Source organism: Aminobacter sp. LjRoot7 (assembly GCF_964252895.1).
GTDB lineage: Bacteria > Pseudomonadota > Alphaproteobacteria > Rhizobiales > Rhizobiaceae > Aminobacter > Aminobacter aminovorans_B.
In genome coordinates, this window is record NZ_CAXUPX020000004.1 from 165,223 (window position 1) to 219,220 (window position 53,998).

At 63.3% G+C, this 53,998-nt stretch carries 58 protein-coding genes, 1 tRNA gene and 2 pseudogenes (2 of these 61 running past the window's edge); 31 read left to right on the top strand and 30 right to left on the bottom strand.

Annotated features, from left to right (window positions below):
• From ACSQ3E_RS13770 to ACSQ3E_RS13810, 9 genes are all read left to right on the top strand, one after another.
• Positions 1-522, top strand: partial view of a sigma-54-dependent transcriptional regulator gene (locus tag ACSQ3E_RS13770; protein ID WP_436123113.1) — the end only. 834 nt of this gene lie to the left of the window's left edge; 522 of the gene's 1,356 nt are visible here — the last part of the coding sequence; the start codon falls outside the window, past its left edge; the stop codon is at positions 520-522.
• A gap of 213 nt (positions 523-735) precedes the next feature.
• On the top strand, positions 736-1,713 hold the full coding sequence (locus ACSQ3E_RS13775) for a tripartite tricarboxylate transporter substrate-binding protein (protein WP_436123114.1): 978 nt from the start codon (positions 736-738) through the stop codon (positions 1,711-1,713).
• Positions 1,714-1,943: 230 nt separating this feature from the next.
• Positions 1,944-2,405 carry a tripartite tricarboxylate transporter TctB family protein gene (locus ACSQ3E_RS13780; protein ID WP_310327167.1) on the top strand — a complete coding sequence of 154 codons (462 nt, stop codon included), beginning with the start codon at positions 1,944-1,946 and terminating at the stop codon, positions 2,403-2,405.
• A 10-nt stretch (positions 2,406-2,415) separates the two neighbouring features.
• Complete coding sequence (locus ACSQ3E_RS13785) at positions 2,416-3,927, top strand: tripartite tricarboxylate transporter permease (protein WP_436123115.1); 1,512 nt, start codon at positions 2,416-2,418, stop codon at positions 3,925-3,927.
• 103 nt (positions 3,928-4,030) lie between these two features.
• A complete protein-coding gene (locus ACSQ3E_RS13790; protein ID WP_436123116.1) occupies positions 4,031-4,882 on the top strand; it encodes an alpha/beta fold hydrolase in 852 nt (283 codons plus the stop codon).
• A gap of 77 nt (positions 4,883-4,959) precedes the next feature.
• The gene (locus ACSQ3E_RS13795) at positions 4,960-5,292 is read left to right on the top strand and encodes a hypothetical protein (protein ID WP_436123117.1); all 333 of its coding nucleotides are present in this window, start codon (positions 4,960-4,962) and stop codon (positions 5,290-5,292) included.
• Between the two features lie 58 nt (positions 5,293-5,350).
• Positions 5,351-5,435: transfer RNA gene (locus tag ACSQ3E_RS13800), tRNA-Leu, on the top strand.
• A gap of 654 nt (positions 5,436-6,089) precedes the next feature.
• Positions 6,090-6,329 carry a DUF2188 domain-containing protein gene (locus ACSQ3E_RS13805; protein WP_310327157.1) on the top strand — a complete coding sequence of 80 codons (240 nt, stop codon included), beginning with the start codon at positions 6,090-6,092 and terminating at the stop codon, positions 6,327-6,329.
• Positions 6,330-6,430: 101 nt separating this feature from the next.
• Positions 6,431-6,778, top strand: a complete 348-nt coding sequence (locus tag ACSQ3E_RS13810; protein ID WP_436123118.1) for an SH3 domain-containing protein — start codon at positions 6,431-6,433, stop codon at positions 6,776-6,778.
• On the opposite strand, the gene ACSQ3E_RS13815 is transcribed toward ACSQ3E_RS13810, so the two are convergent.
• Both ACSQ3E_RS13815 and wrbA read right to left on the bottom strand, forming a co-directional pair.
• Positions 6,772-7,755 carry an alpha/beta fold hydrolase gene (locus tag ACSQ3E_RS13815; protein ID WP_436123119.1) on the bottom strand — a complete coding sequence of 328 codons (984 nt, stop codon included), beginning with the start codon at positions 7,753-7,755 and terminating at the stop codon, positions 6,772-6,774. The two genes, ACSQ3E_RS13810 and ACSQ3E_RS13815, sit on opposite strands and share 7 nt — an antisense overlap.
• Positions 7,756-7,909: 154 nt before the next feature.
• A complete protein-coding gene (gene wrbA / locus ACSQ3E_RS13820; RefSeq protein ID WP_310327149.1) occupies positions 7,910-8,539 on the bottom strand; it encodes an NAD(P)H:quinone oxidoreductase type IV in 630 nt (209 codons plus the stop codon).
• Positions 8,540-8,721: 182 nt separating this feature from the next.
• Here wrbA and ACSQ3E_RS13825 point away from each other — a divergent pair, with 182 nt between their 5' ends.
• From ACSQ3E_RS13825 to ACSQ3E_RS13855, 7 genes are all read left to right on the top strand, one after another.
• Positions 8,722-9,474: a competence/damage-inducible protein A gene (locus ACSQ3E_RS13825; protein ID WP_436123120.1), complete on the top strand. Its 753-nt coding sequence runs from the start codon at positions 8,722-8,724 to the stop codon at positions 9,472-9,474.
• Between the two features lie 106 nt (positions 9,475-9,580).
• Positions 9,581-10,420: a universal stress protein gene (locus ACSQ3E_RS13830; protein WP_436123121.1), complete on the top strand. Its 840-nt coding sequence runs from the start codon at positions 9,581-9,583 to the stop codon at positions 10,418-10,420.
• Between the two features lie 128 nt (positions 10,421-10,548).
• Entirely contained in the window at positions 10,549-11,046 is a 498-nt protein-coding gene (gene gpt / locus ACSQ3E_RS13835; protein WP_184769017.1) for a xanthine phosphoribosyltransferase, read from the top strand.
• A 147-nt stretch (positions 11,047-11,193) separates the two neighbouring features.
• Positions 11,194-11,685, top strand: coding sequence for an NUDIX hydrolase (locus tag ACSQ3E_RS13840; protein WP_310327141.1), 492 nt, complete (start codon positions 11,194-11,196; stop codon positions 11,683-11,685).
• A gap of 630 nt (positions 11,686-12,315) precedes the next feature.
• Complete coding sequence (locus tag ACSQ3E_RS13845) at positions 12,316-16,104, top strand: vitamin B12-dependent ribonucleotide reductase (protein WP_436123122.1); 3,789 nt, start codon at positions 12,316-12,318, stop codon at positions 16,102-16,104.
• 599 nt (positions 16,105-16,703) lie between these two features.
• Positions 16,704-16,877: a hypothetical protein gene (locus ACSQ3E_RS13850; RefSeq protein ID WP_436123123.1), complete on the top strand. Its 174-nt coding sequence runs from the start codon at positions 16,704-16,706 to the stop codon at positions 16,875-16,877.
• A 109-nt stretch (positions 16,878-16,986) separates the two neighbouring features.
• A complete protein-coding gene (locus tag ACSQ3E_RS13855) occupies positions 16,987-17,631 on the top strand; it encodes a hypothetical protein (RefSeq protein WP_436123124.1) in 645 nt (214 codons plus the stop codon).
• 280 nt (positions 17,632-17,911) lie between these two features.
• Here the strand turns inward: ACSQ3E_RS13855 and ACSQ3E_RS13860 are convergent, their stop codons facing one another.
• Entirely contained in the window at positions 17,912-18,259 is a 348-nt protein-coding gene (locus ACSQ3E_RS13860) for a RidA family protein (protein ID WP_436123125.1), read from the bottom strand.
• A gap of 139 nt (positions 18,260-18,398) precedes the next feature.
• On the opposite strand from ACSQ3E_RS13860, the gene ACSQ3E_RS13865 reads away from it, so the two are divergent.
• Positions 18,399-19,181, top strand: a complete 783-nt coding sequence (locus ACSQ3E_RS13865) for a cysteine hydrolase family protein (RefSeq protein ID WP_436123126.1) — start codon at positions 18,399-18,401, stop codon at positions 19,179-19,181.
• Positions 19,182-19,188: 7 nt separating this feature from the next.
• Here ACSQ3E_RS13865 and ACSQ3E_RS13870 read toward each other — a convergent pair.
• From ACSQ3E_RS13870 to ACSQ3E_RS13880, 3 genes and pseudogenes are all read right to left on the bottom strand, one after another.
• A pseudogene (locus ACSQ3E_RS13870) lies at positions 19,189-19,448 on the bottom strand (transposase domain-containing protein); the annotation flags it as partial.
• 96 nt (positions 19,449-19,544) lie between these two features.
• Positions 19,545-19,817: a hypothetical protein gene (locus tag ACSQ3E_RS13875; protein WP_436123378.1), complete on the bottom strand. Its 273-nt coding sequence runs from the start codon at positions 19,815-19,817 to the stop codon at positions 19,545-19,547.
• A 19-nt stretch (positions 19,818-19,836) separates the two neighbouring features.
• Positions 19,837-20,097 (bottom strand): annotated as a pseudogene (locus ACSQ3E_RS13880) (FkbM family methyltransferase); the annotation flags it as partial.
• 5 nt (positions 20,098-20,102) lie between these two features.
• On the opposite strand from ACSQ3E_RS13880, the gene ACSQ3E_RS13885 reads away from it, so the two are divergent.
• The gene (locus tag ACSQ3E_RS13885; RefSeq protein WP_436123127.1) at positions 20,103-20,228 is read left to right on the top strand and encodes a hypothetical protein; all 126 of its coding nucleotides are present in this window, start codon (positions 20,103-20,105) and stop codon (positions 20,226-20,228) included.
• Between the two features lie 766 nt (positions 20,229-20,994).
• Positions 20,995-21,954 (top strand): aspartyl/asparaginyl beta-hydroxylase domain-containing protein, encoded by a 960-nt coding sequence (locus tag ACSQ3E_RS13890; RefSeq protein WP_436123128.1) that lies wholly within the window; start codon positions 20,995-20,997, stop codon positions 21,952-21,954.
• A 130-nt stretch (positions 21,955-22,084) separates the two neighbouring features.
• Here ACSQ3E_RS13890 and ACSQ3E_RS13895 read toward each other — a convergent pair whose 3' ends face one another.
• Complete coding sequence (locus tag ACSQ3E_RS13895; RefSeq protein ID WP_436123129.1) at positions 22,085-22,534, bottom strand: hypothetical protein; 450 nt, start codon at positions 22,532-22,534, stop codon at positions 22,085-22,087.
• Positions 22,535-22,773: 239 nt separating this feature from the next.
• Positions 22,774-23,235, bottom strand: a complete 462-nt coding sequence (locus ACSQ3E_RS13900; RefSeq protein WP_310327288.1) for an acyl-CoA thioesterase — start codon at positions 23,233-23,235, stop codon at positions 22,774-22,776.
• Between the two features lie 458 nt (positions 23,236-23,693).
• On the opposite strand from ACSQ3E_RS13900, the gene ACSQ3E_RS13905 reads away from it, so the two are divergent.
• Both ACSQ3E_RS13905 and ACSQ3E_RS13910 read left to right on the top strand, forming a co-directional pair.
• The gene (locus ACSQ3E_RS13905) at positions 23,694-24,125 is read left to right on the top strand and encodes a hypothetical protein (protein WP_436123130.1); all 432 of its coding nucleotides are present in this window, start codon (positions 23,694-23,696) and stop codon (positions 24,123-24,125) included.
• A gap of 74 nt (positions 24,126-24,199) precedes the next feature.
• Positions 24,200-24,583: a VOC family protein gene (locus tag ACSQ3E_RS13910; RefSeq protein ID WP_436123131.1), complete on the top strand. Its 384-nt coding sequence runs from the start codon at positions 24,200-24,202 to the stop codon at positions 24,581-24,583.
• A 48-nt stretch (positions 24,584-24,631) separates the two neighbouring features.
• Here the strand turns inward: ACSQ3E_RS13910 and minE are convergent, their stop codons facing one another.
• The 4 genes from minE to ACSQ3E_RS13930 all read right to left on the bottom strand — a co-directional run bounded on the left by minE (position 24,632) and on the right by ACSQ3E_RS13930 (position 27,515).
• The gene (gene minE, locus ACSQ3E_RS13915; RefSeq protein WP_310327120.1) at positions 24,632-24,901 is read right to left on the bottom strand and encodes a cell division topological specificity factor MinE; all 270 of its coding nucleotides are present in this window, start codon (positions 24,899-24,901) and stop codon (positions 24,632-24,634) included.
• Positions 24,898-25,713, bottom strand: a complete 816-nt coding sequence (gene minD, locus ACSQ3E_RS13920) for a septum site-determining protein MinD (protein ID WP_310327118.1) — start codon at positions 25,711-25,713, stop codon at positions 24,898-24,900. Before minD ends, minE begins: the two co-directional genes overlap by 4 nt.
• A gap of 17 nt (positions 25,714-25,730) precedes the next feature.
• Positions 25,731-26,435, bottom strand: coding sequence for a septum site-determining protein MinC (gene minC, locus ACSQ3E_RS13925; RefSeq protein WP_436123132.1), 705 nt, complete (start codon positions 26,433-26,435; stop codon positions 25,731-25,733).
• Between the two features lie 177 nt (positions 26,436-26,612).
• Positions 26,613-27,515, bottom strand: coding sequence for a LysR family transcriptional regulator (locus ACSQ3E_RS13930; protein WP_436123133.1), 903 nt, complete (start codon positions 27,513-27,515; stop codon positions 26,613-26,615).
• Between the two features lie 103 nt (positions 27,516-27,618).
• Between ACSQ3E_RS13930 and ACSQ3E_RS13935 the strand changes: the two genes are divergently transcribed.
• From ACSQ3E_RS13935 to ACSQ3E_RS13945, 3 genes are all read left to right on the top strand, one after another.
• Positions 27,619-28,728, top strand: coding sequence for an epoxide hydrolase family protein (locus ACSQ3E_RS13935; protein ID WP_436123134.1), 1,110 nt, complete (start codon positions 27,619-27,621; stop codon positions 28,726-28,728).
• Between the two features lie 242 nt (positions 28,729-28,970).
• A complete protein-coding gene (locus ACSQ3E_RS13940) occupies positions 28,971-29,669 on the top strand; it encodes a lysoplasmalogenase (RefSeq protein WP_436123135.1) in 699 nt (232 codons plus the stop codon).
• Positions 29,656-31,080, top strand: coding sequence for a coniferyl aldehyde dehydrogenase (locus tag ACSQ3E_RS13945; RefSeq protein ID WP_436123136.1), 1,425 nt, complete (start codon positions 29,656-29,658; stop codon positions 31,078-31,080). Before ACSQ3E_RS13940 ends, ACSQ3E_RS13945 begins: the two co-directional genes overlap by 14 nt.
• Positions 31,081-31,090: 10 nt before the next feature.
• On the opposite strand, the gene ACSQ3E_RS13950 is transcribed toward ACSQ3E_RS13945, so the two are convergent.
• On the bottom strand, positions 31,091-31,561 hold the full coding sequence (locus ACSQ3E_RS13950; protein WP_436123137.1) for a DUF1801 domain-containing protein: 471 nt from the start codon (positions 31,559-31,561) through the stop codon (positions 31,091-31,093).
• 93 nt (positions 31,562-31,654) lie between these two features.
• Positions 31,655-32,548, bottom strand: coding sequence for a DMT family transporter (locus ACSQ3E_RS13955; protein WP_436123138.1), 894 nt, complete (start codon positions 32,546-32,548; stop codon positions 31,655-31,657).
• 265 nt (positions 32,549-32,813) lie between these two features.
• Here ACSQ3E_RS13955 and ACSQ3E_RS13960 point away from each other — a divergent pair, with 265 nt between their 5' ends.
• Positions 32,814-33,788 carry a YeiH family protein gene (locus tag ACSQ3E_RS13960; RefSeq protein WP_436123363.1) on the top strand — a complete coding sequence of 325 codons (975 nt, stop codon included), beginning with the start codon at positions 32,814-32,816 and terminating at the stop codon, positions 33,786-33,788.
• A gap of 16 nt (positions 33,789-33,804) precedes the next feature.
• On the top strand, positions 33,805-34,704 hold the full coding sequence (locus tag ACSQ3E_RS13965; protein WP_436123139.1) for a LysR family transcriptional regulator: 900 nt from the start codon (positions 33,805-33,807) through the stop codon (positions 34,702-34,704).
• Between the two features lie 11 nt (positions 34,705-34,715).
• On the opposite strand, the gene ACSQ3E_RS13970 is transcribed toward ACSQ3E_RS13965, so the two are convergent.
• The 3 genes from ACSQ3E_RS13970 to ACSQ3E_RS13980 form a co-directional block, all read right to left on the bottom strand.
• Positions 34,716-35,477 (bottom strand): slipin family protein, encoded by a 762-nt coding sequence (locus tag ACSQ3E_RS13970; RefSeq protein WP_436123140.1) that lies wholly within the window; start codon positions 35,475-35,477, stop codon positions 34,716-34,718.
• Complete coding sequence (locus ACSQ3E_RS13975; protein WP_436123141.1) at positions 35,474-36,847, bottom strand: NfeD family protein; 1,374 nt, start codon at positions 36,845-36,847, stop codon at positions 35,474-35,476. Before ACSQ3E_RS13975 ends, ACSQ3E_RS13970 begins: the two co-directional genes overlap by 4 nt.
• A 70-nt stretch (positions 36,848-36,917) precedes the next feature.
• Complete coding sequence (locus tag ACSQ3E_RS13980) at positions 36,918-37,400, bottom strand: GNAT family N-acetyltransferase (protein WP_436123142.1); 483 nt, start codon at positions 37,398-37,400, stop codon at positions 36,918-36,920.
• 569 nt (positions 37,401-37,969) lie between these two features.
• On the opposite strand from ACSQ3E_RS13980, the gene ACSQ3E_RS13985 reads away from it, so the two are divergent.
• Positions 37,970-38,179, top strand: a complete 210-nt coding sequence (locus ACSQ3E_RS13985; protein WP_436123143.1) for a hypothetical protein — start codon at positions 37,970-37,972, stop codon at positions 38,177-38,179.
• Between the two features lie 207 nt (positions 38,180-38,386).
• On the opposite strand, the gene ACSQ3E_RS13990 is transcribed toward ACSQ3E_RS13985, so the two are convergent.
• Complete coding sequence (locus ACSQ3E_RS13990) at positions 38,387-41,686, bottom strand: autotransporter domain-containing protein (RefSeq protein ID WP_436123144.1); 3,300 nt, start codon at positions 41,684-41,686, stop codon at positions 38,387-38,389.
• A 264-nt stretch (positions 41,687-41,950) separates the two neighbouring features.
• Between ACSQ3E_RS13990 and ACSQ3E_RS13995 the strand changes: the two genes are divergently transcribed.
• Positions 41,951-42,718, top strand: coding sequence for a DeoR/GlpR family DNA-binding transcription regulator (locus ACSQ3E_RS13995; RefSeq protein ID WP_436123145.1), 768 nt, complete (start codon positions 41,951-41,953; stop codon positions 42,716-42,718).
• Positions 42,719-42,734: 16 nt separating this feature from the next.
• Here ACSQ3E_RS13995 and ACSQ3E_RS14000 read toward each other — a convergent pair whose 3' ends face one another.
• The 7 genes from ACSQ3E_RS14000 to ACSQ3E_RS14030 form a co-directional block, all read right to left on the bottom strand.
• Positions 42,735-43,133 carry a GFA family protein gene (locus ACSQ3E_RS14000; RefSeq protein ID WP_436123146.1) on the bottom strand — a complete coding sequence of 133 codons (399 nt, stop codon included), beginning with the start codon at positions 43,131-43,133 and terminating at the stop codon, positions 42,735-42,737.
• A gap of 123 nt (positions 43,134-43,256) precedes the next feature.
• Complete coding sequence (locus tag ACSQ3E_RS14005; protein ID WP_067961344.1) at positions 43,257-43,484, bottom strand: hypothetical protein; 228 nt, start codon at positions 43,482-43,484, stop codon at positions 43,257-43,259.
• A 249-nt stretch (positions 43,485-43,733) separates the two neighbouring features.
• Positions 43,734-44,198 carry an aminoacyl-tRNA deacylase gene (locus tag ACSQ3E_RS14010; protein WP_310327065.1) on the bottom strand — a complete coding sequence of 155 codons (465 nt, stop codon included), beginning with the start codon at positions 44,196-44,198 and terminating at the stop codon, positions 43,734-43,736.
• Between the two features lie 243 nt (positions 44,199-44,441).
• Positions 44,442-45,374, bottom strand: a complete 933-nt coding sequence (locus ACSQ3E_RS14015) for an alpha/beta fold hydrolase (RefSeq protein ID WP_436123147.1) — start codon at positions 45,372-45,374, stop codon at positions 44,442-44,444.
• A gap of 527 nt (positions 45,375-45,901) precedes the next feature.
• Positions 45,902-46,369 carry an SRPBCC family protein gene (locus tag ACSQ3E_RS14020; protein WP_436123148.1) on the bottom strand — a complete coding sequence of 156 codons (468 nt, stop codon included), beginning with the start codon at positions 46,367-46,369 and terminating at the stop codon, positions 45,902-45,904.
• A gap of 86 nt (positions 46,370-46,455) precedes the next feature.
• Positions 46,456-46,704 (bottom strand): ParB N-terminal domain-containing protein, encoded by a 249-nt coding sequence (locus ACSQ3E_RS14025; protein WP_184768988.1) that lies wholly within the window; start codon positions 46,702-46,704, stop codon positions 46,456-46,458.
• A gap of 101 nt (positions 46,705-46,805) precedes the next feature.
• Positions 46,806-47,312 carry a hypothetical protein gene (locus ACSQ3E_RS14030; protein WP_310327054.1) on the bottom strand — a complete coding sequence of 169 codons (507 nt, stop codon included), beginning with the start codon at positions 47,310-47,312 and terminating at the stop codon, positions 46,806-46,808.
• A gap of 127 nt (positions 47,313-47,439) precedes the next feature.
• Between ACSQ3E_RS14030 and ACSQ3E_RS14035 the strand changes: the two genes are divergently transcribed.
• The 3 genes from ACSQ3E_RS14035 to ACSQ3E_RS14045 all read left to right on the top strand — a co-directional run bounded on the left by ACSQ3E_RS14035 (position 47,440) and on the right by ACSQ3E_RS14045 (position 48,926).
• Positions 47,440-47,649, top strand: a complete 210-nt coding sequence (locus tag ACSQ3E_RS14035; protein ID WP_436123149.1) for a hypothetical protein — start codon at positions 47,440-47,442, stop codon at positions 47,647-47,649.
• Positions 47,649-47,819 (top strand): hypothetical protein, encoded by a 171-nt coding sequence (locus tag ACSQ3E_RS14040; protein WP_154383983.1) that lies wholly within the window; start codon positions 47,649-47,651, stop codon positions 47,817-47,819. The genes ACSQ3E_RS14035 and ACSQ3E_RS14040 overlap by 1 nt, the downstream gene beginning before the upstream one ends.
• A gap of 66 nt (positions 47,820-47,885) precedes the next feature.
• Positions 47,886-48,926: a DUF1176 domain-containing protein gene (locus tag ACSQ3E_RS14045; protein ID WP_436123150.1), complete on the top strand. Its 1,041-nt coding sequence runs from the start codon at positions 47,886-47,888 to the stop codon at positions 48,924-48,926.
• A 2-nt stretch (positions 48,927-48,928) separates the two neighbouring features.
• Here the strand turns inward: ACSQ3E_RS14045 and ACSQ3E_RS14050 are convergent, their stop codons facing one another.
• From ACSQ3E_RS14050 to ACSQ3E_RS14070, 5 genes are all read right to left on the bottom strand, one after another.
• Entirely contained in the window at positions 48,929-49,792 is an 864-nt protein-coding gene (locus ACSQ3E_RS14050; RefSeq protein ID WP_436123364.1) for an alpha/beta hydrolase family protein, read from the bottom strand.
• 332 nt (positions 49,793-50,124) lie between these two features.
• Positions 50,125-51,735 (bottom strand): NTP transferase domain-containing protein, encoded by a 1,611-nt coding sequence (locus tag ACSQ3E_RS14055; protein ID WP_436123151.1) that lies wholly within the window; start codon positions 51,733-51,735, stop codon positions 50,125-50,127.
• Positions 51,732-52,442, bottom strand: a complete 711-nt coding sequence (locus tag ACSQ3E_RS14060) for an XdhC family protein (protein ID WP_436123152.1) — start codon at positions 52,440-52,442, stop codon at positions 51,732-51,734. The genes ACSQ3E_RS14055 and ACSQ3E_RS14060 overlap by 4 nt, the downstream gene beginning before the upstream one ends.
• Positions 52,443-52,445: 3 nt before the next feature.
• Entirely contained in the window at positions 52,446-52,781 is a 336-nt protein-coding gene (locus ACSQ3E_RS14065) for an XdhC family protein (protein ID WP_436123153.1), read from the bottom strand.
• A 20-nt stretch (positions 52,782-52,801) separates the two neighbouring features.
• Positions 52,802-53,998 carry the 3' portion of a vWA domain-containing protein gene (locus ACSQ3E_RS14070; RefSeq protein WP_436123154.1) on the bottom strand. 39 nt of this gene lie beyond the right edge of the window, so the window shows 1,197 of its 1,236 coding nt (coding positions 40-1,236); the start codon falls outside the window, past its right edge — the gene reads right to left on this strand; the stop codon is at positions 52,802-52,804.

Genomic DNA, 53,998 nt, shown 5'->3' on the forward strand with positions numbered 1-53,998 from the left:
GTCCGCTTCATCGCCACCAGCAAGGCCGATCTCGATGCCGAGGTTGCCGCCGGACGCTTCCGCGCCGACCTGCTCTACCGCCTCAATGTCGTGACCTTGCGCATGCCCGCGCTCACGGCACGCCGCGAGGACGTGCCTCTGCTTTTCCTGCAGCTGGTGCGCGAGGCAGCCGGGCGCTACCGCCGCGAAGCGATGGAGGTGCCACCACGCGTCGTCGCCGACATCGCCCGGCTCGACTGGCCCGGCAATGTGCGCGAGCTGCGCAACGCCGCCGACCGCTTCGTGCTCGGCCTCGGGCTGCAGTCCGCCGAAGAGCCTTCCACCGATAGCGATGAGCGGCTGGCCGAGCGGGTCGCCGGCTTCGAGAAGAACGTCATCCAGGCCGCTCTCGTCGCCCACGGCGGCAGCCTCAAGCCGGTCTACGAACAACTCGGAATCTCGCGCAAGACGCTCTACGAGAAGATGCAGCGCTACGGCCTCGACAAGAATCAGGTCGGCATGGCGGACGCTTCGGAGCAGTAGGCGCCGCTCGTTGTGTGGAATTCCACACACCAGGAAAGGCCGATGTTACCTTTTCCACCCATCGACCCGACCGCCATGGCAATTTAGCCGTCAACCATGGCTGTGCGACGTTGCGGAACCGCCCGTGCTGCCGCCCTATCAGCCCACCCAACGCCGGCCCCGGAGGAGCTGTGGTCAAGGCGGAGGTCGAGTTCCGATATCTGGGAGGATTCCGTGAAGAAACTTATCGCCTCGCTGGCGACGGCAGCCGCCGTTGCCATTTTCCCGCTTGCCGCCAATGCGCAGACCTACCCCGAGCGCACCATCACCGTCGTCGTGCCCTTCGCGGCCGGTGGCCCGACCGACACCGTCACCCGTCTCGTTGCTGAATCGATGTCCAAGGACCTCGGCCAGCAGGTCATCGTCGAAAACGTCGGCGGTGCCGGCGGTACGCTTGGTGCCGGCCGCGTCGCTGCCGCCGATCCGGATGGCTACACGCTGCTGCTGCATCACATCGGCATGGCCACGTCAGCCACGCTGTACCGCAAGCTCGCCTATGACACGCTGAACGCCTTCGAATATGTCGGCCTGGTCACCGAAGTGCCGATGACCATCGTTGCCAAGAAGGATCTGGAGCCGACCGACCTCAAGGGCCTGGTCGAATACGCCAAGGCCAACAAGGACACCGTCACCGTCGCCAATGCCGGCATCGGTGCTGCCTCGCATCTGTGCGGCATGCTGTTCATGAGCGCCATCGGCACGCCGCTGGTCACCGTTCCTTACAAGGGCACCGGCCCTGCCATGACCGACCTGCTCGGCGGCCAGGTCGACATCATGTGCGACCAGACCACCAACACCACCAAGCAGATCCAGGCCGGCACCATCAAGGCATACGCGGTCACCTCGCCCGCGCGCCTCGACGTGCTGAAGGACGTTCCGACCACCAAGGAAGGCGGTCTCGACGGCATGGAAGTCGGCATCTGGCACGGCGTCTACGCCCCCAAGGGCACCCCGGCGGAAGTGACCGAGCGGCTTTCAAAGTCGCTGCAGATGGCCCTCAAGGACCCGAATGTCGTTGCCCGCTTCGCCGAGCTCGGCACCATCCCGTCGTCGGAAGCTGACGCGACGCCTGCAGCGCTGAAGGCCAAGCTCGAAGGCGAAATCGCGCGCTGGAAGCCGATCATCGAGGCCGCCGGCCAGTTCGCCGACTAAACCACGCCGCCATCGACCCGGGCCGCGCTCCGGCGCGGCCCTTCTCCGGCTGCCCCTTCTCCCAACGGAGAAGCCCATTCGCTGCAACCCCTTGCCAATTGTCGACGCCGCGCGATCATGCGCACGTTCGATGTCCCCTTGTCGCCCCTAGGGCGTGACCAGGCCAAGGCAGGCGGACGGGGAACAGAACAAGGCAGCCAACGACGTCAGGCGCCAGCAGAGGGCCTCGCATGAAAAACCTCGCCATCGACCCAACCAATGGAGCCTGCGGCGCGATCTTCGTCGCCACCGGCGCCTTCTTCGCCATCCAGGCGCTCGGCCTCGAGCTCGGCACCACCTTCCGCATGGGACCGGGCTATTTCCCGCTCGCGCTTGCCTTGGTGCTGATCGTTCTCGGGCTCATCGTCGTCGTCCAGGCCACCAGGGTGGCGGGTGAACCGCTCGGCCCGATCGCCTGGCGCGGCATGGCCTTCATCCTGCCGGCGCCGGTCTTCTTCGGCCTCACCGTGCGTGGGCTCGGCTTCGTGCCGTCTATCTTCCTGACCTGCCTGATCGCTGCCTTCGCCTCAACACGGATGAAGCCGCTGGCCGCAATCATCCTCTCCGCCGGGGTCACGCTGTTTTCGGTCGTCGTGTTCAGCTACGCGCTGGGCCTGCCGTTCCAGCGCTTCGGCCCCTGGCTGCCGTTCTGAGGAGGATGAGATGGAACTCTTCGACAATCTCGCGCTCGGCTTCTCGACCGCCACGACGCTCGCCAATCTCGGCTTCTGCCTGATCGGCGTCTTGCTCGGCACCCTCATCGGCGTGCTGCCCGGCATCGGCGCCACCGCCACCATCGCCATGCTGTTGCCGATCACCTTCCAGATCGGCGATCCCGTGTCCTCGCTGATCATGCTCGCCGGCATCTATTACGGCGCGCAGTATGGCGGCTCGACCACGGCGATCTTGATCAACATGCCGGGCGAATCCTCGTCCGCCGTGACCGCCATCGACGGCTACCAGATGGCCCGCAAGGGTCGCGCGGGTGCTGCGCTCGCCATCGCTGCCATCGGCTCGTTCTTCGCCGGCACCGTGTCGACCTTCCTCGTTGCCGTCTTCGCACCGCCGCTGACCGCAATTGCCCTGCAATTCGGTGCCGCCGAATACTTCTCGCTAATGGTCGTGGGTCTGGTCTCGTCGATCGCCCTTGCACACGGCTCAATCATCAAGGCGCTCGCCATGGTCGTTCTCGGCCTGCTGCTCGGCCTCGTCGGCACCGACATATACACCGGCACGCCGCGCTTCACGCTCGGCATCCGCGAATATGCCGACGGGCTCAACTTCGTCGCGGTCGCCGTCGGCGTCTTCGGCATTGCCGAGATCCTGCGCAACCTCGAAAGCGAAAAGACCCGCGAAGTGCTGATGGCCAAGGTTTCGGGCCTGTTGCCGACGCGCGAGGATTTCAAGGCGATGGCTGCGCCGATCCTGCGCGGCACGGCGATCGGCTCGGCGCTCGGCATCCTGCCCGGCGGCGGCGCGATCCTCGCAGCCTTTGCCTCCTACACGGTGGAGAAGCGTGTCTCCAAGAACCCGGAAGAGTTCGGCAAGGGTGCTGTCGCCGGCGTCGCCGGTCCGGAATCGGCCAACAATGCCGGTGCCCAGACCTCGTTCATCCCGATGCTGACGCTCGGCATCCCGGCCAATCCCGTCATGGCGCTGATGATTGGCGCCATGATCATTCAGGGCATCGTGCCTGGCCCCAACGTCGCGACCGAGCAGCCTGCGCTGTTCTGGGGCATCATCGCCTCGATGTGGATCGGCAATCTGATGCTGATCATCCTCAACCTGCCGCTGATCGGCCTGTGGGTGAAGCTGCTGACGGTGCCCTATTACGTACTGTTCCCGATCATCATGGCGTTCTGTGCCATCGGCGTTTACAGCGTCAACTCCAACGTCTTCGACCTCTATGCCGTCGCCTTCTTCGGCTTCATCGGCTACGTGCTGGTCAAGCTGCGTTGCGAACCGGCGCCGCTGCTGCTCGGCTTCGTGCTCGGGCCGCTGCTCGAGGAAAACCTGCGCCGCGCCATGATCCTGTCGCGTGGCGACCCGACCACCTTCGTCACCCGTCCGATCAGCGCCATCCTTCTGGCTCTGGCCGCCGGCGTGCTGATCGTCGTGCTGCTGCCGGCAGTGCGCAAGAAGCGCGACGAGGTCTTCGTCGAGGAAGAAGGCTGATAAAGGTCAGCAACTTGGAGCAAAACCAACGGGCGGATTTTCCGCCCGTTGACTTTTCCAGCCCATTGGCAGTCACTTGCAGCACAAACAGGCGGAGGCGGGCATGCGTTCTTTCTGGACTGCTGTGGTTGTTGCTTTTGTTTCATTGTTTTCCGTTGCGGCTGCAAATTCCGAAGAACGCTGGCTGACATTGCCGGAACCGGCGGCCATGCCGGCATCGACCGAAACCGGCTACGCCAAGGTCAACGGCATCGACATGTATTACGCCGTCTACGGTTCAGGCGACCCGGTGCTGCTGATCCATGGCGGCCTCGGCCATGCCGACATCTGGGCGAGCCAGGTGGCTGAACTGTCCAAGACCCACAAGGTGATCGTCGCCGACAGCCGCGGCCACGGCCGTTCGAGCCGCACCAGCGATCCCTTCGGCTATGAACTGATGGCATCCGACTATCTGGCGCTGCTCGACCAACTCAAGATCGACAAGACCGCGATCGTCGGCTGGAGCGACGGCGGCATCATCGGCATCGACATCGCCATGAAGCACCCAGAGCGCTTGACCCGGCTCTACGCGCATGCGGCCAATGTCACCACCGACGGCGTCGACCCCGGCGTCGAGACCAACAAGACCTTCGGCGCCTACATCGAACGCTCCGGCAGGGACTATGCAAAAATGTCCAAGACGCCGGCAGAATACGAAGCCTTCGTCGGCCAGATCAGCGAAATGTGGAAGACGCAGCCGAACTGGACCAAGGAGCAGTTGGCGAAGATCACGGTGCCGACTGCGATCGTGCTCGGCGACCACGACGAGGCGGTGACGCGCAAGCACACCGAATACATGGCCTCGATCATCCCTGGCGCAGAACTGATCATCCTGCCCAACACCAGCCATTTCGCCATGCTGCAAGCACCGGACGAGTACAACAAGTCGGTGCTGGAGTTTATCGACGGCAAATAGGATTTCCGGCTGCCTCCCCGGTTCCGTTTTCGCTGGAAACCGGAACCGGGGATGTCCGCGGTCACCTCTCGGGACAAATGGGCAGCTTGCCGTCATTCGTCGGCATCGATCACGCGCTTCGTTGCCCCTCGGCGGAACAAATCGTGTATGGAGGGCCAAGGCCGCTGACTCGCGGCGCGATGAAATGGCGGACACTCAGCATGGCAATCAAGTTCACTGAAAAGGCGGCATCGGTCGCAGCAAAACCGGCGCCTGCCAAGGCGGCGGCGCCAACTGCTGTAGAACAGGAGGCGGCACAGGTTGCGACCAAGGACACCGCCAAGAAGCCGGCCAAGAAAGCACCCCGCAAGGCTCCGAAATCTGGTGCCGCAGCCGAGTCCCCGTTGCTCGATTTCAACGGAACGAAGTAGCCGCAAGCGCTTGCCGGGACTTGCAATATCGCCCGGCTGCTTTACCAGTTCCGCCCAAGCGGACGTGGCGAAACTGGTAGACGCAAGAGACTTAAAATCTCTCAGCCTCGGCTATGCGGGTTCGAGCCCCGCCGTCCGCACCAAAGAACTTCCCACTGCCCCGCGCCAACGAATCGAGCCTCGATCGCCAAGCATATCCGGCTGCATATTGGCGTGACATAATTGCCACGCTCGCGCTCTTTCCTTACTGCACAACCACACCGGAAAATTGCGGATTGTTTCACAGTGAAATACAACTTCACCGCGTGGGGGCGTTGTGAGTGGGGAGTAGAGTAGATGCACTACAATTGGGAACGTGCACCATATTTCTGGGAAAAACACCGTAGCGCCTGCCTCGGACTTGCCGCCGCCGTTTGCGGCGCCTGGGTCGTCTTTTCCATCGTCCCACTCTGAACCAAGACCAGCTAGCGCCGCACGATAACGCCGTTTGACGGCATGCAACCATTTGCGCCCGGCAACGTTTGAGCCGGCATGGTCGCATATGAATCCTTTGCGCGCCCTGCATCTGTTGCGTCTCCGCTTCAGACGACTGCCCGCTGTCGCCTGACAGCCCGCGCCGACGACGCTCTTGCGCGCCCGGCATCAGGTCGCCCGCTCGCTCGCCGCCTTCGCCGCCCTCGTCAGACAAGCCAGGTAGGCCAAGAGGCTGTCCCTGTCACGGTGCAACGCATGCATTGCGACAGCACTGCCCTTCAAACCGCTGATACACAACGACATCGCACCCAGCGAGGAAACCCATGACCAAGCTCGTCTATGAAATCGTCCAGCACGATGGTGGCTGGGCCTACAAGGTCGGCGACACCTTCTCCGAGACCTTCCCCACCCGTGAACACGCCTTGCAGGCGGCAGAGACAGCTGCCGCAGAACAGCGCGTCTCCGGCTCGACCGACGGCATCCAGTACGAAGATGCCGAGGGCCGCTGGCACGACGAGCTGGCAAAGGGCGACGACAGGCCGGACACCGAAGTCTCCGACTAGCCGCTCGCAAGGAACTGCGTGAACCTTTTGCCATGTCGGCGACACTCACTGGCAACCGGCGAGACGCCGGTCAGCTCAGCGGAGGCCGAACCATGTCGCTCATGTCAGTATTTCCAGGCAAACCAGCATTTGCAGCCAAGGCAGCACTTTCGGCAGCGGCACTTGCCACTGTCGCGGCAACGCTGGCGTTCGGGGCCGCGACGCCCGCGCAGGCGCAATATTGCGAAGGTACCGTGCACGGCCTGTCGCGCGCCTACAATCTTGCGCGCGGCACCGGCTTCCTGGCCGTGCGCGCCGGTCCGAGCGCCGCGGCGCCGATGGTCCACCAGCTGTTCAACGGCGACACCGTCGAGATCACCGACAAGCGCGGCAGCTGGTACTTCGTCGGCGGCGACGGCTTTGAAGGCTGGGCCCACCGCAAATGGATGAGCAATTCCTGCGGCTACTGACCTGCGGCCCGCTCTGACGCGAATGCCTTGGCGGCAATGCGCCGGATCATCGCCGCGACCCGTTGCGGCTCGACGAATTGCGGCATATGGCCGAGGCCTTCGACCAGGTCCAGTTCCAGTCCCTTGATCCTGCCGGCCAGGGGCTCGCCATGCAGCCGGTAGTCGAGCACACGGTCGGCCATGCCGAACATCACGGCGACCGGCAGGTCGAGTTCGCCATAACGCGCCTCGATGGCGCCGAGGTCCCGCTCGATCGCCACCATGTCGGCCGAACTGGCGTAGAAATGGCTTGGCCGCAGCCCGGAGAAACCGCCGCCCGCCGTGCCATAGTCCTTCGGTGCCGCCTGCGGCGAAAACAGGAAGGCCAAGGTCTGCGGCGCGTATTTCAGGCTCGTCGGTATTGCCACCGTCTCGGCAATCAGTCGCCGCTTCAGCGGCGACTTGATGTAGAGCGACCTAAATTCTGGCCGTAGCTCGTCCTCCAGATGCGTCAGCGGCGACAGCAGCACCAGCCCCGACACCGCCTGCGGATGGTTTTCCGCAAGCGCCAGCGCCACGGCACCACCGAGCGAATGGCCGACGACAAGTGGTCGCTCCAGCCCAAGCTCGGTAATGAAGCGTGCGACAAGGTCAGCCTGCTCGACAAGGCTGCCGGAAAAGCCAGCCGGCCGGCCGGAATAGCCCGAGCCCGGCCGGTCAAGCGCGATGCATCTGAAATCGGCGAGTTCAGGAAACAGCGGGTGGCGGAAATGGTGCAGCTGCGCACCGAGGCCGTGGATGAACAGGATCGGCCGGCCCTGCCCTTGCTCGACATAATGGATGTTGTGGCGGCCGAGCTGCAGGAATTTGCCGCTTGCCGGCACGGCGCGCTCGGCCTGCACCGAGATTTTGCGTGTCGCCAGCACGAAATAGCCGCCGACTAGGGCAACGGCGAGGAAGGCGATGCTGGCCACCCAGCCGAGAATCGTCGTCGCCATCGGACCTCCTGTAAGCAACGTCGCCAGCTTAGCCGCCCCGGGGCGCAGGCTCAAACCCACCCGACGCAAAACGGGCGGCCCTGCGGCCGCCCGTTCATAAAAATCATAACGATCCGAAGCTGTTATGCAGCTTCCCTGTCATGGAGCATCGCTATTACGCGACTTCCTTGACGGCGTTCGAGCCCTTGCCATGCAGGCGGATGGCGATCTCGGCAACGCGCTTGCCCTGGAAGTGGGCGCCTTCGAGCTCCTGCGCCGAAGGCTGGCGCGAACCGTCGCCGTCGGATGTCGTGGTCATGCCGTAAGGCGCGCCGCCGCGGACGACGTCGTTGCCCATCTGGCCCTGGTAGGCATAGGACAGCGGCACGATGACCATGCCGTGGTGCTGCAGGTGGATCTGGGCGTTGATCAGCGCCAGCTCCGCGCCGCCATGCTGGGTCGCGGTCGAGACCATCACCGAACCGACCTTGTCGAGCAGCGCGCCCTTGGCCCAGAGCGGGCCGGTCTGGTCGAGGAAGTTCTTCATCTGCGAAGCCATGGTGCCGTAGCGGGTGGCGGTGCCGATGATGATGCCGTCATAGTCGGCCAGTTCGAGCGGGTCGGCGATCGGCGCTTCCTGGTCGAGCTTGTAATAGGCGGCCTTGGCGACAGCCTCTGGTACTAGCTCGGGAACGCGCTTGATGGTCACGTCGGCGCCGCCAGCGCGGGCGCCTTCGGCAGCGGCCTTGGCCATCTGCTCCATGTGGCCCCAGCTCGAATAGTAGAGAACAAGAATCTTAGCCATTTCATCTCTCCAAACGGGAAATCTCGTTGCGCCGTCTTGGGTCGGCGGCTGGTGAGAGATGTAATGCAATGGGCGTTCAATGAAAGCGCCCCAATACGTGACGCATCGTTCACCAAACAGCGACCATTGCCCGCTTGTGCTGGCGGCTGTATCTCACTGGTGCCTTGAACGGAGCATTCGAAATGGCCGACATCGTCACCGCAGCAATGGTCGTCATCGGCGACGAGATCCTGTCCGGCCGCACCAAGGACAAGAACATCGGCCACCTCGCCGACATGATGACCGCCGCGGGCATCGACCTCAGGGAAGTGCGCGTCGTTCCTGATGACGAGGACGAGATCGTCGCCGCGGTCAATGCCGTGCGCGCCCGCTACGACTACGTCTTCACCACGGGCGGCATCGGCCCGACGCATGACGACATCACCGCCGACTCGATTTCCAAGGCCTTCGGCGTGCCGTGCGAATACGAGCCGCGCGCCTATGCCATGCTCGAAGCCAACTACGCCTCGCGCGGGCTCGAATTCTCCGAGGCGCGCAAACGCATGGCGCGCACGCCGCGCGGCGCCGAGCTGATCGAGAATCCGGTCTCGGTGGCCCCCGGCTTCCGCATCGGCAACGTCCACGTCATGGCCGGCGTGCCGTCGATCTTCCAGGCGATGCTCGACAATGTCATGCCGACGCTCCGGACCGGCGCCAAGCTGTTGTCGACGACAGTGCAATGTCCCTATGGCGAAGGCACCATCGGCGGTCCGCTCGGCGAGATCCAGAAGGCGCATCCCGACACGATCATCGGCTCCTACCCGAAATATCTCGACGGTAGCTTCTGGACCGAGTTGGTCGTGCGCTCGCGCTCCGAGCAAGCAATGGAGGCGGCCCGCGTCGCCATCGAGGCCATGCTTGCCGACATAGCGGCCAAAGCGGCTGCGAAGACCTAATCCCCTGAACTTGATCCCGAAGACTTGATCCAGGTCACATTGGAACAAGTACGGGCATGATAGTGTTTCTTTGCTGAGCAGATTTCTGCGCGCAAAGGAGGGTTCCATGCCGTTCAAGACAATCGTTGCCATCATCCAGAGCGAGCGCGACGTCAGCCGCGTTCTCGACGTGGCGATCCCGTTTGCCGACCGGCACGAAAGCCACCTGATCGGCGTCCACGCCGAGGCGCTGGCCATGCCCTACACCACGGCTGTCGGCTTTCCCGACACCGAGTTCATCCAGGCCAATGCCGACCTGTGCAAGGAGCGCGCCGAAAAGGTGCAGAAGGCATTCCTGGCGCGCATCGAAACGTCTGGCGTGTCGTTCGAATGGCGCAGCTTCGAGAGCTTTTCCGGCGACAGCGCGCTGTCAGGGGTCGAAAGCGCGCGTTGCGCCGACATCGTCATCGTCGCCCAGGCGTCGCCCGAGGCCAGGGACTCGGTTGCCGCCGACATCGACTCTTTGATCTACGAGGCCGGCCGGCCGGTGCTAGTCGTGCCGCATTCGGCGCCGCTGATCTCGACGTTCCGCCGGATCCTGATTGCCTGGAATGGCAGCCGCGAAGCCACCCGCGCCGCCTTCGACGCCCTGCCCTTCGTCATCGAGGCCGATGCCACCGATATCCTGGTCATCGACCCCGTCGAGACGGCCGCCCAGAGCATGGATGCGGCCGGCGCGGAAATTGCCTCGGCCTTCGCCCGCCATGGCGCCAAGGTCTCGGTCAGCGTCGAGGCCTCGCGCGGCCACACCGTGGACGCCGTCATCCATAACAAGGTCGTCGAAACCGGCGCCGACCTGCTTGTCATGGGCGCCTACAGCCATTCCTGGATCCGCGAGTTCCTGTTTGGCGGCGTCACCCGCAACGTCCTGCAGGCCGGCGACACCGCGATCCTGCTGTCGCGGTAAGATTACCGACCTAATTACTGGGCAACTCGGCTGCCCCGCCCTTGCCAAGGACGGGCCTTTCCGGCTAATTCCGCCTGCATTCCCTTATTTCCGCGCCATCTGGCGCGCCGAGCCGGAGTGCGCGTCAAATGTCCCTTCCCGAAAAAGCCTTTCCCGTATCCTGGGACCAGTTCCACCGCGACGCGCGTGCGCTCGCCTGGCGCCTCGCCGGCGTCAATCCGCAGTGGAAGGCGATCGTCTGCATCACCCGCGGCGGCCTGGTGCCGGCTGCGATCATCTCGCGCGAGCTTGGCATCCGGCTGATCGAGACGATCTGCATCGCCTCCTATCACGACTACACCTCGCAGGGTCAGTTGCAGGTGCTGAAGGAGATCACGCCCACGCTGCTCGAAGGCGAAGGCGAGAACGTGCTGATCGTCGACGACCTGACCGACACCGGCAAGACCGCCGCGATCGTGCGCGCAATGATGCCCAAGGCGCATTTCGCCACCGTCTACGCCAAGCCCAAGGGCCGTCCGCTCGTCGACACCTTCGTCACCGAAGTGTCGCAGGACACCTGGATCTATTTCCCCTGGGATCTCGGCTTCACCTACCAGAAGCCGATCGCCGAAGACCACATGGGCTGACCTTCCGACTCACAGCTTCGGTTATTCTCAACGCCCGGTCTCATCGCCGGGCGTTTTCGTTATCAATCTATTTACTTTTGTTACGGAGGATTAACCCTACAATTTGTGACACGGCGCATGATTCTACAGGTCGAGTAGGGGCTGCCGATGCTGATGAAGCCTGTCTATCACAACCATCTGGTCGAGCGCATTCGCCGGCTTTTCGGCGCTCCCGCCTGCAGGCTCCAGGTCGCCGCCCTGCCCTGGCACCGCACCTCCACCGGCATCGAGATCATGCTGATCACCAGCCGCGACACCGGCCGCTGGGTCTTGCCCAAGGGCTGGCCGGAACCGGCCGAACGGCTGTGCGAGACAGCGGCGCGCGAAGCGAGCGAGGAAGCCGGCCTCAGCGGATCGGTCGACACCCATGAAGCCGGCCGCTATTTCTATCTCAAGGAGCTTTCCAGCGGCGAGCAGGTCGCCTGCGAGGTGCTGGTCTACCCACTCGAGGTGCGCAAGGTCGCCGAGAAGTGGAAAGAGCGGCGCCAGCGCACGCGCAAGTGGGTATCGCCCAACGAGGCCGCGCGCATGGTCAACGAACCCGATCTTTGCCGGCTGATCTCGTCCTTTGGTGCCGCGCACGGAAAATTCGCCGCCTGAACGGGCGTCCGCCCGCGTATTCCCGGGCTCGCCGCCCGTCCCGACCGTCCTTTCGCCGGCTTCGTCCACGAGGCCGGTTCTCCCCGTTATCCACACAAGTGACACACAAGATGTTGGGGTCACAAAATCTGCATAAACGACTTCTTGACGTTAGCTGTCGAGTCGCCTTTTATGACTCAAGCGCGCTTGTTGAGTGTGCGGCCGGATTGTTAAGAGCCCGGTCTTTTTCCCAGATTTTGTGCGTAGCTGCTCGCATTTGACCCCCGCCCTGCGGGGCGCCGAAGCGTGCGGTTTCTGGATGTCCAAGGGGTTGGATGGTAAAAATGTGGGACTGGCGGAAATCTTCTGTTAACACTATATTTAGTGTTTGCAGCCAACCTGACCGCTAGATAGTGTGAGTAGCCCTCCATGAGGGAATCGCAGAAAAAGTTTCAGTTTCAAGGACCCGCAACGGTCCGCCAGTTGACGGGAACAGGCTCCGGAAGGAGTTTTCCAGGTCAGGCGGCGGGGTAGGCGGGATAGGGCAACCGGCTGTCCAGGCCGCCGGTTCATACGGGCTTGTGTCTTTCGCATCAGCAACGGGAAATTTCCCGCGAAAGACGCTATATATAGACAAAAGGAAATCGACCGATGCGCATCGAGCGGCGTTTCACCAAGGATGGACAATCGGCCTACGCGGAGATCGAGTTCCGCAAGGCCCTATCCGAGATCAAGAACCCCGACGGTTCGGTGGTCTTCCGCCTCGACAACATCGACGTGCCGGCGCAGTTCAGCCAGGTCGCGGCCGACATCCTGGCGCAGAAGTATTTCCGCAAGGCCGGCGTGCCCACTCGGCTGAAGAAGGTCGAGGAGAACGACGTCCCCTCCTTCCTGTGGCGCTCGATCCCCGACGAAGCCGAACTCGAAAAGCTGCCCGAGAACGAACGCTACGGCTCCGAGACCGACGCCCGTCAGGTCTTCGACCGTCTCGCCGGCACCTGGACCTACTGGGGCTGGAAGGGCGGCTACTTCAAGTCCGAAGGCGACGCCCGCGCCTTCAAGGACGAGCTGTCCTACATGCTCGCCACCCAGCGCGTCGCGCCGAACTCGCCGCAGTGGTTCAACACCGGCCTGCACTGGGCCTATGGCATCGACGGCCCCGGCCAGGGCCACTTCTATGTCGACCCCTTCACCGGCAAGCTGACCAAGTCCAAGTCGGCCTATGAGCACCCGCAGCCGCACGCCTGCTTCATCCAGTCGGTCGCCGACGACCTCGTCAACGAGGGCGGCATCATGGATCTGTGGGTGCGCGAGGCGCGCCTGTTCAAATACGGCTCGGGCACCGGCTCGAACTTCTCGCATCTGCGCGGCGAAGGCGAAAAGCTGTCCGGCGGTGGCCGTTCGTCCGGCCTGATGAGCTTCCTCAAGATCGGCGACCGTGCAGCGGGCGCCATCAAGTCGGGCGGCACCACCCGCCGCGCCGCCAAGATGGTCGTGGTCGACGCTGACCATCCCGATATCGAGGCCTATATCGACTGGAAGGTGAAGGAAGAGCAGAAGGTCGCGGCGCTGGTCACCGGCTCCAAGATCGTCAAGCAGCACCTCGCCAAGATCATGGCTGCCTGCGTCAACTGCGAAGGCCAGGACGACGATTGCTTCGATCCGGCGATCAACACTGCGCTGAAGCGTGAGATCAAGGCCGCCAAGAAGAATTCGGTGCCGGAGAACTACATCTACCGCGTCATCCAGTTCGCCAAGCAGGGCTACACCTCGATCGAGTTCAAGACCTACGACACCGACTGGGATTCGGAAGCCTACCTCACCGTTTCGGGCCAGAACTCCAACAACTCGGTTTCGCTCAAGGACGATTTCCTGCGCGCCGTCGAGCAGGATGGCGACTGGCACCTGACCGCCCGCAAGGACGGCAAGGTCCTGAAGACGCTCAAGGCCCGCGACCTGTGGGAAAAGATCGGCTACGCCGCCTGGGCTTCGGCTGATCCGGGCCTGCACTTCAACACCACGATGAACGACTGGCACACCTGCGCTTCGGCGGGCGCCATCCGTGCGTCGAACCCGTGCTCGGAATACATGTTCCTCGACGACACGGCCTGCAACCTCGCCTCGATCAACCTGCTACCTTACCGCATGCAGAATGGCGAGATCGACATCGCGGCCTACGAGCACACCGTGCGCCTGTGGACCGTCGTGCTCGAAATCTCGGTCATGATGGCGCAGTTCCCGTCCAAGGAAATCGCCAAGCTTTCCTATGAGTACCGCACGCTCGGCCTCGGCTACGCCAATATCGGCGGCCTGCTGATGACGTCAGGCATTCCTTATGACTCCGACGAAGGCCGCGCCATCGGCGGCGCGCTGACAGCGATCATGACCGGCGTGGCCTATGCCACCTCGGCCGAGATGGCCTCCGAGCTCGGCGCCTTCCCGGACTACGAGCGCAACGCCCAGAATATGCTGCGTGTCATGCGCAACCACCGCCGCGCCGCCTATGGCGAAGCGGTCGGCTACGAGCAGCTGTCGGTCAACCCGGTGCCGCTGGTCGCTTCCGACCTCAAGCAGCAGGAGCTGGTCAGCCACGCCCGCGCCGCCTGGGACCAGGCGATTGCGCTCGGCGAGAAGCACGGCTACCGCAACGCCCAGGCAACCGTGATTGCGCCGACCGGCACGATCGGCCTGGTCATGGACTGCGACACGACCGGCATCGAGCCCGACTTCGCGCTGGTCAAGTTCAAGAAGCTCGCCGGCGGCGGCTACTTCAAGATCATCAACCGCGCCGTGCCCGAAGCGCTGCGTACGCTCGGCTACACCGAGGCTCAGATCGCCGAGATCGAGGCTTATGCCGTCGGCCATGGCAATCTCAACCAGGCGCCCGGCATCAACCCCGGCTCGCTAAAGGCCAAGGGCTTCACCGACGAGAAGATCGAAGCACTGAACGCTGCACTCAAGAGTGCCTTCGACATCAAGTTCGTGTTCAACCAGTGGACGCTGGGTGCCGACTGGGTGAAGGAGACCTTTGGTTTCACCGACGCGCAGCTCAACGATTTCTCGTTCGAGATCCTGCCGGCAATCGGTTTCTCCCGGAAGGACATCGAGGCCGCCAACATCCACGTCTGCGGCGCGATGACGCTCGAAGGCGCACCGTTCCTCAAGGACGAGCACCTCGCCGTGTTCGACTGCGCCAATCCGTGCGGCAAGATCGGCAAGCGCTATCTCTCGGTCGACAGCCACATCCGCATGATGGCCGCCGCCCAGCCCTTCATCTCGGGCGCCATTTCCAAGACCATCAACATGCCCAACGAGGCGACGGTCGAGGACTGCAAGAGCGCCTACATGCTGTCGTGGAAGCTGGCGCTGAAGGCCAACGCGCTCTACCGCGACGGCTCCAAGCTGTCGCAGCCGTTGAATGCCTCGCTGATCGCAGACGAGGACGAGGATGAAGATGAGGTCGTCGAGGCACTGATCGCAGCACCTGCCGCCGCCAAGGCGGTGCAGGTCACCGAAAAGATCGTCGAGCGTGTCATCGAGCGCCTCTACCGCGAGCGCGAAAAGCTGCCGAACCGCCGCAAGGGCTACACCCAGAAGGCCGTCGTCGGCGGCCACAAGGTCTATCTGCGCACCGGCGAGTTCGACGACGGTCGCCTGGGCGAGATCTTCATCGACATGCACAAGGAAGGTGCTGCCTTCCGCGCGATGATGAACAACTTCGCCATCTCGATCTCGCTCGGCCTGCAGTACGGCGTGCCACTCGACGAGTATGTCGAGGCCTTCACCTTCACCAAGTTCGAGCCGGCCGGCATGGTCATCGGCAACGATGCCATCAAGAACGCCACCTCGATCCTCGACTACGTCTTCCGCGAGCTCGCCGTCAGCTATCTCAACCGCCACGACCTCGCCCATGTCGACCAGTCGGACTTCGACAAGACCGCACTCGGCAAGGGCATCACCGAAGGCAAGGCCCTGCCCTTCTCCAAGGGCCTGACCCGTGGCGCCTCCCCGCTCAAGGTCGTCTCGGCCGGCGCCGGCAACGACCCCAAGGGTTCGGCGACCGCCGCCCCGGCACGTGCCACACCGGTGACCGCCTTCTCCGGCTCCAACGTGCTGTCGCTGTCGCCCAAGGCTGCAGTCTCGGTGGAGGAATCGACCGCCTACAAGCGCGACTACGAGGAACGCGCCAAGGAGCTGGCCGAGGAGATCACCATCGAGGAGACTGAGGAGACTGAGGAGACGGTGACGACGTCGCTGTTCACCGACGCTGCCGCCCAGGAAGCGACTGAGGCCAAGAAAGTCGCCGCCGACCGCCGCGCCAAGTCGATGCTGCAGGGCTATACCGGCAATTCCTGCTCGGAATGCCAGAACTTCACCATGGTCCGCAACGGCACCTGCGAGAAGTGCGACACCTGCGGCGCGACGAGCGGCTGCAGCTGAGGATCTCAGCAGCAGGCAGCGGTAGATGGGAGCCACGCCTACCATCTAAAATGACACTAATATCCGTCGGCCCGGTCGCAAGATCGGGCCGTCTTTTTAGCGGCAAAGATTGTGCGGCAAAACAGCGAACACAGTACTGATGAGATCAGCAAACTGTGTGCGGGGTCTGCATTGATTCGGAATTAATCTTGGTCAGAACCGCAATCAGAGGGCTCGACTCGCCTGTGGAAAACCTTGCTTGTCCACAGAATCTACAACGGGAACATTGCGCCCGCAGGCATAGATATGGTATCTTCCAAACTGTCGAATGGCATATCTAGTCAGGTACACCTAACAGCTAGCTGTCCGATTCGTCAACACTGCTTTGTGGATAACTATGGGGCTTGGCAAATCGCGTAACATAGCTGAGATTCAGTTTATCTAAGAAAAAGGCGATGCAATTTCTTGCACCGCCTCTCGTGAACAGCCAAGGCGGACTCGCCGCCCTTGCGCTCACTCGCTCTGGTAAAGCGTGGGCATGCTGTTCTCATGATCAACAGATGTCAAGCGCGACACAAGCGCTTGGGCATCAAGTGATGCGGGAGAAAGGAGCAAGCAGCATGGCCACCAATCCGCCCAAAGGCGACGGACATCGCAACGGCGCAGTACGCGACCGTTCGCAAACGTACAATCCCAAGATTGATCGTTGGACGAAGCGGGACACTGGGTCCGGCAAATTCATGGATCAGAAAGCGGACAACCAGCCTTTCAAAGGCGTCCGTAAAGAAAAATGACGAGAAAGCCGCCCACCTCCGGGCGGCTTTTTTTTCACCACGATCAACCTTGGAGTCCTCCCATGTCTCTGCATCTACGCATGAAGCGGAATCGTGACAGGAGTTGGCTATGACCACTTTTGGCACTTCAGCATACCTTAAGCTACTCGCACTGAACCCACAGCCACGGGACACTGAAATCAGGAAGCGTCTCGGAGCGCGAAAAGGAGGTTACGACTTTCACAAGGCCATGCGGCGCGTTGCTACGGAGTACGCAAGTCAAGCTGTCGATTGGCACACAACCGAAGCACGGTTGAGGGCAATAAGCCAAGCCGCAGAACGACAGTCGGCCACATCCGCGGCGCAGGCACTTATGAGCTGGGTAAACGGAAGGGCCATACGGCTTGTCCAAGATGCCGATCAACAGGTCGCCAGCCCCAACGGTATCTACTCCGTCAAATTCTCACCTGACTTTGAGATCGATCTAGGTGGAACGGCTACCAGAATTCACATCTGGAATACCATTCGGCCCGCCATCAATCTCCGCGAAGCAATCGGAACGCTTGGGCTTTTTGTCCCGGATGATAACCCGCAGTCCATAGGGGTGCTCTCTCTTCGCACTGGCGAGCTGTTTGTCCCCACAAACGCCGAAAGCTCCCGTGATCTGGCAAGGATGCTCTCACTGGACATCGAACGGCGTTTTGACCGGGTTGCAGCCGAAGAAAATGCACGCCGACCGGAAGACCGTGGATCGGAGAGACGTACCCGACTCTGATCATGTTGCAGCCAGCGCTTCCTGGACTGGCAACAACTAGCGGCGCGGTTGGCCTTGGCGGTCAGTTGTCGGAGAGTTCGGCGGCGATCGGCACGAACTCCCGCCTTCGTCATCTTAGAGATGGCGGAGGCATTCATTTTAGGCAGTGCCCAAGCGGTGCAGAACGCGTGCTCTTTCTTCCACTCACTGCACATTCCTCACCCTCACGGCATGAATCCTCGGGTTAAGCCCGAGGATGACGAAGCGGAGAGGCCACGCTCGCCCCCCAGCGTTCCCACCCCTACCGCGCAGCTACCGCAGTGATCTCCACGCCGAGATCAGGATAAGCGAGCCTGGATTCGACCGTTGCCCTCGCCGGCGCTTCGCCGGGAATGACCCAGCTGTCCCAGGCTTCGTTCATCTGGTCGAAGTTCGACATGTCGGCCAGGTAGATCTGCACCATGGCGAGGTTCCTCTTCGTCACCCCGGCCTGCGCCAGTGTTTCGTCGAGCAACTGGAGGACCTCTTCCGTCTGTTCGCGCACCGATTGGCCGCGCGTCTTCTCGGCAGTGTGACCAGCGACGAAAATCAGGTTGCCAACGACAACCGCGTCACTCCACCGGGCATCGGGGTTTATTCTTTCAAGCATTGGATCATCCTCTGTCGCGACTCCGCCGCACCGTTTTGAGCAGTCCAGCTGACGACAGCCTATGTTTGATAGGTCGCCCGAGAGCAAGAGACGTTGGTCGGTGGCGAGTGGCTTGTTGACGCTACGTAGGTGGCCGATCATGATAACCAACGGCGCAAAGAGCGACACCTCATGCTGGTGGGAGGACAAAGTGCATCCACTTGTCATCGACGCGAAGCCTCAACCTATTTCAATTGATCCGACGAACGCTGCAGTTCTCGTCGTGGACATGCAGAATGACTTCGGCTCCAAAGGTGGAATGTTCGACAGAGCCGGAATCGATATCTCCGGGATTCAACGGGCTGTCGGCCCCACTGCCAGCGTGATAGCTGCCGCTCGCGATTTGAGAGTGCCCGTCGTCTATCTGAAGATGGGATATCATTCCGATCTGTCGGACCTTGGGACATCGGACGCCCCCAACCGTATCCGACATCTCCAGATCTTTGGGGTTGGTGAGAGCGTGGTAGCCCCGGATGGCAGCGAGCGTCGGATTCTGATCCGCGACACCTGGGGAACAGATATCGTTGACGACCTCAAGCCAGAAGCAGGGGATGTGGTCGTCTACAAAACGCGGTTCAGCGGTTTCTACGAGTCCGAACTCGATTCTGTTCTGAAGACCGCAGGCATCAAGCACCTCATCGTGACAGGATGCACGACCAGCGTGTGTGTGGAATCGACAATTCGGGATGCCTTCTTCAGGGACTATCACTGCATATTGCTGACGGATTGCACCAGCGAGCCCATCGCCGGGGACGCCTCAAGGAGCAATCATGATGCCTCGATCACGCTCGTGCAGATACTCTTTGGATGGACATCGACGTCCGACCAGTTCCTGAAGGCGATTGAGGAGCGAGTTCAGGGGCGTCTTGAACTGGCCGGATGACCCGAACTCAGATCACGGCTTTAAGCTCGGCAGCGGCGATGTAGGCCCAAGGCAGGAGATCGTCGATCTGGCTGGTTGGGTGGCTGTTGACGATTTTGGTGAGCACGTCGGCGAGGTAGCCGAGCGGCTCGACGTAGTTCAGCTTGCACATCTCGATCAGCGAAGCGACGACGGTCCAGTGCTCGGCGCGGCCTTCAGAGCCGGCGAAGAGGGCGTTCTCCGGTTGAGCGCGATCGGGCGGATCGACCGCTCGACCGTGTTGGAGCCGATATCGATGCCGCCGTACCGCCTTCGATCATCCGCGCCGGCGCCGGAGGCTGCACGACAGCCATTGGCCGGCCGGCTTTGAACGCATCTATTAGCTTACCTCCTACTGGCAACGTCGAGGATCAGGGTGGGAAGACGGTCACGACAAAAGACCTCGTCATCGGTCCCTAAGGCCGCGGCCACTTTGTACCAAGGCGATTTCGGCCGTGACCAGTCGTTCGGACCGTAGGGCCGTCCGAAAACATCGAAAAGGACGTAACCTAGACTTTCGAACAGGTCGAAGAACTGTTCGGGCGAATAACCATAGGCTGTCGCTGTTGGTTGGCCGGCATGCTCGAACACGATGAGCGGGCGACTGCCCTGGAGCATTGCCCGTCCCCCCCTGCAATGCGTGGAACTCGCCGCCCTCGATGTCCATTTTGATGAACCGGACGGACCGGCGCGTCACGGTCTCGTCGAGAGTTGTCGTTCGAACCTTGATCTTCTCAATAGTCGCCGCAAAGCCCTGTGGGAGCTGCCGATCAGCTAGCCCACTGTAACCTGAAGCCGCCTGGACCAGATTGAAGCTTGCTTTCCCTGAACGATCCGAAAGTGCCGCGTTTACAATCTTGACCTGGCGCATCCTCAAGGTCTTTCGCAAAGGCGCCACGCGAGATGACGGATAGGCTCGTAGGCTATCACTTGGCCAGTACGCCCTACCAGTTCCGCAATGGGAAAGGTGTGAAAACCATGACTGGCCCCGGCATCAACAACGACATCGCCAACCCGGAGCCGATCTGAATAGATGGCTTGGATGATCTGCTCAAAGAAGTCCCCGCCGAGACGAAACAAATCGTCGACCTGCATCCGATCAAGCTCCAAACCGGCTACGCGTCTTGTTGAAGAAGTCGACCGGTTGCTAACTTGCGCCCTGCCCAGATGAGCACACCCCCAAGCCCACTGCCAGCCACGTTGGCGAACCCCGAACGTTGCCAGGTGAGCAGTCTGAATGGGTCACGGCATGGGTCCTGGGTCAAGCCCGAGGACGACGATCGAGCTCGACCCCAACGGCTCGATCAGACGAACAAGCTACGGCCACCTATCCAATGAGCTAATTGTCTGTGTACCTCCGACGAGCGTAAATTCGACCTTGGGAAGGTGGGGTAGTGCGCCGGCGCGGTGCCTTAAATCCTAGGTGTGAGTATTGCGCCGGCTGCCCACCCCAACGCCCACCGCGCAATGCAGACGGCCCGACTTGGGTAAGTCCAAGCGGGCCGCTCTTGCGAGCGCTCACCGTCATCGTAGAACTGGCTGACAACGCAAGCGCGCGCAGTTTCTCCGGTTCGTCATCCAGGGGCGGAGCAGCAGCACAGCTCCATCGCAACGCCCCCCGGATTCCTTGGGCGCTCGGCAGTTCTCAAAAGGTCCAGAACGCTAGCTCTTCTCCCCCGCGTCGAACGCCAAGGCCGATCGGAATAGCCCCAATGAGGCAAGGCGACTGCCGCGTAATGCTGCGGCAATGTGCCATGTCTACTCCGTCGCGCGGAAGGTTTGCGAAGGAGAACTTATGCAAGTTTCCGCGATCATTTTGGCGTTTGCTGCCGCAAGTATTTTGTACGTCTACCGTTTCAGGGGTGAAGCCCGTTACAAAAACCTGACCGAGTACATTCGCAAGGGTTGGCCGATCTTCACGCCATTCAATTGCGTGCTGTTCATGACCACACTGCGGCGCGGATCAAAGGCCGTTCTCGACCCGGCCGAATTCCCGGAAACCCATCTGTTGCGCCAGAACTGGCAGGCCATCCGCGACGAAGGGCTGGAGCTGGTGCGCCAGGGCTATTTTGACGCCACCAAACGCCCAGGCACGGCCGGCTCCTACGATGTCGGCTTCCGGACGTTCTTCAAATATGGCTGGAGCCGCTTCTACTTGAATTGGTACGGCTACACGCACCATTCCGCGCGGCGGCTTTGCCCCAGAACGGTGGCACTGTTGCGGCAGGTGCCTGCGGTGCATGGAGCCATGTTCGCCTTGTTGCCCGCGGGCTCGCAACTCACCCGGCATGCAGATCCGCTCGCCGTGTCGCTGCGCTACCACCTTGGCCTTGCAACACCCAACTCGGACGCCTGCTTCATCAACGTCGATGGCCAAAACCAGAGCTGGCGCGATGGCGAGGTGCTGATGTTCGACGAGACCTACCTGCACTACGTCCGCAACGACACCGACGCTGATCGCCTCATCCTGATGTGCGACGTCAAGCGCCCGCTCAATCCAATCGGGGCGCTGTTCAACTTCTTCTACCAGGGCATCACGCGCGCCTCGGTCGTGCCCAACACGCCGGAAGACCATCGTGGCCTGGCCAACAGGGCCTTTGCCCGGCTTTCGCCCTTGCTGGCGCGCATCAAGGGACTGAAGTCGACCAATCGGCCGCTGTACTACACCATCAAGCGGTCAGTGAATGTCCTGCTCGTGTTGCTGTTGGTGGGGTTGGCAACCGGCGTCGCTCAATTGCTTGGCCGCTTGGTTTGACAGCAGGGCACAATGCAGTTCGAGAGGGGCCATGCTTCAATCCGCAACACTGCGCATCGGGGATGGCTCCGCAGAACTTCTGCCTCGGTGGGGCAAGCGAGCCGGCGAAAGGCAAAAGTCGGGCATTTCCTCAACAGCGCCTCACCCCACCCCGCCGCGCGCAGCGCTTCGGCCCGCCACGGCTCTGGTCCGCCACCGCCGGGCCTGCGTCAGCATCCGTGATGCCGTAGCGCTTGTAGAATTCGGCATTGTCGCGCTCGATCTGCTCGCGCATCAGCTTGTCGTGGCGGATGATCATCGCGTCGCGGACAGCCCTGCCCGCCGTAGTGGTGACGAGGCTGCCGGCGCCCATCGGCAACATCGACGCAGCAGCACCCGCCACTCCCTGCGCCGTGCCCAGTGCTGTTGCCTCCGCCATCATCTGCTTTTCGAGCTTGCGTGTGTCGTCGGAGTAATCAGGGCCTTCGAAGCTCGACTCGGTGGTCGTGGTGCATGCCATCAATGTGAGCGACAGAGCGACGGCCTGTACCATCATGCAGATCGAGCGAGCTCGCATCTGGTATCTTGAGTTGCCAGCCATTCGCCAACCTCCCCGCGAGAACCGACACATGTCGGCGGCATGGCAGTCCCATCGGCCGCCAGCGCCTATCTCTACTTGCGACGGAAGGCCTCGTCTTGGACGCAGCGGAACGACCTATGCGCGAAAGGAACAAAGGAACGACTGACCGCCAGTGAAGCGAGCCTCGACCCGCGTCGGCTGCCCACGCCACAGCAGCCGGCAGGCCCGTGCGCGCTGAGGTCCTTCGATGGATAGTTCCGCTACGTCTCGACCGCGTTGGCAACGGCCCGGAAGCGCGCCTCGAACTCCCGCCTCAGTTCGCGGCGCAACTCGGCCGCGCGATGGCGCCTGCGGTCGATGTCGGTTGACGGCACGAAAGCCGGGATCTCAGACGGGCGGCCGTCTTCGTCCACTGCCACCATGGTGAAGTAGCAGGAGTTGGTGTGGCGCCGCTGGCCCGAGCGGATGTTTTCGGCTTCGACGTGGATGCCGATTTCCATCGAGGTGCGGCCGGCAAAATTGACCGACGCCCGGAACGTGACGAGTTCGCCGACATTGATCGGCTCCCGAAACACCACCTGGTCGACCGACAGCGTGACAGCGTATTTGTTGGAATAGCGCGACGCACATGAAAAGGCGACCCGATCAAGCAGGTTGAGCAAGGCTCCGCCGTGTACCTTGCCGCTGAAATTCGCCATCTCGGGCGTCATCAGCACGACCATTTCCAGCCGGCGCGTGTCCCTGTCTTCCACTCGTGCCCCTCCCCTGACGATGTCAGTGTCGCATATCGACGTCAGGCGACGCTATCCAAGATGCAGCCGAAACACCAACTGCATCATCTGTTATCGACGACACATGGCCTGGGAAGCACCTGACCAACGCAGGGCAGCCGCAATAGCTGGCCGGCATGCTGACGGCGGCATCAACTCCGATCAAAACCGGTACTGTCTCCGAAAGCAACGCCCGGCTGGTGGCAACCGTCAGCCAGAAGCGGGCGTCATTTAAAGGCAGCGCTTGCGCCCGACCCAATAACTTCCGCTGCCGCGCGATATTTCCCGCAACAATACAGAAAGTCTTCCCGGGAAATTATTTTCTTCATGACCGGGCCGGGTCAAAATTTCTTCACTGGACATCGCTCTTCCCTGGGGCAAACTGTCTCCAGGGGTGCGAAGGAGGAGATATGCGCGCAAGAACAGCTACCGTCGGAGACCTCGAGGTGGTCTTCCACGACCTGTCAAAGCGAATGTCCGACGAGTATGCCGCCGCAGGCAAGGACGCCAAGAGCGCTTATGACAATCTGATGATGAACCTGAAGGAAGGACGAGCGCATGCGCTCGTCGAGGGCGATCGCCCGGTGGCAATCATCGCCTGGCATGAGAATTCGGACGCGGCCGAAACGCTGTTCGCCGCCCAGGACGAGTTCTTCGCCGCGCCCACGGTCCGCTTCTGCAAACGCCACATCCGTAGGATCCAGCAGCTCGCCGGCAACATTCCCATCCGCTCGCGTGGCTGGCTCGACCGCCCCGAGGTCGCACGCTGGTTCCGGATCATCGGCTATGTCGAACGCGGCCGCCAACACGGCGCCCTGCTGTTCGAACTCCCGCCAGCCTAGCCATCCGCCTTGGCGAGGACACGCTGTCGTAGCAAACTGGTTCAGCGACAGCGTACCCATCCCGGGAGGAACACATGCCATCTGACATGGTCAATGTCCGTTACCTCGTCGACGACGTCGAGGCCTCAATCGACTGGTACACGCACCATCTCGGCTTCGCAGTCCTGACCAACTACGCCCCTGCCTTTGCCGACGTCTCGCGCGGGTCGCTGCGCCTGTTGCTCAGCGGCCCGACCAGCTCGGCGGCGCGGCCGATGTCCGACGGCGCCCGGCCGCGCGCCGGCGGCTGGAACCGCATCCATCTGATCGTCGACGACCTGGCAAAGGAGGTTGCGCGATTGAAGGCTGAGGGCGCGCAGTTTCGCGACGATATGGTCAAGGGTCCCGGCGGCGCACAGGTTCTGCTCGTCGACCCTTCGGGCAATCTCGTCGAGCTGTTCCAGCCGGCCAATCGCTGAACATGTGAGCGGGCGCGGCCCCTCACGGCGCCGCGCATCTTGCGTCGTTCAGATCGCCGGCGCGGCCTTGATGCCGGCGTTGGGGATGTGGATGTCGATTTCCAGCGTCGAGGTGGTGGCGCCGCGATCCATTGTGATCTTAACGTCGTCCTGGTTGACCTGGACGTGCTTGGCGATGACCGCGATGATCTCCTCGCGCAGCACGGCGACGAGATCGGGCTGGTTGCGGTTGTTGCGCTCGTAGGCGAGCAGCACCTGCAGGCGCTCGCGCGCCACCGGTGCACTGCCGCCACGCTTGAAGAAGTCGAGGAGTTTCATGCCACTCTCCTTCCCAGAAGACGGTTAAGGAGACCTTTCTTCTCGACTGGCGTGACCATCGGCACGTCCTCGCCCTGCAGCCGCTTGGCGGCATCGGCATAGGCACGGGCAGCCGCATTGGTCGGCTCGTTCAGCGTCACCGGCGAGCCGACATTGGAGGCGCGCAGCACGCCCTGGCTCTCCGGGATGATGCCGAGCAACGGTACCGACAGAATCTCCAGCACGTCGTCGATCGAGAGCATCTCGCCGCGCGCTGCGCGGCCGGCATCATAACGGGTCACCAGCACGTGCTTGGTGACGCGCTCGCCCTGCTCGGCTTTTAGCGTCTTGGAATCGAGCAGGCCGATAATGCGGTCGGAATCGCGCACCGAGCTCACTTCCGGATTGGTGACGATGACGGCCTCGTCGGCGAAGCGCATGGCAAGCTGGGCGCCGCGCTCGATACCGGCCGGGCTGTCGCACAGCACGTAGTCGAACTTGTCCCTGAGCGCATTGATGACGCCGGCGACGCCTTCCTCGGTCAACGCGTCCTTGTCGCGCGTCTGCGAGGCCGGCAGCAAAAACAGCGATTCGACGCGCTTGTCGCGGATCAGCGCCTGCGCCAGCTTGGCCTGGCCCTGGGTGACGTTGACGAGGTCGAAGACGACGCGGCGCTCGGCGCCCATCACCAGGTCGAGGTTGCGCAGGCCGACGTCGAAGTCGATCAGTACCACCTTCTTGCCGGACTGGGCCAGCACGGCTCCGAGGGCAGCCGTCGAGGTCGTCTTGCCGACGCCGCCCTTGCCAGATGTGACGACCACTACCTTGCCCATTTTGTTGTCTCCGTTTGTCAATTGAGGGGCGCGACCTGGATGGCATTGTCTTCCAGATGGACCTGGATCGCCTTGCCATGCATCGACGGCTCCATGTCCTCGGCGGTGCGGTACCAGCCGTCGACGGCCAAAAGCTCGGCCTCGTTGCGGCGGCAGAAGATGCGGGCGCTGCGGTCGCCCCAGGCGCCGGCAAAGGCGCGGCCGCGCAGTGTGCCGTAGACGTGGATCGAGCCACCGGCGAGGATTTCGGAGCCGAAGCTCGCCGAGCCCATGACGATGACGTCGCCATGCGGGTGCACGATCGACTGGCCGGAACGCACCGGTTGCTCGACGATCAGCGTGTTCGATGGCGACAGCGGCGCCTTGGCGGCCTCCTCGGCCTTCGCCAGCGCCTCGGCGTCGACCTGTTCTTCCTCGATCATCGTCTTCCTGGCGCCGGCCAGCTTCGGCGGCAGCTCGTCGCCGAGCGAATCGATGTAGTCGGCCTCGATCGCATAGGTCCTGATTCCGCGCTCGGCGATCAGCGCCACCAGGGCGCCGATTTCGTCGGCCAGCGGCTTCAGCACATTGAGGTCCAGCACCACCGGCCGACCCTTGAAAAAGCCGGGAGAATTCTCGATCCAGCGGTCGAGATCCTGCAGCCACTGGTCCAGCGGCGCCTCGGGCACAAGCGCGAAGGCGACGAACGAACGGGCGCGAAAACGGATGGATTTGTTCTGCATCGGGGCGCAAATCACCGGCGGGACTTCAGGGAGGTCGGGGTGTAGGCGATGGTGAACGAAACGTAAACTGCAATTCGCCTTACAGCCTGCAATACGCCCGATGTGTTTCTTTTGCGCGACGGCACCGCGCCTGCGGCCTCGGCAATGCGGCAAGCGCCACCGCCGACCGGCACACGTTCACCGGATGTCTGGTCCGCCCTTGAGGAAGCCTTCCAGGCCCGTCGCCAGCGCATCGAAGACGGTCCGGTGGCGTGTCGTGGAGCGCATGTCCTGGTGCATCGCAATCCAGCATTCGACCTGGGGCTTGAAGGCATCGGCCAGGACACGCGTCAGTCCCGCGCGTTCTGCGATCGCCTGGTGGCAGACGCCGATGCCGCATCCCGACCTGATCGCGGCAAGCTGGGCCATGTCGCTGTCGCTGCGAACTGCAAACCGGTCACGCGTCACGGCAACCCCGCCGATCGCAAAGGTTTTGGTATAGGCCAGAGGCGTGTCGAACCCGACCAATGCGTGATCGAACAGCTCGGCGGAGGTGTCGGGTGCAGGGCTCTCTTCAAGATAGCGGGGGTGGGCGTAGAGACCCAGTTCGCTGCGGCCCACCAGCTTGGCAACCAACCCGGTTTGAACAGGGCGGGTCATCCTGACTGCAATGTCCGCTTCGCGGCGCAGCAGATCGTTGATCCGGTTGGAAACCGCGACCTCCAGGACAAGCCCTGGATGGACCTTGCGAATTCCAGCGAGGATCGGTCCTGTGAATTCGGCCGCGACCACCTCGCTCGTGGCGATACGAACCGTGCCGACGTTGCGGGCCAGCGGGCCGGATGCCGCTCGAAACAGGGCATCGGCTGCAGATGCCAGCGCCTCCGCCTCTTCCCTCATCGCCATCGCTTCGTCGGTCGGAAGCAACCCGTCCGGCGAGCGGGTGAACAGGGTGAGGCCGAGTGCTTCTTCCAACGCAAGGATGTGGCGGCTGAGCGTCGGCTGGCTCAGACCGATAGACCGAGCTGCAGCCGACAGCGAACCCTCTTTCAAGACGGCACAGAAGGAACGGTAGAGGGACCAATCGGGCGCGGCTTTCATTCAAAACTGAATAGCAGCTCTCCACTTTTATGCAATTTCAAGATCGCAACCCGTGGCTCATACCGTCCAGGCAACCCACTCAAATGCCGGACAACAACCGACCATGACACCCGCCAACGTAATCCCGTTCCAGATCTCGGTGCCCGATGACGTCCTCGCCGATCTCCATCGCCGCCTCGATCAGGCGCGGTTTGTCGAATGCCCCGGCGACTGCACCTGGGCATCCGGCATGCCGCAAGCCGAACTGCGTAATGTGCTCCATCATTGGCGCCACTTCGATTGGCGAAAGGCAGAAGCGGAACTCAACGGCATTCCGGCCTACCGAATGGACATCGACGGCATCGGCATCCACTTTGTCCATGTCCGCGGCCAGGGTGCGCGACGCATTCCGATCGTGCTGACAAATGGCTGGCCAAGCTGCTTCGTCGAGCTTCTTCCGCTCATCCCGCTGCTGACCATGGAACAGGACGGCCTGTCGTTCGATGTCGTGATCCCGTCCATACCCGGATACGGCTTTTCGGATCGGCCGACGTCATCAGGGATGAACATCACTGGGATCGCCGACCTCTGGGCGAAGCTGATGTCAAGCCTTGGCTACGAGCAGTTCCTCGCCCATGGCAGCGACATGGGTGCCGGCGTAGTCGAGCGGCTACGGGCAAATCATCATCACCGGCTCCTTGGCATCCACATGGTCAATGTATTCTCGGGATATCCCGCTGCCTCCGACCTCGACGACGAGGAGCGCGCGTTTCTGGACGTCGTCCCACAGTGGCGGATGGCGGAAGGCGCCTATGCGATGCTGCATGCCACCAAGCCGCGCACCATAGCAGCCGCTCTCAACGACTCGCCAGCGGGGCTGGCAGCCTGGATTGCCGAGAAATTCCAAAACTGGACGGATGACCGGAAGGTTTCGAACGACGTTCTCAGCACAATCCTGACCATCTATTGGGTCACCGAAACGATCGGTTCGTCGCAATGGCTCTATCGCGAAGCCTTCAGCGACCAGGGCGCGATGTCACCGCCACCCAGAAGCGGGGTTTCGGTGGCCGTCGCCATCTTCCCGCGCGACATCCTTCCTGCCCCGCAAAGCTGGGGCGAGCGCTGGTTCGACATCGAACAATGGACGGTGATGCCTTCAGGCGGGCATTTCCCGGCGCTGGAGCAGCCTGAATTGCTGGCGGCCGACATCAGGGCATTTGCCAGCCGCTTGTGAGGCACCTCGGGCGCGGCCGACAGAACCGGACTCGTTCGGGGCGTTGGCCGCACCTTCAGTAGCCCCCTGCGCAACGGTCTTGGCTCGATTGGCGGCGAGCCGAGACCAATCCTGGTTCCGCCTTCCCGCCAATTCGTCCACGCAGCCAACCCCTTCCCGCACCTTACGTTCCGGTAACTGGACAAACCGTCGAAAACATTGGCTTATCCTGAAATCGGCAGCACGAGGGGGGAGCGGGCAGCATGGATAAATTGACGGAAACACGCAGCAACACCGCGCTCTACTGGCTGTTCGCCATCTGCGCGGTCCTTGCCATCTTGGGCAGCCTGATCGCGCCCGACGACAGCTCGTCCTGGCGCTGGCTGCATTACCTCACCAAGCCGACGGCGACACTGCTTCTGCTTGTCGCCGTGTTGCGCGGCATGGGCTCGCGCGCCTATGGCCTGCCGATCGCTGTAGGCCTTGCCTTTGCCGCGGCGGGCGATTTCTTCCTGATGCTGCCGGGCGACTATTTCCTTGCCGGCCTCGTCTGCTTCCTGATCACCCACTGCGCCTACATCTGGGCATTGACCCGCGATAGCAGGTTCGGCCGCCACGTCACGATCTTCGCGCCGTTTGCCGTCATCGCAGCGGCCGTATTCGCGGGCCTGTGGTCGCATCTGCCCTCGCCGATGCGCATTCCGGTGGTGATCTATGCGCTGGTGCTCGTCGGCATGGCCGCCCAGGCGTTGTCGCGCGACCGCCAGCTTGCCGGCACGCCGGGGCAGCGGGCGGCACGCTTTGCCGCGTTCGGCGGCCTGTTCTTCGTGGTCAGCGACACAATGCTTGCTTATGGCCGGTTCCGCTGGAACATTCCCTACAATGCAATCTGGGTGCTCAGCACCTACTATGCCGCGCAGTATCTCTTCGCCCGCTCGACGGAAAACGATGCTGAAGCTTAACGACAGCCAGCCCGATCTCAGGGCGACCTTCGACACGCTGCGCGCCGCCTGGCTCGAGACGCGCCCGTCCTATGCCCAGCGCGTCGACGACCTCAAGCGCCTGCAGCGCGCCTTCAGCCAGCGCCTGAACGAGATGGTCGACGCAATCAGCGCTGATTTCGGCCACCGCTCGCGCCACGAAAGCCTGCTCGGCGAAGGCAGCGTCGTGCTGTCGGAGATCAAGCACACGCTGCGCAAGCTGAAGTCGTGGCTGAAACCCGAGCGCCGTTCGGCCGGCTGGAAACTCCTGCCGGCCAGCGCCGAGATCCGCCACGTGCCGCTCGGCGTGGTCGGCGTCATCGCGCCGTGGAACTATCCGGTGAACCTGGCGCTCACCCCGCTCGTCGCTGCCATAGCCGCCGGCAACCACGTCTTCCTTAAACCCTCGGAGCACACGCCGCGCACGGCGGCCTTCCTGCAGTCGTTGCTATCAGAAGTCTTCCCGGCGTCGCGCGTGGCCGTAGCGCAAGGCGGCGCCGAGCTGTCGGCGGCCTTCTCCGAACTGCCCTTCGACCACCTGTTCTTCACCGGCTCGACGGCTGTCGGCCGCAAGGTCATGGCGGCCGCCGCCCGCAACCTGACGCCTGTTACGCTCGAGCTCGGCGGCAAGTCGCCGGCCATCATCGCCCCCTCGGCCAATCTCGAACGCACGGCCCGGCGTATCGCCACGGGAAAATTCTTCAACGCCGGCCAGACCTGCATCGCGCCCGACTATGTGCTGGTGCCGAAGGACAAGCGCGACGAACTCGTCCGCCTGGTCAGGCAGGAGGTCAGCGCCCGCTACAACGACAAGCAGGGTTTTGACGACTACACCTCTGTTATCAATGACGGCCAGCTCACCCGCCTCAACGGCCTGCTCGACGATGCTGCCTCGCGCGGCCACGAACAGGTTTCGCTGCTTGACGCGACCTCGCTGCCTTCAAGCCGTCAGCGCCTGCTGGCGCCAATCGCCGTGCTCGACCCCGCGCCCGACAGCGCCGTCATGCGCGACGAGATCTTTGGCCCGATCCTGCCGATCGTGAGCTATGCCGCGCTCGACGAGGCGATTTCCTATGTCGTGGAACGCGACCGCCCGCTGGCGCTCTACTGCTTCGGCGACGACAAGGCCGAGATCGAGAGCATGCTGTCACGCATCGTCGCCGGCGGCGTCTGCGTCAACGATACGCTCTACCAGTTCGCCTGTGCTGACCTACCCTTCGGTGGCGTCGGCGCCTCGGGTATGGGCCACTATCACGGCCGCGAGGGTTTCCTCACCTTCTCCAAGGCAATGCCAGTGCTGCGCAAATACGAACCCTCGGCCAGCGACCTGATCCGCCCGCCCTACAAGGGCCTGACCGACTGGATTGTGCGGCTGGTGACCAAGCTGCACTGACCCAGAAGCGTCACCGCTGCCTTCGGTGATAGGTGAGCGCCATCGCCAGGCAGATCGCCAGTGGTGCCTTAGGCAAGGGTTCGTCGGCGTCGAACAGGATCGCCCTGTTGCCCTCGTAGGTGAAGACATCGCCGAAATGGGCGCGAAAACTGTCGACCAGCGTCGTGCGGCAGTTGAAATACACCGCGCATGTGCGGCCGCCCGTCTTCGGGCAGCCCAGTCGTATGGTGGTGGCGCTGCCGCTGGCTTCGGTCAGGTAGGCCGGCTCGCCCCATTTCAGCGTTTCGCTTAGAGGCCCGACGCCCGGAGTCTCGGCAGCCGTCGACAGGATCAGCGAGCGAACCTCAAGCAGCCGCGCCCGCACCGGCGCCGGAAAGGCGGCGAAAGCCGCTGCAACCGCCTCGGGCATCGCCGTTTGACGCGCAGCCGCGCCATCCATGTCAGCCTGAAGACGATCCATCATGTCGGCCCGGTGCATCATCGCGTGCGTCCTGCTTGCATGATCGCATGAGGCGGATTGACAAATCCTGCTGAAATTCAGGCGCCCGGCAGGCCTTGTTGCCGCCTGCCTGGCTCACTTCATGAACAGCAGTGCCATGCCGGCGACCACCAATGCCGCACCCGCCCAGGCACCGCCGGCCGGGCGCTCGCCAGTCTTCGCCCACAGCATCGGCAGGATGATCACCGGCGACGTCGCCGACAGCGTCGAGACGATGCCGACCTTGCCCCCGGACAGCGCAAACAGCAGCAGCGTCATGCCGATGGCGAGCGCGATGAAGCCGGTCAGCGCCGTCAGTGCCGCCACCTTCCAGGTCAGCGGCCCCTTCGGCTTCACCGCGGGGATCGGCAGTTGCAGCAGCACCGTCAGGCAGAAGGCCGCGATGCCGACGCGCATCATCGACGCCAGGAACGGGTCGATTCCAGTCGCCATGATCGGCCGCGCGATGATCGAGCCGATCGCCTGGCCGGTTGCGGCCCCCAGCCCGAGCGCCACACCGATCCACAGCGGCCCCTTCACCGTCTCCCAGGCGTGCAGCTGGTCGCGGCGCTTGCCAAACAGGATCGCCAGCAGCACGCCGGCGCAGGTCAGCCCGATGCCGGCGGCGGCCTTTGCCGAAAGATCCTCGCCCAGCATCAGCCAGCCAAGCACAGCAGCAATCGGCGCATTCAGCGCAAACAGGATGCCGGAGCGGCGCGGGCCGAGCCGGTTCAGAGCCGCAAACAAAAGCGTGTCGCCGGCGAAGATGCCGATCAGCCCCGACAAAAGCAGCGGCCCGGCAACGCTGGCGTCGAGCTCGCGCCATGTGCCTGTCGCCAGCACATAGATCGCCAGCAAGCCGGTGACGAAAAGCTGACGCAGCCGGTTGAATGCCGGCGCGCCGAGATGGCCGGCAGGCCCGGCCGAAATCAGCCCGGTAACGGCCCAGCATGTCGCGGCACCCAGTGCTGCAATCTCATAAACAGGCATCGGCGACTCGGCTGGCAAGAGGTCTGAAAACAAAGAGATAGCAGAGACTAGACCGGGGTGAAACGCGCTCCAACCATTCGTCTACCCCGAACGATTCAACCGATATTACGCGTTGGATTGATGGAAAGCCGGCGCATAGCTTGCACCTGAAACTGACAGGTCCAAGCCCATGAACGCTCTAACCCGAACCGAAACCGCAATCCCCGCCAGCCGCAGCCAGGCAGGGCGCAATGCAGTGCGCAGTGGTCACGACGGCGCCAAGCTGCTGCCCGGGTTGCTGCTTGCCGCAGGTATCGCCGCCCTCGCCTTCGCGCTTCGCCACCTGCCCGGCCTTGGCAATTTCAGCCCGATGATCATTGCGATCGTGCTGGGCATCGCCTTCCACAATCTGGTCGGCACCCCGGCGCGCGCCAGGCCTGGCGTGGCGTTTTCGATGCGCAAGGTGCTGCGTTTCGCCATCATCCTGCTTGGCTTGCAGCTGACGGCAAGCCAAGTCGCCGAGGTCGGCATCACTGGAGTGGTCATCATCGCCGCCACGCTCGTCGCCACCTTCGCCTTCACCCTGTGGCTCGGCCGGCTGCTCGGCGTCGAGCAAAAACTTGCTGAACTGATCGCCGCCGGCACCTCGATCTGCGGCGCATCCGCCGTCATCGCCACCAACACAGTGACCAGGGCGCCCGACGAGGATGTCGCCTATGCCGTTGCCTGCGTCACCGTCTTCGGCTCGATCGCGATGTTTGCCTATCCGCTGCTGCCCGGGCTGCTGCATCTCGGCCCGCATGCCTATGGGTTGTGGGCAGGTGCGTCGATCCACGAGATCGCCCAGGTCGTCGCAGCCGCCTTCCAGGACGGCCAGCAGGCCGGCGAGTTCGGCACCGTGGCAAAACTCACCCGTGTCATGATGTTGGCACCTGTCGTGATCGCGCTCGGCCTTGCCGCCCGCCAGCGTGCGCGGTCGTCGCGGGCAACGCACGCCGGCGCAACTGCCCCGATGCCGTGGTTCGTGCTCGGCTTCGTCGCCATGGTCGGCGTCAACAGCCTGGTCGACATTCCGGTGGATGCGAAGACATGGATCGTCGCCCTCACCACCTTCCTGCTCACCATGGCGCTTGCCGCCATGGGGCTGGAGACCGACATCCGCAAGCTCCAGGCCAAGGGACTCCGTCCACTCTTTCTTGGTCTGGCCGCGTTCCTTTTCATCGCGACTTTCTCTCTAATGCTGGTCAAGCTTCTGGGCTGAGACCGAAAGGAAAGCCGTGACCCTCGAACAGCTCCGGATCTTCGTTGCGGTCGCCGAACGCGAACATGTCACCCAGGCCGCTCAGGCGCTGAATCTGACGCAATCGGCGACAAGCGCCGCGGTGTCGGCACTGGAGGCGCGTTACCAGACCAAACTGTTCGACCGCGTCGGCCGCCGCATCGTGCTGACCGACGCCGGCCGCATCTTCCTGTCCGAGGCGCGCGCCGTGCTGGCCCGCGCCGGTTCCGCCGAAGTGGTGCTCGCCGATCTCGCTGGCCTGAAGCGCGGGTCGCTCAAGCTCGCCGGCAGCCAGACGGTCGCCAATTACTGGCTGCCATTGGTCGCCCATCGTTTCCAACAGCGTTTTCCCGGCATCGCGCTCGGCATCACCATCGGCAACACCGAGACGGTTGCGGCACAAATCCATGACGGCTCGGCCGATCTCGGCTTCGTCGAGGGCGAGGTCGACGATCCGGCACTGGCCATCGAAGCGGTCGCCGAAGACGAGCTGGTGTTGGTCGCCGTCACCGGTCATCCATGGACCGTCACGCCGCCATCCTCTCCCGAGGAGCTGAAGTCGCAGCGCTGGATCGTGCGCGAGCAGGGCTCGGGCACGCGGGCCCATTTCGAAGCGATACGGGCGTTGCGCGGCGTCGAAACCGGCAGCCTCGACATCGCGCTCGAACTGCCATCGAACGAGGCCGTGCGCGCGGCGGTGGAAGCAGGCGCCGGGGTCGCCATCATGTCGCGGCTTGTGGCGCATGCTTCGCTCAAGGCCGGCACGCTTGTCGCCATCGACTTTGCCCTGCCCAAGCGCAGCTTCTTCGTGCTCCGTCACAAGGAGCGTTATGCCACCCGCGCCGCGCGCGAATTCCTCGCGCAGGTGAAGGGCGATACGCAAGGCATCGGCGCCTAGCTCGGGCGACTTCACTTGCTCTCGCCGGCCTGTTTGAAAAGCCCCAGCAGGTCGATCGGCAGCGGAAACACCACCGTCGACGAGCGCTCGCCCGAGATGTCGTGCAGCGCCTCGAAGTAGCGCAGCTGCATCGCCTGCGGTTCCTTGGCCAGCATCCTGCCGGCCTCGACCAGCTTTTGCGCCGCCTGCTGTTCGCCCTCGGCATTGATCACCTTGGCGCGGCGCAGCCTTTCGGCCTCGGCCTGCTTGGCGATCGCGCGGATCATGCTCTCGTTGAGGTCGACATGCTTGATCTCGACATTCGTCACCTTGATGCCCCAGGCGTCTGTCTGCTGGTCGAGGATCTCCTGGATGGCGCCGTTCAGCTTGTCGCGTTCCGCCAACATCTCGTCGAGTTCGTGCTTGCCGAGCACCGAGCGCACCGTGGTCTGCGCCAGTTGGCTGGTTGCCGCCATGTAATCCTCGACCTTGATGATCGCGCGCTCGGGATCGACGATGCGGAAATACAGCACCGCATTGACCTTCACCGAGACGTTGTCGCGCGAGATCACATCCTGTGGCGGCACGTCCTGCACCACCACGCGCAGGTCGACCCGCACCATCTGCTGGACAAAGGGGATCAGGATGATCAGCCCCGGCCCCTTCACCCCGGTGAAGCGTCCGAGCGTGAAGACGACGCCGCGCTCATATTCCCTGAGAATCTTGATCGCCGCCGAAAGGAACATGACCACGACGAGCGCGAGTATCAGATAGGCGATGTAGCCGACCATCATTGCGATTCTCCTGGCTTTTGCACATTCCGGCGCCGGAGCGTCAGCACGAGGTCCTCGACCCCGGTGACTTCGGCGCTATCGCCAGGTGCGAGCGGCTCGTCGGCCCTCGCCCGCCAGCGTTCGCCCTGGGCGAAGACATGGCCCTCGCCCGCCGACCAGTCGATGATCTCGACCGGCAGGCCGTTCATCGCCTTTGCGCCGACGCGCGAAGGCCGGTGCCGCGCCGCCCAGAAATAGCTGCCGGTCAAGAGCGCCAAGCCAAGCGTCAGCGCGGCGGCGGTGCCGATCAGCAGCCACGATATTTCAAAACCGGGGCCCTGAACCAGAAGCAGCATCGCAGCCCCCAAAAGGAAGGCCACCAGGCCGCCCAGCCCCAGCACCACCGTAGGGTTGAACGCCTCCATGACCAGGAAGGCGAGGCCAAGCAGCATCAGGGCGAGACCGGCATAGTTGATCGGCAAAAGGTCGAGCGCATAAAGCCCGAGCAGCAGCGCCACGGTGCCGATGACACCCGGCGCCACCATGCCAGGGCTCGAAAACTCGAAGACAAGGCCGTAGACGCCGACCAGCAGCAGGATCACGGCAACGTTCGGATCGGTAATGATCGCAAGCAGGCGGATCAGCCAGCCAGGTTCGATGACCTCGACCGGCAGCTCCCTGGTCGCCAGCACCTCCTTCTTGCCGGCCACATCGACCATGCGGCCATTCGCCTGCTGCAGCAGATCGGCGGGGTCGTGCGCAACGAGGTCGATGACATGATCTTGCAGCGCCGCGTTGGCCGACAGGCTGGCTGCCTCGCGCACCGCCTTTTCGCCCCAGTCGGCATTGCGCCCGCGCAGTTCAGCAAGCGAGCGGATCAGGGCAACCGCGTCATTGGTGACCTTGGCCATCATCGGGTCGCCAGCAGGCTGACCGGTCTTCTTGTCCTTGTCGTCACCGCCCGGCAACGTCGGCGTGCCGCCGAATTCGACAGGAGTTGCTGCCCCCAGATTGGTGCCCGGCGCCATCGCCGCCACATGGGTAGCATAAAGGATATAGGTGCCGGCACTTGCCGCGTGACCGCCTGATGGTGCGACATAACCGATGACGGGAATGGGCGACGCCAGGATGTCGGCGATCATCTCGCGCATCGAGGTGACGAGCCCGCCGGGCGTGTTCATCTCGAGGATGACGACCGAGGCGTTGCGCTTGGCCGCCGTCTCGAGGCCTTCCTTGAGCTGCCTTGCGCTGGCCGGACCGATGGCGCCATCGATGACGATGGTCAACGCCACCTTCGCCCGGCCGCTGTCTTCTCCGATCGAGGAAGAGGCAGTAAAGGCCGCAGCGGCGACAAGCGCCACGACGAAAAGGGCCAAACGCGCGAGTTTCACGCTCAAAGCTCCACATCGTAAGATATGGGCACGCTTTGCGCGAAGTCCAATCTGCGCGTTTGGACTGCCGTCAGCTGAACTTCAGCACAGCCTCGACTTCATCGTCATAGGTCTCGCCGGTCGTGACGAATCCGAGGCGCTTGTAGAAGCCTTCCGGGCTCGCCTCGCCCAGCCCATAGCTGGTGAAGAGTTCTGAAAAGCCCCTCGCCTTCATCTCGCGGACGACGAGCGCGATCGCCTTTTCGCCAAAGCCCATGCGCTGGAACGGTCCCGCGATCATGAAGCGCCACAGGAAGGCGCCTGGGCAGTCGATGACGTCGTAGTCGGAACCGATATGCAGCATGACGAAGCCAATCGGCACGTCGTCGGCATAGACGGCACGGAACCATGCGTTTTCGGAAAAATGCGCCTCGGCGATCGACATGGCGTTGTCGGCCACCTTGTTGCGCTGGGCCTCGCTCAGTGTCTCGCTGAGATCGCAGATATCGGAGACGGTCTGGGAGGTGATGCGGCGCAACGAGACTTCGGCGGCCGAATTGATCTGTTCGGTCATGGCACTTTCCATGCTGGGATGTCTGACCCGGCAAATGCCGGCGCGGTTCGTGTCGTCCGCCAACGGGTTGGGCTGTTGCCCGGAGCGCACATAAATTCGGATTTCGAGGTCGTCAAGTAATGCACAGTGCAATTTATGTATTGCACCAGAACATCAAACAACAGTATGAGCCTCGGCCCGACGCAAGAACCACTTGCTTCGGCAAACACAGCAACATGTCGGGAATAAATCCTGACATCACTAATTTATTATCCTGGAATGGAGGGTCGAATGGCGCGCATCGCAACAATCATGATCGAGATCGACGCACCCACCATCTCAACAGGATATCTGCTCCGTGAAAACAGGCACAGAAAACTACATCGATAGCGCCATCATCTGGGCTATCTCCCAGCTCGGCAACGAGCACTACTGCTTCCGCTGCCTCGCCTTCGTCGAGGACGCCTATGAAGAGAGCAACGCCATCGAAGTCTTCGGCGGCTCTTCCGCCAAGGAATCGGCCGACGAATACGGCGTGACCGGCATCCCGTCAGGGCGAGCCGCCGCGCGGCGCCTTCGTTTTCTTCGACATGACCGGCGAGCTGTTCGACATCACGACCAACTGGGGCCATGTCGGGCTTTGCCTCGGCGACGGCCGCATCGTCCACGCCTGGGACGAGGTGCGCATCCATGACATCCGCGCCGTCGAGGCACTGGAGCCCGCCGAAGGCTGGACCCAGCCGCGCTACATCGGCTGGGCGCCCGTCGAGCGCATCCTGCAGGGCCACAAGGTCAGGTAAGTCAGGCATCCGCGGCCACGGCCCCATGGCCGCGGATGCCTTTTTCGACGCTATAGGCTTCTTGTTCCCCCTCCTGCCAGCAATGACCGGCAGGAGAGATCGCAGTTCCTGGAAATTGACTGCAAGCTTGGCGTCGATCTTGGTCCGCTAGCAGCAGAAGCGGAAAAGCCACTTCCGGTTCAGCAAAGCGGAGCTGGCAACAAGCGCCTAGAAGCTGACCGCCAGCTTGGCGTCGATGCCGTGGTCGGAAGCACCGTTGCTCAGCTGGCCGGTGTAGCTGATGCCCAGCTTGGCCTTCGGCGCGATGTCGAAGTCGATGCCGGCGCCCAGAACCGCTGCGTTCCTGGCGATCGGCGTGCCCGCCACCTCGAAGCCGTCGGAGCCGGCGAAGGCCATCGACGAGACCGGCGTGACGTCGCCGAAGGCATGGCGCCAGCCGATCGTGCCGCGCACTGTGGCATTCACCGCGCCGAGTGCGGCATCGGTCGAGGCGCGAACACCCAGCGTCGTGAAGGTGACGTCATTGCTCGTTGCCTGGCTCGACAGTGCCGCTGCTCCGCCCGTCTCGGTGAAGGCGTCGGTGCGCAGGTTGACATAGGACAGGTTGGAGAAGCCTTCGATGGCGAAGCGCCCTGCATCGACCTTGTAGCTCGCCTCGCCGAACAGCTGTGCGGTGCCGCCGTCATACTTGGCCGTCAGCGCATCCGAGAAGCCCGTAAACGCCACCGAGCGCGCGGTGTCGAAGCGGTGCCAGCTGTAGGTCGCACCCGCCGTCAGGCCAAAGGCGCCAACCCGCGTGCCGGCAGTGATGCCGACATGATAGTTGTCGCTGCTGCCATTCGAAGAGCCGTCCGCTGCGTCGAAGGACGAGCGGCTGTAGCCGGCCAGCACGCCGACGCGCCAGCTGTGCCCGACCATCGCGTCGGCGCCGCCGACAAGACCGCCTGAGCTGCGGTCGAAGCCCATCGCATTGCCGTCGCCGTTCGTGCTGCCCCACGAACCGAAGGCGCGGCTCCACAACGCGAAGCGGTCGGTGTCGGCAGGTGCCAGTTCCAGACCGCCATCGCCATAGGCCATCACGGGCATGCTGGCCGCAGTCGTATCGCCAAACGCCTGGTCGATACGGCTGGTGGCAACATCGAGCAGCACGCCGCCGTCCTGCATCATCATGCCTTGCGTCGACGCATGCACCTCGCCCGACAGCTGGCCAAACGCCTGCTGCGCGCTGGCCTCGTCGAGATTGACGACCGCCGCGTAGGCCGCATTACCGAAACCGGTGCTTTCAAGTGCTGCGGCAGCCGCCTTCTGGTTCGGCGTCGTGCCGACATCGGCAAATGTGATGTCGTTGCGATTCAGCGTCAGCGTCACATCATTGGCACCGTAAGCCAGCGACGGATCGAGGAAGGCAAGGTTCGAGCTCACCTCGGCAAACGAACCGGTCACGCCACCGTCGGCGGTGACGATCTTGTAATGCGTCTGTGGTGCATAGTTGTTGCCGGTTGCCAGCGTCAGCACCGAGCCGCCCTTCAGGATCGCCTTGCCAGTGGCTGCAACCTTGTCGCTCTCGCCTTTGTCGTTGGCTTCGACCTCGAATTTCGACCCTGCCTCGAAGGTGATGTCGCCTGAAATCTCGATCGTGCCGATCGAATTGCCGGGCGAAAGCGTACCGCCCGAGGCGACCACCGTGTTGCCGAGCGTGCCGATGCCACCGAGCATGCCGCCGGCGCCGATCGTTACCAGCTTCGACGAAGCGATCGAGCCCTGCACCGAAAGCGCGCCAGCCTTGACGATGGTTTCGCCGGTGTAGCTGTGGCTACCATCGAGCAGCAGCGTGCCAAGACCGAGTTTGGTCAGGTTGCCTGTGCCCGAAATCGCCTTGTTGATGCCAACAACATTGCTGGCAGCGGCGATGTCGAGCGAACCGCCGCCCGCCTCCAGCACGACGCTGCGACCCAGCACATGCATGTCGGTGCCTGAAACCCTGAGGCTGCCGCCATCGAGCCGGAGCTTCGCCTGTTCGCCACCGAGAGCCGCGTCCTCCTCGACGATCACAGTGCCGCCATCGGCGACCCTGGTTTCGCCGATGAAGCTGTGGTCATCGATGCAATAGTCGCGGATCGCCTGCTGGAAGCGCGCATCGGTGCTCTTGCAGTCGAGCAGCGTCTTCTTTTCGGCATCCGTCAGGCCGGTCAGGATCGGCATGCCGTTGTCGTCGGAGATCTGGCCGAGATAGACGTCGTCGCGCATGTTGTTGCGCGATAGGAAGAACTCCTTGCCCTTCTCGCCGAAGGTCGAGGCATCCTTGCCCCACACCAGTCGCGTCTTGGCGGTGCCATTGTCATCATAGGTCTCGAGCTGCGGCCCGACCCAGCGCAGATTGTGCGCCACCGGTTCGTGGTCCGACATCGGCGTCTTCGAGCCATCCGGATTGGTGACATAGCTGACGTCGGTGATGACGCCGAGATAGGGGTCAGTCGGATCGTCCTTGATCGTCCACCATTTGCCGAACGGCCGCGAGGCCAGGAAATGGTCGATCTTCACCCGGTGCCAGCTGCCCCAGGTGTTGGTCGCGTCCTCGCCATGCGATGGCCAGGTCACCGAGCCGTCATTCAGTGCATGCGGCGAAAACTGCTCGCGCTCGTTGGGCAGCTGCAGCAGCTGGTACTGCTTTTTCAGGATGTTCATCGTCTGCGGCAGGTTGCCGGCCACCGGGTACATCTCGTCGGCGAACAGGCCGGACGGCACCGTCGCAGCATCGATCTGCGATCCGGGCTTGCCCTTCCACTGGGCGATGAAGGCGTCGAGCTGGGCCTGGTCCTTGGCGTATTGCTTGAGCAGGCTGAGGTAAAACGCGTTGGTCGGGTTCTTGGTGTAGATCCTGAGCAGCCGCTCCTGCTGGCTGATCGAGTGCAGGCCACGCTCCGACACGTCGCCAGCGTTGAAATCGCCGGTCAGGATCAACGGCCCCGTTTGTGCCTTCGCCCAGTTGTTCAGCGCCTTGGCCTGGCTGATGCGGTTGGTCGGCTCGTCATAATAGTTGAGATGGGTGGTGCCGACGATCGTCTGCGGCCGCTTGGCCGTGGCGTCGACCTTGGTGTAGGTCGCAACCGCACCCGAGGTGAAGGCGCCGAACGTGCCCGGCAGGCGCGAAAAGACACCGACGTCGCTGTCCTGGCGCGTGCCGTAGGTGCCAAGGCCGGCAGCTTGCATCAGGCCCGGCAAATCGCGAGCATAGGTGCTGTTGGCGCGGAACTCCTGGAAGGTCAGGACGTCGTAATTGCCCTTGATGAAGAAATCAGCCGCGACCGCAGGGTTGGGCTTGAAGCGGTCGAGCCAGGTGTTCAGCGTCAGGATCCTGATCGAATCCTCCGCCGCCTGTGCTGTCATCGCCGACATCGCCAATGTCGTGCCGCACAAAAGTGCCGCAGCAAGCACGCGCAAGCGTCTGTGGTGCTGGCCGGATGTGCCGGCTGGCTGTTCGGCCGTGCCGTTGTGGATCGTCGTCATCGCGTCACTCCGTTTTTGCGATGCGACCGCGCATTGTCACAAAACCGCCAGGGCCAGCGTGCGAATGACATGTTGCGGTCACTGAAAAGTACGAAAACGGACACTAGTGATGGTAGATGTCACTTTTACAACATTTTCGGAAATGGATACGATTCCTGAAATGAACCGCGCGGCGGCTGGCATTGCGGATGAAACCGCCCGACTATTTTGCTAGCTAGGATCGTGGAGACCGGATCGCAGATGCCCCAAACCGACGGACCTGGCATGGACACGGACAACAAGAAATCGGCCCGTCAGGCCCAGCTGCTCGGCTATCTCGAGAAGAACCACTACGTCTCGATCGAGGAGATCACCACGCTTTACGGGGTGACCACCCAGACCGCGCGTCGCGACATCATGGCGCTCGAACAGGGCGGCAAGGTGCGGCGCCTGCATGGCGGGGCGACGATTTCAGCGCCGGTCGATCCTGCGGTGCTGCGCCAGCGCCGTGTCGAAAACGCCGCCGCCAAGGAGCGCATCGGCAGCCTGGCCGCCGAACTGGTGCCCGATGGCGCCGCCGTTTTCATCGACACCGGCACCACTTGCGAGGCGGTGGCGCGCGCGCTGGTCAAGCGCCGCGACCTGCGCGTCGTCACCTATTCGCTGCGCGTCGCAACGACGCTCAGCGAAAGCACCAATTTCGCCATCGCCGTGCCCGGCGGCTTCGTGCGCCAGGTCGACGGCGGCGTCTTCCGCGAGGAAACGTCGGAATACATCAGGCGCTTCAAGTTCGACGTGGCCATCATCTCGGTCAGCGGCGTCGACCATGACGGCGACATCGGCGACGACGACCATGCCGAGGTCGCTGCCGTCTCCGCCGCCATGGGGCAGTCCGCGCGCACCATCATGGCCGTCGACAGCTCGAAATTCGGCCGCCGTGCCCTTGTCCGCCTCGGTTCGCTTTATGACATCCACACGCTCGTCACCGACACGCTGCCGGAGGAGCACCTGCTCGCCCGGCTGCGCGACAGCGGCGTCGAGATTTGCGTCTAGATCACGCGCAACGAGGCTACGCCGGAGCTGCCTCGGCATACTGCGGCAGGCCATCATCGAGCTTGAGCCAGGGCTGCTTCGACGACACCCAGATATGCATGGTCGGGGCAAACAGGTCGGGATCGTCGAGCGAACCCGACGTCACCGCCAGCACGCCTGCGGATTCGCGCCCAGACAGCACTGTCGTGCCGCATTCGGCGCAGAAGCTGCGCTTCACGCCTGGCGACGACAACGCCGTTTTCACCGGCCCGCTCATCGCCACCTGCTCGGCGCGGAACATCAGCCGCGCGTTGAACGCGGCTCCAATCGCCTTCTGGCAGCTGCGGCAATGACAGACGCGTTCGTTCAGCGGCTCTGCTTCCACGGCGTAGCGCACGGCCCCGCACATGCAGCCGCCTTGATATCGTTGCGCCATGTCAAAACCCCTCACCTGAGATACCGCTGTTGCGGCATCAGGCATAAGGTGCAGTGCTGTCGATTGTCGATGAAAAAGGTGGGGTGACTGCCTCAGGCGGCAGTCACATCGCAGATTGCGGCTTTACGCGCAAAGCGACGTGCACGACGCATTGGCCGTGCGGAAAGCCAGGCGGCTCTGCCTACGGGCGCTGGCCCGCGAGGATACGCTTTCCCAGACCTGGGCGCCCGAAGTGGCGTGGCGCGCCAGAAGACGAATGTCGTCGGGGCAATAGCCGTCGCGTTCCATGACCTTCAGGATGATCGGATCCTGCAGCAGGTCTTCAAGTGTCAATTCATGCTGGTCGTCCATAGTCGCCTCCATCCGTGACCATTTCGACATTGCTCAACATAGCCCCGAACCATGACCGCCGAATGGCGGATCGGTGACACGAAGCAGGTATTTTCCCGAACGGCGAAAAAACCTCTCGCTGTCGACCAAACCACCCTTGGGGCCGTTCGGTCCGCCGCTCCCGCCCAACGGCTCAAGCGGCAATAGGCCTTGTCATCCAATGGCTTGCGTCAAAGGCGCGCCCCGCCTTTTCACGCCGGTCTCAGCTGTTCACCAGCTTATGCGGGCCTGCGGCATGCCATACATCAGCCGCGAAAACTCGTCGCCGGTGACGTGCACGAGGGTGCGGTGGTCGCCGCCCTCGAAATAGACGTCGCTGCCGCGGCGCAACTGCTCGTCGACCACGCACGCCACCCTGTAGGGCACGCCGAGGATCGGCACCGCACCTTCGTCGCAATCGGGAAACAGCGAGCTCGCCTCGTCTTCGGTCGCGAGCCGCACCTTGTCGCCGATGATCTCGCGCATGCGGGCAAGATCGACATGGCGCGTTGCCGGCAGCACGGCCAGCACGTAGCCGTCCTCCCATTTCAGCACCACGCCCTTGGCCAGCGCGCTGCCGGGCACATGGCTCGCCTCCGCCGTCATCATCGAGCAGCCAGTGCGCGCATGCTTGGCGGCATCGTAGCGGATGTGGTTGTCTTCTAGATATTCCTGCATCGTCAATGAGATAGCCATGACCACTTCCTTTCGTGGCATCATCGCGTCACTGCGGCCTGCATGTAGAAAGCGGCATCAAGTGCCGCGCGGCAAATCGGGCCGCATCATCGCCAGCTCATTTTCGATCAGTTTGCTGGCCGCATCTCCGACACCCCGAAAGGGGCATTCTCAGCGTGCGGGGAAGATACCATCCGAAGCCGTGGTCCGGCAAGGAAATTGGCCGGGCGCCGCCGATTTCTGGCGGGCGCCCGGCCAGGGGGCCTACTGCGATTCCTTGACCTGCTCGTCCCAGGTCTTCACCTTGGTCTCGCCATTGAGGAAGGGCAGCACCGTCGTTGCCAGTTCCGGCGCGAAGAACACGTCGTAGTGGGTGCGGTTGGGAATGATCGCGAGCCGGTTCTGCGACATGTTCTCGCGCATCCAGCCGGCATCCTTCAGCCCGCCGCCGAGCAGCTGGTAGAACTTCACGATGTGCTCGGGCCGGTACATGTCGCTGTCGCCATAGACCAGCATCACCGGCATCTTCAGCGTCTTGACGTCTTCGGCCCAGTCATAGGGCTGGCGCATGAACTCGCCCATCTGGTCGAGCAGCTTCGGGAAATCCTCGACCTTGGGCGCTACTGCGGCATAGGTCTGGTACATCGGCGTCTGCTTCATCATCTCGGCCATACCGGCGCCGACCTGGGCCTGCATCGGCAGCATTTCGGGATAGAAGCCGTCCTGGGCATAGGCCGCCGATACCAGCGCCAGCCGGCGCACCGTCTCGGGATGCTGCACGGCCAGGCGGAAAGCGACGCCAGAGCCGAAGGAATAGCCAATCGCGTCGACCTTGTCGTAGCCGAGCTTCTTGACCAGCCTGGCCATGTCGTCGCCCATGTCGATCATGCTCATCTTGCGGTCGGTCAGCGCCGTGCGGCCATGTCCGTAAAGATCGACGGCAATCACCTGCCGGTTCTTCGACAGCGCTGGCAGCACCGGCCCGAACATGTCGATCGAACCCAGCCCGCCATGCAGCAGAAGCAACGGCTCGCCCTCGCCGCGGATCTCGTAATAGTAGTTCACGCCATTGATCTCGGCATGGCCACTCTTGACGCCTGCATCGCCTGGCTTCGCCGTCTCGGCCATAGCCGCTCCTCCCGTCACAACTGCAAATGCCGCCGCCGCCAGCATGGTGATGAAACTGCGCTTGTTCATGTCCTCGTCCTCCCGCTGTCCAAGCCTCGTGGCTCTTGCCTCTAGGACGAACGACGCGGCTGGATGCCGACATCGTGGGAGAAATTTTCCACGGAAGGAAGATTTTGTGCGTGGGCGCGCGACAGCAAACCTTCAATGCCTCATTCCTTCCCACCCCCCCTCTGCCCTGCCGGGCATCTCCCCCGCAAGGAAGGAGATCAGGCCTGCATCTGCCCCGCGGCCTATCACCAATTTCGCCAATGCCGCTGCGCTCTTCCCTGCAACGTAGCAGAATGAGCGCCGCCGGCGACGCGACCAATCTCCCTCCTTGTGGGGGAGATGGCCGGCAGGTCAGAGGGGGGGCGAAGGATCACTAGGCCAGCCAAAGGTTGGCTTGCTAGGGCACGACCAAACCTATCGTCATCGCCGAAAGCGAAACGCGGCGGAGCTTATCCGGGACCCTTTGACTGGATCAAACTGCGCCCCCCTAGGAATCGAAAAGGCCAGGTGCGCCGAACCTGGCCTCTTCGCAATCAGGGCAAAAGCCCTCAGATCGTCTTCGCCAGCGCCTCGAGCTGATCGGCACACTGGCCCCAGCCTGCGTGAAAGCCCATCTTTTCGTGTGCTTCGCGGTCCTCGACGCTCCAGTGGCGGGCGGTGGCGGTGTAGCGGGTCTTGCCGCCGCCGATGTCCTCGAAGGTCACGGTCGCTGCCATGAACGGCTTTTCGGATGGCTTCCAGGCTTCGGTGAAGGCGTCGGTGAAGACCAGCTTCTCGTTTGGCACGACTTCGAGATAGACGCCCGAGCTCGGATAATCGACGCCCTCGGGGCTGCGCATGGTGACGGCACTCGTGCCGCCGGGGCGCACGTCGAGCTTGGCGCTAGCCGTCGTCCAGGGCAGCGGCGCGAACCATTTCGGCAAAAGTTCCGCGTCGGTCCAGCAGCGATAGAGCTTTTCGCGCGGCGCATCGATGATGCGGGTCAGGACCAGTTCGCGATCGTTGGCAGAAGTCATTGGGTAGTCTCCTCGTTGAAATCAGCTTTCGGACCTAGGACGAGCCAGCCCCGCCCGATCCGACAGCCCTTCAGCAAAAAATCTTCCTAATGTTTCCGCGCCTGCACGAGATAGGAATCGATGTCGGTTTCGCCGAGCCAGCGCGCCGCCTCGAGCCGGTGCAGGCCCTCGACAAGCACGTAACGCTTGCCGTCATGGCGTACCTGGATCGGCGTCTTCATGCCGTTCTCGACGATGTCCTCGGCGAGATGGCGCACGGTTTCGGGATGCAGCGTCTTCTTGCGCGCCGTGGGCACATAGATGTCGTCGAGCGGTATCTTCTGGACTCTGAGCATGGGGCCTCCCGGCAGTGCGATGCAGCGTCTCACAGATAGGACGTCTTGCTGCATCGGCCAAGCAGGGCAGTGGCTTAGCCGGCATCAGGTGGAAGGCGGGGTCAGCTCTTTTTCTTGGCGGCGCGGCGTTTTGCGTCATCGATCATCATGTTGGCGAGCTGCATGCGCACCATGGCGCGCTGGCGCAGATGCGGCGCCACGCGGTCGGGGTGGTTGGCGAGCGCAAAGATGCGGCGCAGCCTGGCGAGATCGGCCGGCTTGGCTTCGGCAAGGCCGAGCTCGGCGGCGATGGCGTCCGGGTCGATCGACGGTGGTTCGGGTGCCGGGGGCTCCAGGGGACCGGCTACAGCTTCGACGGCGTCGGCCACAGCCTTGGCCCTGACCATGTCGAGCAGCGAGACGAACTCGTCCTCGAGTGCCTCGCCCGCCTCGCGATAGCCGGCGGCCGCGGTCTCGCCCGAGACGCGGATGCGTCCGGAATGCAGCTCTTCGGCAACGGCGAGATAGTCGAATGGAATGGTCGGCGCGGGCGCAATCTCGCCGGGCTCGGTCGCGACGAACAGGTCGTCGAGCAACGAAGCGAAGTCGCGATTGATCTCGGTGCCCATGCAAGGCCCTCCGCACGAAACGGCATGATACGGCAATATTTGCCGGAACCATAATCAGGCTCGGTTAAAAATCGTTTCGAGGCGTCAGCGGCATCTTAGAAAATGTCGGCAAAAAAAATCGGGCCGCATGGGGGGTAATATATGCGGCCCGAAGTCGCCTTTCGGCGAGGAAAGCCGGCAATACCGGCTACTCAGCTACGAAACCGGCACCACGTTTGTTACGCCGGTGGCGGAAAAATTTTCTACACTGCATGGCAGCCATGCCGATGCTGCACTGCACAATCGCGCCGGAATCACCTATATGTCGCTTCGGGAGGACAAACCGGAGCCTGAGTGATGGGTTTCTATACCGAATTGTTCGCCCGCCCTCGCCCCAAGGAACAGGTCCGCTATCGTGCGGCACTTGCCTTGCTGAACGCGATGAACTCGGCCGACCGCGCCGACATCGGCATCAAGCCAGCCGATTTTCCCCGCATCGCCCGCGAAATGTCGACGCGCCAGGCATGATGGTCCCGCGCGTCACTGCTCTGCCGCAATCGATGATGCATCATTGCGGCAGGCAGGAGATTCGCGATGAGGACTTTTTCGAAACGGGCAGCTTTGACCGCCGCTCTGACCAGCCTCTGGTCGTTCCAGGCACTGGCCGCCGATCTGCCCTATCTCGATGACCGATCCGACGCGGCCGCCGTGGTGCGCTCGCTCTACAATGCGGTCAGCCGCAAGGAATATGCCCGCGCCTGGGACTATTTCGGCGAAGCCAAGCCCGCCAAGGATTTTGCCGAATTCGCCAAGGGTTATGAGGCGACCGAGCGCGTCGAGGTCGAGACGGGCGCCGTAAGCTCGGATGGTGCTGCCGGCTCGATCTTCTACAACATCCCCCTCGCCATCCGGGCCGTCGACAAGGACGGCACCGAGAAGGTTTTCGCCGGCTGCTACACCGCCCGGCAGGTCAACGGCTCGAACCAGGAACCGCCCTTCACTCCGATCCAGCTCGAAAAGGGCGAGTTGAAACCGGCCGAAGGCAATCTTGCCGACGCGCTGCCCAAACAGTGCGGCGATGCCCCGCCTCCCGAAACCGACGCCGTTCTCGACCTCGCCACCAAGACGTTCGCGGCGAGCCACAATGCCCAGTGCGACGTCGCCCGCGAGGGTGAAGGCGCGACCCAGAACTACAAGATCTCCTACCACAACAAATCGGACGCCGCCGACGCGCCAGCGAGCGAAGCCCGGCTGTTCCGCTTCTTCTGCCAGATGGGCGCCTACAACGAGACCCACGTCTATTATCTCTGGAACGAGGCCGACGGGCTGAACGAGCAACATTTCGCAGCGCCCGAGCTCGACATCCACTACGAGGGCGACAATCCCGACGGCAAGCTCGAGAGCGTCAACGTCATCGGCTACCGTTCCGAAAACGCCCTGGTCAATTCGTCCTTTGACGAAAAGACGATGACGATCACCTCGCACGCCAAGTGGCGCGGCGTCGGCGATGCGTCGTCCGACGGCACCTGGCTGTTCCGCGACGGCGCCTTTGCGCTGGTCCGCTACGACGTCGACGCGTCGTATGACGGCGAGATCAACCCCGAGACCGTGCTCGACTACAATTCGGGGCCTTGAGGCTATTTCGCCGACAGCATCCAGTTGAGCGTCTCGCGCCAGTCGGTCATGCGGATCGGCGTGCCGTGGGTGCCGGTCTCGAAGCGGACGAAGCGTGTCGGATAGGCCTTGTTCTTGGCCAGGATCGAGCGGAAGAACGCCTCCTGCTTGTCGATCGGGAAAACAGGGTCCTTGCTGCCCTGGCCAAAGAACACCGGCACCTTGGCCTTGAAGGCCGGCGACTTGAGGAAGGCGTCGTCCCAGAGCGAGCCGAGCAGCATCAGGCCGCCCAGCTTCTTCGCCGCCTTGGCGTCGCGCGCCAGGCCCCAGCACAGCTGACCGCCCATCGAGCCGCAGGCGACGACGATCCTGGCAGCAGGCGATTGCGCCGCGTAGTGGTCGATCAGGGCCGCCACCCCGGAAACGCCTTTGTCGCCGAAATCGGAGAAGTCGGGCGACAGATAGAGCCCGCCATTGTCGGCCATCAGGTTCTTGATACGGTTGAAATTGCCGCCGAAGGTGAAGTCGTCGACACCCTGCTTGCGGCTGCCGCCTTGGCCGTGAAGATAGAGCACGATCAGCGAAGCGCCCTCGGTCTTGCCGACGGCGAAATGGCTGATATCGCCGGCATCGGTTTTCAACACCAGATCCTGCTGGACCTTGCGAACGCTGGTCGAGACGTATTTGCCCTGCGCCCGGCGCTCCGGCACCTCGTCGCGCTCGTTGATGTCGCGCATCTCTCGGTAGTCGACGACGCGGTACGCCTCGCCCTCGGAGGAGAGGATCGCCGGATAGGCGAAGAGCTCGTCCTTGTAGGGGGCTAGGGTTTGGGCATGGGCGGGAAAGGCGAATGTCGCGAGGGTGAGAGAAATGGCGAGCGAGCGCAGTTTATCCTTACTACGTCCCACAGCGCTCGACGTTACCCCCCTCTGTCCTGCCGGACATCTCCCCCACAAGGGGGGAGATTGGATGTCATCAACGCCTTCGCCCACTTGCAACGCTGCAAGCCTGGCGCCGCCGGTGCAACTGCTGATCTCCCCCCTTGAGGGGGGTGAGGAGTGATCGCCGAAGGCGACGAAAAGCCAACTGCTTGGCTTTTCGAACGACGAACGCGCGGAGCGCCAAGCCGGCAGGCCAGAGGGGGGCGCGAGGGAATGCAACGTTGAATCGACTGACATGACGTAGGGTTGGCTAACCGGCAGGCGCTTTGTCAACAGCCTCAATCCTGCAGCACCCCACCTGCCCCCGCCAGCGCCTCGGGCGTATCGACGTCGACCGCCGCCCCTGCCCCAATCTCGATGTCGATGACATCAACGCCTTCACTCTCGATCAGATGCCGGGCGCCGGTGTCGCCTTCGAGATGGGCGACGGCCGGGAACAGGGCGCGGGGCAGGATCACCGGGTTGCCGCGCTTGCCGTCATGGGTGGCACGGACGACGGCGCGGCCGCCTGCCCGCTCGAACGCTTCGATCAGCCGGTCGAGGTCCGCCGGCAGCACCTCGGGCATGTCGCCGAGAACGATCAGCGCGCCGGCGGCATCTTCGGGAAGCGCCAAAACGCCAGCCTTGAGCGAACTGGCGAGACCCGAGGCAAAGTCGGCGTTGTGGGCGGCAGGAATGTCGAGACCGGCGAGCGCATCGCCGATGCGCCCGGCCTGATGGCCTGTGACGACGACGGTGCTTTCGGCTTTCGAGCCAAGCACACGCTCGGCGGTGCGGCGCACCAGAGGCTTGCCCTGAAACAGCGCCAGAAGCTTGTTGGGCCCGCCCATGCGGCTGGAACGGCCGGCAGCGAGCAGCACGGCGTGCACCCTTGGGATGGGCGGAATGGCTGAAAGGTCGCGTGGCTGCGGCCGCGTCGGAATTTCCATCAGCAAACCGCCGACGCCCATGCCGGCAATGTCTGCCGCCGTCACGTCGAGCCCCGCCATCAGCCGGTCGAGCACCCAGTCGAAGCCATTTTCCTTGGGGCTACGGGCGCAGCCCGGCGCGCCGAGGACCGCGGTCTTGCCGATATGGCCGAGCACCAGCAGATTGCCGGGATCGACCGGCATGCCGGAGCGGACGACGGTGCCGCCGGCGGCACGGATGGCGGCCGGGATGACATCATCGAAGTCGGCCAGCGCCGAGGCGCCGAAGATGACGACCAGGTCGTTGTCGCGGGCGAGCTGCCTGGTGGCCTCGGCCACAGCGCCTACCTCATGCGCTGTGCGCCGCTCGGCAACGAGCCGACTGCCCGAACGCGCCAGCCGCTGCTCGGTCAGGCGCGCGGTCTTGTCGAGCACGCTTGCCTTCACGCTCGGCAGCACGGTCTGGATGACGCCGACGCGCTTCGCCACGAACGCATTGACGGCGAACATCTCGCCTTTGGCGCACAGCTCGGTCGCCTGCCGCACCAGATCGCCTGAAACGGCGAAGGGGATGATCTTCACCGTCGCGACCATCTGGTCTTTTTCGACGGTGGCGTGCTGGGCAAGCGTGGCGACTGTGATCGAAGGGTCGATGGCATTGATGGCATCGATCAGGCCGGCATCGACGGTGAAGACGCCGGCCTCTCGCGCATGCAGGTTGACCCGGCCGGTCGCCGCCGGCTTCACCTCGATATGGCGGTGCCGCATGCTTGCCGCGATCGCTTCGGCCGCCTGATCTTCGCCGAGATCGCCCGGCTCCAGCACGGCAACGACGATCTCGCTCAACCCCGAGGCTGCGAGGATCGTGACGTCCTCGGCGGCAAGGACATGGCCCTTGCGGTAGCGACGGTCACCGGCGCCGGTGGAATGGGCAAGCACAGCACCCTTGGCGTGGCCGACGGGGATAGCGCCGAATCTCACGCCGCCTCGCCTTTTGCCTTGGCGCCCAGCCCTCGCGCGTGGAACGCTGATATGACCTGCGCGAGAATGGCAACAGCGATCTCGGCCGGGTTGGACGCACCGATGTCGAGCCCGATCGGGGCGTTGATGCGCTCGATCTGCTCTGGCGTCACCCCCATCGCCAGCAGGCGCTCGACACGCCTGCCATGGGTCTTACGACTGCCGAGCGCGCCGACATAAAAACAGTCGGCGTCGAGCGCTGCCTTGAGCGGCCAGTCGTCGATCTTGGGATCGTGGGTGATGGCAGCGAGCGCGGCGTAGCGGTCGAGCGGACAATGCTTCAGCACGTCCTCGGGCCATTCGGCCTTGTGAATGACATCGGGGAAGCGCTCGTCGCTGGTGAATGCCGTGCGCGGGTCGATAATCTCCAGCGGAAAGCCGGCGATCTTGGCCATCGGCGCCAGCGCCTGGCTGATATGGACGGCGCCAATTACCACCAGCCGCGGCTGCGGCAGATGCACGTTGAGGAAGAAGCTGCGGCCCTCGGCCTCGACCAGGCCAGACAGGCCGTTGCGAAAAGCCTTGGCGATCGCCTGGCCGAGCTCGCCTGCGACGGCGTCGCCCTCCTTGACGACGCGGTCGCGGCCGTCGCCCGTGTCGGTGACGAGGATGGCGGCGCGGCGGGCGCGGCGCTCGGCATTCAAGGTTTTCAGGACATAAGGATCCATCGGTCAGCCCAATCGCTCGACATAAACCCTGATCTTGCCGCCGCAGGACAGGCCGACTTGCCACGCCGTCTCGTCGGCAACGCCGAATTCCAGCATCTTCGGCTTGCCGCTGCCGATGACATCAAGCGCCTCGGATATCACCGCCCCTTCGACGCAGCCGCCAGAAACGGAGCCGTGGAAGGTGCCTTCGGCGTCGATGACGAGATGACTACCGACGGGACGCGGCGCCGAGCCCCATGTCTCGACCACGGTGGCGATGGCGACGTCCTTGCCGTCCTTCATCCAGCCTTCGGCGATGATCAGCGGGTCGCGGGCGTCATCGAGAAACGTGCTTGGCATGGAAACCTCCCTTTGCGACCTTACGCCGCCCGGCGCTGGCCGTCGATCATCCACAATCTGGGGTCGGTGTCGCGCGACGCCGGCGCGCCGAGCGAGGCGCAGAGATCGCCGAGCGCGTTGAGATTGTGCACCGGGCGGAACTCGTCAACGTAGGGCAGCATGGCGCGAACGCCGCGTGCGCGGGCCTCGAAACCCTCGAAGCGCAGCAGCGGGTTGAGCCAGATCAGCCGGCGGCAGGATTTCTTGAGCCGCTCCATCTCCTCGGAAAGCCCTGACACATCGTCACGCTCGAGCCCGTCGGTGATCAGCAGCACCACGGCGCCCTGGCCCAGAACACGGCGCGACCAAAGCCGGTTGAACTCGCCTAACGTATCGCCGATGCGGGTGCCGCCGGACCAATCCTTGACCGCGGCGGAACAGTCGGCAAGGGCAGCGTCAGGATCGCGGTGCCGCATCTGCCGGGTCAGGTTGGTCAGCCTGGTGCCGAAGACGAAGGTGTGCACGCGCCTGCGCTTTTCGGTCAGCGCATGCAGGAAATGCAGGAAGATGCGGGTGTACTGGCTCATCGAGCCTGAGATGTCGGCAAGCACCACCAGCGGTGGGTGGACTTCGCGGACGGAGCGGAATTTCGGCAGGATCAACTGGCCGCCGGTGCGGGCGGCCGCCCGCAACATGGCGCGCGGATCGACCTTGGCGCCATGCGGGTCGGGCTTGAAACGGCGGGTGCGCACGGTGTCGAACGGCAGCCTGAGTGCTGCGATTTCGCGCCGCGCATCGGCGATCTCGCCCGCCGACATCTGGGCAAAATCCTTACCGCGCAGCATCTCGTTGCCCGACACGGTAAAGCGGGCATCGACCTCGATCTCGGGGATTTCGCGCGGCGGCTGGCTATTCTGATGGCCCTCGAACATCGCCTGGCTGACGCGGTTTTCGGCAGCGCGCGGCTTCTGCTTCTCGCGGCGATCGGGTGCCACAGGCGAAAACATCGCCAGCATCTTTTCGATCAGCTCGCGCGATTTCCAGAACAGCCGAAAGGCCTCGTCGAAGGTGGCGTGATCCTCGTGGCGGCTGACCAGCACGGCATGCAGCGTCCAGTAGAAATCGTCGCGCGAACCGATGCCCGCGGCGAGCACCGCCTCGATCGCGTCCATCACCGATGCCGGGCCGACGCGCATGCCGGCCTTGCGCAGCGCGCGGGCGAAATAGACGATGTTGTC

Excerpts from the sequence above, each read along its gene's own strand:
- minD (WP_310327118.1), bottom strand. The coding sequence starts at position 25,713 with ATGGGCAAGGTAGTGGTCGTCACATCTGGCAAGGGCGGCGTCGGCAAG.
- ACSQ3E_RS14060 (WP_436123152.1), bottom strand. The coding sequence starts at position 52,442 with ATGGATCCTTATGTCCTGAAAACCTTGAATGCCGAGCGCCGCGCCCGC.
- ACSQ3E_RS13950 (WP_436123137.1), bottom strand. The coding sequence starts at position 31,561 with ATGATGCACCGGGCCGACATGATGGATCGTCTTCAGGCTGACATGGAT.
- ACSQ3E_RS13990 (WP_436123144.1), bottom strand. The coding sequence starts at position 41,686 with ATGACGACGATCCACAACGGCACGGCCGAACAGCCAGCCGGCACATCC.
- ACSQ3E_RS13930 (WP_436123133.1), bottom strand. The coding sequence starts at position 27,515 with ATGAAAGCCGCGCCCGATTGGTCCCTCTACCGTTCCTTCTGTGCCGTC.
- ACSQ3E_RS13795 (WP_436123117.1), top strand. The coding sequence starts at position 4,960 with ATGGGCAGCTTGCCGTCATTCGTCGGCATCGATCACGCGCTTCGTTGC.
- ACSQ3E_RS13785 (WP_436123115.1), top strand. The coding sequence starts at position 2,416 with ATGGAACTCTTCGACAATCTCGCGCTCGGCTTCTCGACCGCCACGACG.
- ACSQ3E_RS13865 (WP_436123126.1), top strand. The coding sequence starts at position 18,399 with ATGATAACCAACGGCGCAAAGAGCGACACCTCATGCTGGTGGGAGGAC.
- ACSQ3E_RS13815 (WP_436123119.1), bottom strand. The coding sequence starts at position 7,755 with ATGGCGACGACGATTCTCGGCTGGGTGGCCAGCATCGCCTTCCTCGCC.
- ACSQ3E_RS13985 (WP_436123143.1), top strand. The coding sequence starts at position 37,970 with ATGACCGGCGAGCTGTTCGACATCACGACCAACTGGGGCCATGTCGGG.
- ACSQ3E_RS13980 (WP_436123142.1), bottom strand. The coding sequence starts at position 37,400 with ATGACCGAACAGATCAATTCGGCCGCCGAAGTCTCGTTGCGCCGCATC.
- ACSQ3E_RS13780 (WP_310327167.1), top strand. The coding sequence starts at position 1,944 with ATGAAAAACCTCGCCATCGACCCAACCAATGGAGCCTGCGGCGCGATC.
- ACSQ3E_RS14045 (WP_436123150.1), top strand. The coding sequence starts at position 47,886 with ATGAGGACTTTTTCGAAACGGGCAGCTTTGACCGCCGCTCTGACCAGC.
- ACSQ3E_RS13810 (WP_436123118.1), top strand. The coding sequence starts at position 6,431 with ATGTCAGTATTTCCAGGCAAACCAGCATTTGCAGCCAAGGCAGCACTT.
- ACSQ3E_RS14000 (WP_436123146.1), bottom strand. The coding sequence starts at position 43,133 with ATGGCGCAACGATATCAAGGCGGCTGCATGTGCGGGGCCGTGCGCTAC.
- ACSQ3E_RS13900 (WP_310327288.1), bottom strand. The coding sequence starts at position 23,235 with ATGGTCGTGCTGATGACGCCCGAGATGGCGAATTTCAGCGGCAAGGTA.
- ACSQ3E_RS14065 (WP_436123153.1), bottom strand. The coding sequence starts at position 52,781 with ATGCCAAGCACGTTTCTCGATGACGCCCGCGACCCGCTGATCATCGCC.
- ACSQ3E_RS14010 (WP_310327065.1), bottom strand. The coding sequence starts at position 44,198 with ATGGCTATCTCATTGACGATGCAGGAATATCTAGAAGACAACCACATC.
- ACSQ3E_RS14005 (WP_067961344.1), bottom strand. The coding sequence starts at position 43,484 with ATGGACGACCAGCATGAATTGACACTTGAAGACCTGCTGCAGGATCCG.
- ACSQ3E_RS13845 (WP_436123122.1), top strand. The coding sequence starts at position 12,316 with ATGCGCATCGAGCGGCGTTTCACCAAGGATGGACAATCGGCCTACGCG.
- ACSQ3E_RS13840 (WP_310327141.1), top strand. The coding sequence starts at position 11,194 with ATGCTGATGAAGCCTGTCTATCACAACCATCTGGTCGAGCGCATTCGC.
- ACSQ3E_RS14025 (WP_184768988.1), bottom strand. The coding sequence starts at position 46,704 with ATGCTCAGAGTCCAGAAGATACCGCTCGACGACATCTATGTGCCCACG.
- wrbA (WP_310327149.1), bottom strand. The coding sequence starts at position 8,539 with ATGGCTAAGATTCTTGTTCTCTACTATTCGAGCTGGGGCCACATGGAG.
- minE (WP_310327120.1), bottom strand. The coding sequence starts at position 24,901 with ATGAAACTCCTCGACTTCTTCAAGCGTGGCGGCAGTGCACCGGTGGCG.
- ACSQ3E_RS13970 (WP_436123140.1), bottom strand. The coding sequence starts at position 35,477 with ATGATGGTCGGCTACATCGCCTATCTGATACTCGCGCTCGTCGTGGTC.
- ACSQ3E_RS14040 (WP_154383983.1), top strand. The coding sequence starts at position 47,649 with ATGGGTTTCTATACCGAATTGTTCGCCCGCCCTCGCCCCAAGGAACAG.
- ACSQ3E_RS13790 (WP_436123116.1), top strand. The coding sequence starts at position 4,031 with ATGCGTTCTTTCTGGACTGCTGTGGTTGTTGCTTTTGTTTCATTGTTT.
- ACSQ3E_RS14030 (WP_310327054.1), bottom strand. The coding sequence starts at position 47,312 with ATGGGCACCGAGATCAATCGCGACTTCGCTTCGTTGCTCGACGACCTG.
- ACSQ3E_RS14015 (WP_436123147.1), bottom strand. The coding sequence starts at position 45,374 with ATGAACAAGCGCAGTTTCATCACCATGCTGGCGGCGGCGGCATTTGCA.
- ACSQ3E_RS13995 (WP_436123145.1), top strand. The coding sequence starts at position 41,951 with ATGGACACGGACAACAAGAAATCGGCCCGTCAGGCCCAGCTGCTCGGC.
- ACSQ3E_RS13905 (WP_436123130.1), top strand. The coding sequence starts at position 23,694 with ATGCGCGCAAGAACAGCTACCGTCGGAGACCTCGAGGTGGTCTTCCAC.
- ACSQ3E_RS13855 (WP_436123124.1), top strand. The coding sequence starts at position 16,987 with ATGACCACTTTTGGCACTTCAGCATACCTTAAGCTACTCGCACTGAAC.
- ACSQ3E_RS13850 (WP_436123123.1), top strand. The coding sequence starts at position 16,704 with ATGGCCACCAATCCGCCCAAAGGCGACGGACATCGCAACGGCGCAGTA.
- ACSQ3E_RS14020 (WP_436123148.1), bottom strand. The coding sequence starts at position 46,369 with ATGACTTCTGCCAACGATCGCGAACTGGTCCTGACCCGCATCATCGAT.
- ACSQ3E_RS13805 (WP_310327157.1), top strand. The coding sequence starts at position 6,090 with ATGACCAAGCTCGTCTATGAAATCGTCCAGCACGATGGTGGCTGGGCC.
- ACSQ3E_RS13955 (WP_436123138.1), bottom strand. The coding sequence starts at position 32,548 with ATGCCTGTTTATGAGATTGCAGCACTGGGTGCCGCGACATGCTGGGCC.
- minC (WP_436123132.1), bottom strand. The coding sequence starts at position 26,435 with ATGCAGAACAAATCCATCCGTTTTCGCGCCCGTTCGTTCGTCGCCTTC.
- ACSQ3E_RS13885 (WP_436123127.1), top strand. The coding sequence starts at position 20,103 with ATGACGGATAGGCTCGTAGGCTATCACTTGGCCAGTACGCCCTACCAG.
- ACSQ3E_RS14035 (WP_436123149.1), top strand. The coding sequence starts at position 47,440 with ATGGGGGGTAATATATGCGGCCCGAAGTCGCCTTTCGGCGAGGAAAGC.
- ACSQ3E_RS13890 (WP_436123128.1), top strand. The coding sequence starts at position 20,995 with ATGCAAGTTTCCGCGATCATTTTGGCGTTTGCTGCCGCAAGTATTTTG.
- ACSQ3E_RS13860 (WP_436123125.1), bottom strand. The coding sequence starts at position 18,259 with ATGCTTGAAAGAATAAACCCCGATGCCCGGTGGAGTGACGCGGTTGTC.
- ACSQ3E_RS13875 (WP_436123378.1), bottom strand. The coding sequence starts at position 19,817 with ATGCTCCAGGGCAGTCGCCCGCTCATCGTGTTCGAGCATGCCGGCCAA.
- ACSQ3E_RS13940 (WP_436123135.1), top strand. The coding sequence starts at position 28,971 with ATGGATAAATTGACGGAAACACGCAGCAACACCGCGCTCTACTGGCTG.
- ACSQ3E_RS13825 (WP_436123120.1), top strand. The coding sequence starts at position 8,722 with ATGGCCGACATCGTCACCGCAGCAATGGTCGTCATCGGCGACGAGATC.
- ACSQ3E_RS13895 (WP_436123129.1), bottom strand. The coding sequence starts at position 22,534 with ATGGCTGGCAACTCAAGATACCAGATGCGAGCTCGCTCGATCTGCATG.
- gpt (WP_184769017.1), top strand. The coding sequence starts at position 10,549 with ATGTCCCTTCCCGAAAAAGCCTTTCCCGTATCCTGGGACCAGTTCCAC.
- ACSQ3E_RS13945 (WP_436123136.1), top strand. The coding sequence starts at position 29,656 with ATGCTGAAGCTTAACGACAGCCAGCCCGATCTCAGGGCGACCTTCGAC.
- ACSQ3E_RS13910 (WP_436123131.1), top strand. The coding sequence starts at position 24,200 with ATGCCATCTGACATGGTCAATGTCCGTTACCTCGTCGACGACGTCGAG.
- ACSQ3E_RS13935 (WP_436123134.1), top strand. The coding sequence starts at position 27,619 with ATGACACCCGCCAACGTAATCCCGTTCCAGATCTCGGTGCCCGATGAC.
- ACSQ3E_RS13830 (WP_436123121.1), top strand. The coding sequence starts at position 9,581 with ATGCCGTTCAAGACAATCGTTGCCATCATCCAGAGCGAGCGCGACGTC.